A 48533-nucleotide genomic window follows, 5' to 3' on the forward strand; every position below is an offset into this window, starting at 1 on the left:
TAATACCACGCACTGGTAACCTTATCCATATTTCCATATCGTTGTCGCTTCCACCACACTCTACTGCCCGTTAGCTTAATAAAAACAAGGAGCAATTGCCGCGGCAAACTGCTCCTTGTATCGTTCAACTAACGTTTCCGTTAGCTTAAGGATTTACCGAAACAGGTACATTCTTCGCGGTTTAAGTACTTACCATAATTGCCCATAAAGACCGCGCGTCATAGGCCACCGGTCCGTTCTATGTGTTGCGCGACGAAGTCGGCACGCTAGATTGGGCCGTCGCCTTGCAGCAGTTGCTCGATCTCTTTGGCGAAATCGCCACGAAGGCAGGAAAGCGCCTCTCGGCACTGATTCAGCGTCAACTCCAGCATTGGATTGCCAGTCTGCCCAGCTACATCAAGGCTTGTTTGCCGATTTCATGCTGCGAAAGTTGAGTTTGTTAATCTAAATATTTTGTAAACGTGCTATCTTTCTGTCCTGGAACTTTATCCCTATTTCCTCGCATCACACACATGCTGGCTTCGCCAGCGAAATAGCTCGTAAATTTGCCTGCCGGATGACGGTAGCCTTCGCGGCGTAGCCAGGCATGAGCAAGAGAACCCATATAAGTAGCATTACCAACTCCAGTGTTGTCAAGTGCAATCGGATTAAATGTGACGGTTAATGAGTTGGTTTCTGGATCGGAGGCATTAACGCCTTTAACGACCGTTAAACTGTTTGATTTCTTGTACATAATATACGCTTTGGCGGCTCGACCGAAACCGTTCGCCGCAATCTGTGCCGTAAAGCCATCCATCTGTACAGATGCTGCTGCACTGCCGTTTGCAAGCTTCTCTTCAAACCAAACGGGGGCTAAATTAAATCTAGCATATTTTTTACAACATGATTGATATCTAGAAGAGCCTTGTTCATCTAACTGTTGATAATGCTCCCGCCAAAAGCCTAATGCGCCAGCAATCAAAGTACGAATACGATTAACTTGTGCAGTCGTAAACCTAGTATCCACGTAAAACGTCATTGCAGCTGGCATTGCTTCGGACACAGGAGCCTCTGGAACCGTCAACGTTATTTTCTTATACGTTGCGGATACATGCGCTTTTGGCACGCCTTGGCGGCGTCTTTTCTCCTTCAAAAGAAATCATCTCCTTCCAATAAACTAATTTATGCGAACGCGAATAGAAAGTGAGAGGTGTAATCCTAGGTTATTGTGGATTTTCCAGCTAAATTTCATCTTCGCTATGTTCAAACATAAACTAGTATGTGGAGAGGAGGGCTGCGCGTATGTCAAGCCGCGAAAAGAAAATGCTGAAATACGCGAAGAGCTTCGTTGGTATGCAGTTTAGGCGTAATCCGCCTTCTCTTGAAATCGACTGCTCTCAGTTTACGCAAATGGTATTTGCGAAAGTTGGCGTTAGCCTGCCGCGTACCTCGCAAGACCAAGCTAAACAAGGCGTTGCGGTCAGCTTTGCTGACCTACGCCTTGGCGATTTAGTCTTTTATCATATACCGGAACGTAACGCTGCCAAAGGCAGCATAGGGCATGTCGCCATTTATGCAGGCAAAGGGAAGATTGTCCATTGTTTGCCAACGTCTAATTTCTTCTTAACCGATATGAACAAACCATACTGGAAAACGAAATATTTGTTTGCGAGAAGGGTTTTATAACAAAGAAAGAACCAGACCTGGTATGGTTCTTTCTTTAAAAAAATGTGCTCTTTTGTACAACCTTAATAATACCACATATTGGAACTATCCTGCCCGTTAGCGTAACGAAGGCCGCCGCTGCAGCCCGTTCTTTAATGTTGAGCTATCGTTTCCCGTTAGCGTAAAGTTCTAATCGATCAACATCCTATCACCCTTACTTGTAGGTTGAGATACGACCAAAAATTCAATTTCATTGTTAGACTTATTGAACATTTGATGAGGGACTAAAGGAGGAACCTCTGCTCCTTCTTGTGGATTTAAGATAACCTCTTTACCATCAATCTCAATCGTTGCAGTCCCAGATAAGACAAAGAAAAATTGTCGTGATTTTTCATGAAAGTGCCTTACTTCTGCGGTGTTTGCTGGCATTTTTTCATGAATTATACTCAAATTTCCTGATTTTTTATTAAATGCCATCCATCACATTTATCACCCCAAATATAATGTTCAGCACTCTTATTGCTTATTTTCATGTTAGTAGACCCCTTTGAGTAATCTGCCAGTTACTTCAACAAAGGCTGCTGTACATATTCGTGGCAACCCCGTTAATTCCCTTTAGTTAACTATTGTTCTCTGATAGCTCAATTCCCTTGTAAGATGTCTTTGAATTTCATACGGGCATAGTTTCTGAAGGAGAGAAGGCTAGTTTTGTCCCATTCCTTTCCACCCGTTCTTCTTTGCTCCTCATTTACTGCATCCGAAGAACGATAAACATCAAGTGCTCGTTGAATCAATTGATGATACTCCTGTGGTAAATGTTTGATTCCCCATTCACCGCCTTCATCTTTACTGTGTACTTTCTGATCATCTTCTCTATGCAGTTGAAATACACGGCAAATGTTCAATACACTATAAAAGGGCGTCTCTAGAATATGCTCATCTTGGAGTATCCAATTAAAATCGTCCATGACAGAATCTATTAAATACTGCCAATTTACTTTGCCAAATATATCTGATATGGGTTTACCATATAAACAAATGCCACGTTGCGTTACATAGGTTAAATGTGAGGGTAGGTCAACGTCTGTTCTCTCTTTACTATAATCTATTTCATCTTTGAGTATCTTCTCATGCCATCCCGAGCTGTAATGAACTTCAAAAGGTGTCGGATTGGGGACTTGCCTTACTACCTCTGCCGTGATAACACTAAGTTCAACATTACCAGTCGTAGGCCTGTTGACCGCCTCGTTGGCGATAGAGACTCCAACTATTTTTGCCAAATCGGCTGCTAATTTGCCGTTAACTACCACAATCAGATCTATGTCACTTTTGGGACGATAGTAACAGCCCATAGCTAATGAACCGTGGAGATAGATACCTATCAACTGATTTCCCAGAATAGTTTTCAACTGTTCTAACAGTTTTTCAACGAATTGTGTGATATCTTCATCACAATAAGACCAGACTTGTGCTCTATTAGCCATCGACATCATTCCTTCTGTCATCGTAACGATGGATTTATTTGCTCTATCGCCATGCTATCGTCAGCAATAGGTAAGCGTTTGATGCGATCTCAGGCTTTTCCCCTGCTCCACACCGGACGTGCCAGTTTCCCATCATCCGGCGCTCCCTCTAACGGAACGTACTAGATCATAAGTTCCATGTTACTTAAGGATAGGGGATGTTTTATGATCCCAATATCGTTAAGCTTGCACTGTGGCAACACTGCTTTAAAGAAGTGTTGTTCCCACGTTCCTACCCGACCGGTGCAATTCACGTTTGGAAAACAACCGTTTCTTTTCCGTTAGACTTGGGGCTGTTCCTCCACTCCCATTATGGAAGATTCATCAGTCGTGCCCCTGCCCTCACAAGGATGAATGCATTTCGGCTATTGCCTTATAGCAACCGCTTCGGGTGACAGCCCTTGTTGCAGCGTCCCTTGTTTTCCAAGTACCTTACATCCTAGCTATCACGTTCTGGACTTAGGTGCTCCCTGTGAGCCTGTGAGTTGGATGCCGCCATCGTTCGGCATAGCGTATTTCAGAGGACACATTTTTACTTTACGCCACTCACCCCATCGCTTGATGGTCCATAGGCTTTCCCTATGTTCTAACTTTAGACCCGTACATTCGGTTGTTCGTCAGTTCCTTCTGGGGAACATTCTCACCATATCCAGTTTTTCAGCCGCGCGGCATATCCGTTGGCATACCTTTTCCGAAGGAATGGCTCCAGCCTCCGTTCTGCCGAATCTACCTGTTCTTCACACCTCATGACCTGTCAGCCATGACGCATGCAGGAGTATTGGCGGGATGGTTTCGAGATACATGGTTCCGTCATTCCCATCCTCGGTTGTAAAGTTAAGATTACTTTCTGTAATTTCCTGCCTTTCACGCTTATGGCGCTTATAGCAGAACTTGTCGTGCGGTGTCCGTTGGCGTAATATCTACAACGCCTTGTTTAGGGAGACGACGATAACTCTATTGTTATTGTCGATTTTCCCAATCATCCAGATACATGTTCTGCGTATGTGAACATGTATCTATTTCCAAGGGGCAAATAAATTCAAGCTGGTTCTCGTCGGGGTCTCGAAAGTATATTACTGCATGTGAATGGGGTAAATTTACAAGAACTATTGGAGAAATAGGTTGGAACCCGAACGCCTCATGGACATCAATTCCCCGTTCTTTAAGCCATAATTTCGCTTTCTTCATATCTTGATAATCAACTTGGAATGCAATATGGCGTAGAGAAGGATGATTCGGAGCGTTCACATGTTCGGATTCCCATAATCCCAGCCAACTCTTCCCCTTCTCAATCCAGAAAAAGGCTAGCCCTTTTGATTTGTGCGCCATCTCCAGTCCTATATTTTGATAAAACTCTATAGACCGCGACAAATCACTTACTGGTAAGTGTGCTTCATAAAGACCCCTTATCATGACATATTCCTCCTTTGTCCCATCAAGTATTTTATTAAGTTGATTATCTGTTAGGCAAGTTTGCCCGTTTACTTCAATGATCTGCTTTTTTCTTTATTTTACCACAATCAAGGTCCAGGTCCATTGAACTATCCTGCCCGTTAGCGCAACGTGGCTTCCGATAATGCCGGCAGCCGCGTTTTAATTATTTATTAAGCTATCGTGTCTCATTAGTTCAAAACCACAACCTCTATAAAAATGACATATATACACCCTTACCTTGTATTAATTTAAATCCAAGTTGCTTGTACAAAGTACGAGCAGGGGCATTATCATCATCTGTTTCGAGCTGTAATCGTGTTGCTTTATTAGAAATAGCTAAATCAATGGCATGCTCCATTAGTTTCCTGCCAACACCCTTCTTTCTATGCTTCGATGATGAATATAAAGCCTCTATACGCAATACTGGGTAGCCTTTGCTGATTGAGAAGCTCCAGGAAAGGATAATGAACCCAATATATTCATGATCCTGCTTAGCTAAATAACAATTAGATGAGCCGTCATTAATAAACCTATTTAAGATCTGTTCACATTGTTCTAGATGCTCTGGTGATGGATCTGATTCGTCCACTCCATTGGAAGAAGAATTTAAGTAGCCTGCTATCAAATTTTTGACTTTAGGAATATGAGATTCATCAAGAGGTATGATTTCTATATTCAATAAAATCCCTCCCGTGCAAAATTAAAATCTAAATATAAATAATTCATGAAATAATGTCAGTATCCTGCCCGTTCGTTAAAAAACGGCAGCTGAATAAACGGCTGCTGTTACTTTGTCTTTTATTGATCTATCGTACCCGTTAGCTTAATCCATGGTCGTCATCAATTATCCATGAAAACTCTTTAGCAATTGCGCTTGCAATTCCAGATAATGCTTGTTCTATGATTTCATCTATGTAGCTGGGAACATCAATTTCAATCAGATTTATTTCTTCAATACCATCAAGGGTGTTAAAGGCGTAGCTCCCATTAGGGTTAGCGGCAATTCCTGTAGCTTTAACAAATTGCCCATTGATTTCTTTAATAAATTTCAGGTGACTAACCTTTACGAATCCTAAGTTAGAGGTTATGTAATGTTCCAGTAACTTCGATTCAATTTTTGTAAAATACATCTCAGAATGGATACTTATATAATCATACATAAATTCTCCTCACTCTTTGTCTCCATTAGTTGAACCCACACTTTATGGTTTTAATCCCGTTTGTAAGACGTCAAAATATTCATTTAATATTTCATTGAAATCGGGATCTTCAGGTAACTTCTCAATGTATCTCCATAGAAATAAAATACTCTTTCAGTTCATCCTTTTTGTCTTCTAACCATAACTTAAACTTAGTTCGTACCATTCCTTATCACCCTTTCATGAGGAAAAGCATAACAAATTTAATGTTAAAATTGAACCAAGATTGTTAATCAAAGTGTGGCACCACCACGCATAACTGCCCGTTAGCGTAACGAGGCTGCCGATCGTTTTCTCGGCAGCCTCGTTGTCTTGGATGTTGTGCTCTCGTGTCCCGTTAGCGTAATGAGGGGGTGCTTATATAAGTGCTTTTTGATATCTGATTTGACTAAGTTTCTATATCTCTAATAATTTCAAGGTAGAGCACGCGTGACATTGAGGTACATCCGCGGCGCCGGCCCACCCTGAGTGTTGGCGAAGCCACTGGCGACGAAGCCGACGGATTCGTAAAACCCTATAGCGTGTGAGTTGGCGGTCACCTCTATACGCACACTGCGCCGCGCAATGTCTTCGATCAGGGCACTCGCGACGCCTTGGCGCATCCAGTCAGGATCAGTGAACAGATCCTCGAGTTCGAGGAAGTCGTCGACAGGACGTGCTGACGCAAAGCCGACGACCCGCCCGTCAACAACAGCGACACGCGCGAATGGCAACATCTCGTCGTCCCACACGAGCCACTCAGGATGAGTGGCGATGAGATCACGGTCGCCCTTGAATGTCAGCGACGCACGGCGAAAGACATCGCTCAGCGTGTCGACGTCGTCGTCAACTGCGCTTCTAATGACGAGGTTAGACAAATATAAAGACTTTTTCATTCACGGTATTCTCCTTTTTATAGAATTTTAAAGATAATGTTTTATTTTATGAGTGTATTACTATATTTATTGTTAGAAAAGTAGCCATGTATTGTAACTCCATGGCAGTTAAGTTGTGCAGGCGGGCCTTGTTTCTTAAGCAAAAGACTAATCACTCCTCTACACCGGATATCGGGGACAATTCGCGGTATCCTCCTTATGAGATTCATTGCTTGTTCCTTTGTCGGCAATCGGTCTATAATCTTGGTATATGTCGGCAATCGGATCATATTCTTGACATGGAGAAATGACAAGAATATGATCCGATAAATTAAAAAAGCCATCATTTAGGCGGATATTAATCGGACTATGTTTTTGTCACCCGACAAATGTCCTTTAGTTCAATCAGAGTCTTGATTCGATAGCTGGCCTGTGAGAAATCATGTGTTTTTGTGAAGTCGTTGTGGACAATAGCACAGTCGATACCTGCCGCCACGGCTGAGTTCAACCCTCTGTTTGAATCCTCGACAACTAGAGTCTCTTCTTTGTTAGCTCCGAAGCGCTTTAGGCCGTTCAAGTATGGTTCCGGGTGCGGCTTGGTGCGCTCGTAGTCTTCGCGAACAAGGATGAAATCCATGAATTGTGTAATCTGGCGCTTTTCATGAATAAGTTGAAAATCCGCACGTTTTGCAGTCGTCACGATGGCCATGCGGACGTACTTTGACAGTTCGGCTAGCGTTTCAACTACGCCTTCAATCTCTATGGCTTCTGTTCTTAGATATTCCTGATAATAGACGTTGCGGACCTCACGTTGCTTGCTGATGGTTTGTTCATCAATACCTGCCGCCCTAGCTTGAGACCAAGTGCCTAATGACTGGGTCATGTCGCGGAGGTATTGATCTTTATCCAAGGTAAATCCAATGTCAGCCAGAGCCCGTTCTCCCGCTTTGAAATACCAGAATTCAGTATCAACCAGAACACCATCATGATCAAAGAGTATGTATTTTTTCATTGTTTCGTTCTCCTTTCGCAACTGCGGCAACCATGAGCGTATTCAAACTGTCTGCAAGTTGGTGCACTGAAATTTCGAATTACGCCCTGTCTGGTTAATGTCGCTTAGATAAGATAAGCATTTAAATTCTTTTTAAGCCGATCTTTTACAGAATGCGTACCGTCGACGGAAAATTCCTTGCCGGTGATCATTTCGAAGAGACGGATATAGCGATGCGACAGTTCGATGACAAGGTCATCAGGTGCGGACGGCAGGATTTTATCTTTATAAGGGTCGCAATGCTCCCTGAACCAAAGTCGCAGGAATTCTTTGTCGATATTCTCAGGTTCCTTGCCCTCGGCTAACCTCGATTCGTATGTCTCTTTCATCCAATAGCGGGAAGAATTGGGTGTATGAATCTCGTCGATGAGAAGAATCTCTCCTTTGTCATCAATACCGAATTCATATTTGGTATCTACAAGGATTAATCCGTTCCTAGCTGCGATCTCTGTGCCCCTTGCAAAGAGCGAGAATGCGATTTTTTGCAAATACTCCCAGGTCTCTTTGTCGATTAGGCCTTCGTCAACGATTTGGGCAGCCGAAATCGATTCGTCATGTGCTGCTGATTTCTTTGCCCCTATGATAACATACTCATTAGGATGAAACTGGTAAATAACAACTATCGTTAAACTAACGTGTCACGTTATTTCAATGCGTCTACCGAGAATGAATATCAGTATAATCTTTTGGGGGTACTGTTGAAAATTTTGAACGATCTATTTTTTGATTAAAAGTAATCGAAGATACTTCAATACTATTAGTGATCTCTCCTCTAGTATTTGATTCAATCATTTTTAACAAAACACCTGTTTCAGAATCGACCCACATTTTAAATTGTGTGGCATTATGCTTTTTGGCTAGATTAACATCATGTGTTCCCTCAATTATAGTCACTTTACGGTCATGCAAGATATCTTCACCTGTAACTTTATAGTTTTTAGTTTCATCGTTCAACCAAAAAGCATAAGCTTGAGGTAGGCTTACTTCTGTTGCTTGATTTGAAAAAGCCGGGTCCGTTCTATAAATATATGCCGTTTCTCCAGTTTCAGCTTTTACTACCCTTGGACTCTTGATTTTGTCTGTTATCGTTTTGGTTGTATCGGATTTTCTAAATTTCTGCTTCTTGTTATAAAGCGTAAGTAATGATTTCCCATCTGATGAAGTTTCCTCGACAGTTTGTTCAGTTAAGTTATCTGTTACTTTCACATAACTACCCGGACTATTTCCCTCTGAAATATAAAATTCAATAGTTTGATCAACGTTAATAGGGGTAAATACCTCGCGAAACGAACCCTGAATTGTATTGTAGTTATCGACTGCGTTTAGCATTCTTTCTTTAATACTCGAATAATCCGGAATAATTGGTGAGATGATCTGTTCGTTAACTGGTGTTCTGGTAGGTGAGGAGATATTACTGTTATTTTTAGTATCTGGGGTCGTTCTAGTTTCATATTCAATTGCTGGGAATTTAACTGGTTGAAGAATATCAATAGCATATACAGTTCCCGCAATAGAGAATAGAGCCAGTATTCCCAGGCTTAAAAAAAATTTTTTTCTTGAAAGCTTAGAAGTTTTAAAATTAATTTTCTTCTCTATATTTTCCCACATAATCGAAGAATAGGGTGATTCTACAAAATCATTTTGAAATTGAGTTTCAAGTTGGCGTTCTATATTTTTAGACATGAGGAAAACCACCTTTTAATTCAATTTGAAGAAAATCCTGCGATTGGATTAATTTCCGCATTTGCTTTAATCCTTTATTACATCTTGATTTTACGTACAGGAATGTGTAATATTTGTGCCACTTCTTCGTTTTTCATTTGATGGAGGTACTTTAATACTAGAACCGAGCGAATTCTCTCTGGAAGTTGTTGCAGTTTAATTTGTAACTCAGTTTGCATTTCCTTGCCTTCATACGTGTTTTCTACGCTTATAGTGACAAATATCTGTTTCAAACGATTCAGTAGAACCTCTCTATTTTTTCTTTTTAAGTGATTTCGACACATATTCATCGTAATGCTAAGCAACCAAGGTTTCTTATTTTCGATCGATTTAAACCCAGATTGAATAGCTTTTACGAAAACTTCTTGACACATGTCCTCTGCATCTTGCCGATGTTGTAACATGTAAAAACATGTCCTTTCCACATCCAGTTTAAAGGTATAAAAAAACTCTTCTGCTGTCAGAATAAGCCCCCCTTTCAGTTGTTTATCTATGTAACAATTAAACAGTTCAAAAGGTTCATTTTTAGCGTTTCCAATTCGCATCATATTTTTTTTCAAATAAGTCCTACTTTATTAATTCAACCAACATAGATGTTGCGTGGTTATATCCATCTAAAAAAGATGTGTTTGTTATCTTCATCTTGCTCTTTTCTGCCCAATCAGCGTCGGCGCTCACCGCGGTTGCTCCAACACGAACGGCTGCGTCCGAGTCACGAACTGGAAGCCCTGCTTGCGCAGGATCGGCGCGGAGCTCGGCAGCGCGTCGACGAAGGCGTGCGTCCGGCCGCGATCACGGGCTTCCTGCAACCGCGAGGCGACCAGCGCGGTGAACAGTCCCCGTCTCCGGTGTGTGGTCTTGGTGCGACCCCCGGCTAGTTCGGCGTAAGGCCCTCCGGGCCGGAAGTAGACCCGCCCACAGGCGACGGGCTCGCCGTCAACGTAGGCAATGTGGATGCTCATCTCGTCCGGATTCTCCTTCAACTTAAGGGCCAGCGCGCGCCGCTCCTCCTCCACGTTGTGCCTGCCAATCTCTCGGGACACCTCGGCGTAGTCCACCAGGTCGCGCTCATCTCGGACGATCCTGATCTCGTGTTCGCCGCCGTCACCGAAGGCAGCCAGCGATGCCTCGTCCAATGGCAGGACCAACACTTCCTCCTCATCCTCGGCCTCGAACCCGGCGGCGACGAGCCGCTCGGGCAGGTCGAGTGGCGTATCGTGACCGTAGTACTTCCACTCCAGGCTATAGCCGCCGGAGACGGCGGCATCCAGCTCCCGGCGGATCAGGTTATCGGTTTCCTCCGGCGGTAGGCTGGCGAACACGATCCGGCACTCCGATCCGTCCGTGGAGCGATCCACGACCACGTCACCGCTGGCAGACGGCACGCCCAGCGACCGTCGCTCGGCATCCAGGCACTCCAGGATATCGGTTCTTATGATCTCGCCTCTTTCATACACCATCTTCGCTTTCTCCAGAGCCTGGTTCTCCTTGTCCATGTTCGACACGTTCTCCTGCCTACCTTTGTTTTAGGAAATTTTGTTTCCCTCTTACTATATTACGTCTGTCTGTCCTCAACACAATTTTAAACTATTTCAATTACCCTTACAGAACGGCTGCTAAGTTACAACAACCTCCTGTTTTGCGTTAAACTGCCCGTTACCTTAACTCAATACTCTTTTGTAGCTGAGAGAAGGTCACCCTCATTTTCAAGGTAACGGAGGACTTTCTCAATTTCATCAATCTCATAACTCCTAACGACGATCATATGTGGAATATGTAATCCTGGAGGGTCAATGTTTGGACGTGAGAGGTTATTATGCAATCTTTCAGGTGTATATAAAATGCTCCATCGTTTGCTGCCGTCTTCAAAAGTTAAGGTGCTCTCTATCCGGTTCCACTCGTCCGAAAAACCTTCAACTTCATCGTCAAAATTCCAATTAAGTAATTTCATTTCATGCCCCATTTTATTTTCTGTAGCAAAAGTTTATAAACCGATTTTATCATGGGATTTGTTGAATTAATCTGCCCGTTAGCTTAACGAGGCTGCCGTTCATGTCGGCAGCCTCGTCCTAGGTGTTTATTCAGCTATCGTGTCCCGTTAGCGTAGCGATTGGTTAGAATAATATCTGATCCATTATAATTATTCGAAAAAGGTTCTGACAACACGTACTATTATGGTAATACCGCATGCTGAAAAAAAATAAAACCTAAATATCGGAATATACTTTCAACATGATCTATAACACCACTCCAAAAAAAGAAACTCGGTATAGGCATTAGCAGTAGAACGGTACCAACAACAAAGCCATAGAAAAATATCCGAGTGTTGTCTTTTCTCATTAATAAGGCCGCCTTTCAAATCCTCGTGCCCCGTTAGATCAGTCAAAAGATGCTACAAAAAGACTAAATATTTCGTTTCTCATACTCAAAGGGTTTTTCACACGAGTAAATTTCATGGAAAAATCCCCTATACGGGATATTGTCTTCCAGACATTTTATGCGATACGACAACCCCTCGTCACACTCTGGATCTTCGCCGTTGTTCCGCATTACCTCGAATGTATCTACAATACCTTCCATGAGGGTTACTTTAAAAAATAAAGGCAGCTTATCCAACATCGAATCTTCAATCTTGGTCTCGGATCTGTATCCTGCGAGGACTGTCTCAAAATAATCGTCCATGAACTTTTTGCGTTTGCCGGCGTCTGGTTCAAATTGTATCCAGCCCACGGCGTTTGTCCAGAGATCTGCCAGGTCATACATATACCAACCGAAACATGAATTATCGAAATCATATACAGTTATTTGCCCGGTATCAAAATCTATCGAATAATTCCCATCATTGAAATCAAAATGGATCATACCGAAAGTCTCCTGATCCTTGTCCAATCCTTTTAAAGTATGAAGGAGCTCTACCAGCTTTTCCTTAAGCAGGGATAAGGAGTCGGGGATCAGTTTATCGATATATTCGGAATTGTATTTATCAAAAAAGCTATACCGGCGATGGACAGGTGTATATCCTTTCGATATTTGATGCAGTTTCCCCAGGACTTTACCGCAATTATAATAATATTCGGAAATCGGTGCGCCTTCACGGTACCGATAATTATTTTCTACAAGCATTTTGCCCTTGGCCTTTTTAAACAGGCAGACAAAAATGGTGTGATTATTATGAGTTATCTCTTCCAGCAGATTCCCCTTCCGGGAGCTGACTACATCCGAGACACTTCCGGCATGCTCAAATAAATACCTGATATACTCAACTTCGGCCAGAAAATCTTCCCGGCTCCTGTCAGGTAAGAAAGAGATTCTGAGTATTTTTGCGTCTTCGCCTTCTTTCTCACAGGTATAAACGACATTCCGCCCTCCGTCATGTGCTGGAATCAGCTTGATTTCATAGCCTTCTAATCCATACAACTCTGATACTAATGGAAGTAAATATGCATCACTGATTTTAACAACCTCTTTATAATTTATAAAATCTCCTCCAGTCAAAATTTTTGCAACGACTTCTCACACTGAAATTACCACAGAAGAAACCCAATAATGAAAAGTCCTTCGTGGACTTAAATGATAATCACCTTGTTTAACATTAATACATCACTCCTTTGAGCATATTTTACCTAAAAATTCCATTCAGATTCTAGGGAAACTTTCTGTATAACAAAATTCAACTTTTAAAGGGTATTTGCGTTATCCTGCCCGTTAGCGTAATAAAAACAAGGAGCAACTGCCGCGGCAACTGCTCCTTGTATTGTTCAACTAACGTGTCCCGTTAGCTGAACTTTCTCCGCAATTCTTTCGGTCTTAATTACCTTTTGACGGAATCAGCTCTCCTCGTGAGTGCAAGAAGTCCCGGTAACATTTGACGTGCATTGGACACGCTCCATATAATGAAGAGACGACAGTAACAGGAGGACATCGAATGGGAGCATGGGGAATCAAAGCATTGGAAAGTGATGAAGGGCTGGATCTAGTGGCAGCGATCGAGGACTTGCTTCCTCGTGACACGTTGGATTTGGGTGAATTGATGGCGAAGTTTGGTGAGGATGATTTCCTTTATGACGGAACAGTGCTCGCCCTCGCGGAGCTGTATATCGAGTTTCTGGAGAATGGCAGTTTGGATTACGATCATGAGGAGGAAGAACGCGCCTTGACGCAGGTACGGGCGTTCACGGCCGATCGTGCCGCGCTTGGGGCTTTGCTGGAGCATTTGAACGTGATTTGGACTGACATTGAGGGGGACTGCGAGGGGGATTTGGCGGAGCTGTGGCGGGAATCGTCGAGCTGGGACGAATGGCGGGCACATGTGCAGCAGTTGATTGCCAAGTTGGAAGCACGGCTTGCCAAAGAACGGTAGAAGGATGATTGAACGAAAACAAAAGCGCCGCAATCCGAATGATAGGGTTGCGGTGTTTTGTTTAGCGGATTTCCCGCTATTTTCTGCTGTTGCTGTCCACGAACTGGTATGATCAGACCCCCGACTGGTTGGTGGAGAGGTTATGCGATCGAGAGGGAGCGTGCGGATGAAACGTGTGTCACGTCTTGCGCATAACTGCCCGTTAGCTTAATGGTGCTTGTCCCGTCTAATACTTTATTTACTCAGTTTATCAAGACCTAAATTTATAAATTTCAGTCAATATAAAGGGTTCCGCATATTATACATGACTAATATGCGGAACCCTTTATATTAAACTATCGTTACCCGTTAGCTCAAAAGGTACTCCATTCACATCTTATATCCATCTAAAAAGGATGTGTTTGTTATCTTCATCTTGCTCTTTTTTGCCCAATCAGCGTCGGCACTCACCGCGGTAGCTCCAACATGAACGGCTGCGTCCGAGTCACGAACGGGAAGCCCTGCTTGCGCAGGATCGGCGCGGAGGTCGGCAGCGCGTCGACGAAGGCGTGCGTCCGGCTGCGATCACGGGCTTCCTGCAACCGCGAGGCGACCAGCGCGGTGAACAGTCCCCGTCTCCGGTGTGTGGTCTTGGTGCGACCCCCGGCTAGTTCGACGTAGGGCCCTCCGGGCCGGAAGTAGACCCGCCCACAGGCGACGAGCTCGCCGTCAACGTAGGCAATGTGGATGCTCATCTCGTCCGGATTCTCCTTCAACTTAAGGGCCAGCGCGCGCCGCTCCTCCTCCACGTTGTGCCTGCCAATCTCGCGGGACACCTCGGCGTAGTCCACTAGGTCGCGCTCTTCTCGGACGATCCTGATCTCGTGTTCGCCGCCGTCACCGAAGGCAGCCAGCGATGCCTCGTCCAATGGCAGGACCAACACTTACTCCTCATCCTCGGCCTCGAACCCGGCGGATCAGGTTATCGGTTTCCTCCGGCGGTAGGCTGGCGAACACGATCCGGCACTCCGATCCGTCCGTGGAGCGATCCACGACCACGTCACCGCTGGCAGACGGCACGCCCAGCGACCGTCGCTCGGCATCCAGGCACTCCAGGATATCGGTTCTTATGATCTCGCCTCTTTCATACACCATCTTCGCTTTCTCCAGAGCCTGGTTCTCCTTGTCCATGTTCGACACGTTCTCCTGCCTCCCTTTGTTTTAGAAAATTTTGTTTCCCTCTTACTATATTACGTCTGTCTGTCCTCAACACAATTCTAAACTATTTCAACTACCCTTACAGAACGGCTCGACGACCATAAATGAATGAATTATTGATCATAAAAAGTGAAATAAGCCACCATATGGCGGCTTATAAATCTATTTATAATTTTAATTTAACTTTTTCCAAGAATCTTTATCCATTTCTGTTTAAACTTAATTTCTCCGTTATCACTGAAGGGGAATAGACCTGTAATTACATTCTTTGTCTCCAATTCGAGCTCAATATCTTTTCTAATTTTTCCAGAAATGATATCATCTGTACAAGTTAATGTTAACCATCTTTCGGCGTTGATCGGAACTTCAATTGTTTCAACATCTTGGATATCCAAGTTATTTTCTTTGAACATTTTTACATACTCGGTTTCTTTCAGAGCATAGGTATGAGATGGATCCCGAAGTCTTTCGTACCGGTTATAGAGATTGTACAATTTATCGTTTTCAGGTGAAATCATATCAACGACACACACGCTACCTGATACTGCACTAACTCTACACATTTCATTAAGAACCATACTCGGACTTATTAAATGGTGAAAGGCTAATCTGCTGATAACTAAATCAAAAGTTCCATGATCGAAGGGTAATTGCTCAGCGTGGGCAATTTTGAAATCGATATTAGTTATGTTCATTCGCTTATTTTGCCTGATACCCTCATCAATCATATCTTGTGACAGATCAATTGCGTTTACATGATTCACAAATGGAGCGATGGAACGACTTAAAATGCCTGTACCAGATGCAACATCTAAGACTTTCATTTCCTTTTTCAGGTTAAGGCTATTGTGGATCCAGTTCAATAACTCCTCATTATTCAAAGACAATAACTTATTAGAAAATCCTCTTGCTTGCTTTTTAAATTCTTCTCTTACTACCTTTTCATTTCCTTCCAACATACTCATCTCAACTTGCTCCTCTCAACTATTCTCGGCTCGATTCATCTAATACTCAATTAGATGATTGTGGGAAATTATAGCACTTCTACACGTTTCTTTCAATGCCCCTTATTCAGCTTATTCAGCATCTCAAGCATAACTTAGGGTCAGCTCGTGGTAAGTTCTATCTTTTATAGAACCTGAGTGAGTCTAGTCCATTTGTCCATGAGACCTTTTCCCCTTGCCGGTCCCCCGTCCCCCCTTTATAGTAAAAAGAAGTACCAAAAATGGGTTATTTATGAACCCCGCGTTTACATAAAACCAGCATTTTTCTAGCAGCTACAGCACACTTGTCACAAAAGGAGAGGAATTAATCGATGGGCATGATTGGTTTGTACAAGGCAGTACCGGAACATCTGGTCAAGAAGCTGGCAGCGGGCGATCTCACTGTCGAGGAGCTGATTAGCTTCAGTGGAGAAGAACTGGACATCGACAAGGCATGGCAGGGAATTCACTATGTATTGACTGGAAAGATTATGGGCGGAGATCAGCCGCTGGGCAACGTCGTTCCGATGCTCGATGATCAAGGTATGGATTTGCATGATTTTGGTGCATTTTACCTTTACCCCGAACAGGTCAAGGCGGCGATAGAGGCTATCAGTGAGTACAGCCAAGAGCAGTTTTCAGCCAAATTCGAGCAAAATAATCCAATACAGGAGCAGGTCTATCCCGTAGGTTCGGATGAAGATTACCAGGAATTTCTTGACTACCTATATCAGTATTTCACTGCCATTCAGTCCTTCTACCGCAGCATTGCAGCAGCTGGAAACGGCGTTATCTTCTACATTGTCTAACTTTAAAGGGTCCCACATATTATACATGACTAATATGCGGAACCCTTATGTATAACTATCGAGTCCCGTTAGTGGAATAAAAAGTGTTGACTTGTATCAACAGTTCTGGGTTAGCAAGTATTGGAAAATCAGGAGTGAACGCTAATGAGCTGGGATGTTCTCATCATGAAAGAGAAATATGATTTCGACGCACCGGGGGAGAATCAACCAGATATTGCGCCTCTCGGCAAACGGGACGGAATCATCGCAAAATTGACGCAATGTATTCCTAATTTGGATTATCGGGATGAAGCGTGGGGAATCTTGAATGGCGAAGGTTACTCGATTGAGTTTAACACTGGAGACGAGGAGATTGTGGACTCCATTATGCTGCATATCAGGGGCGGAGGAACTGTGTTGGATACCATCCAATTGGTTTGTGAGACGCTGGATGCATATGCGTTCGATACATCTGACTGTGTCTATATTGATTTTAAGCAATCTGATCAAGCACAGGAATCATGGGAGCGATTTCAGAAGTACCGAGACAAAGTTTTAAACAAAGCGAAATGCTGAACTGGAAGATACTTACTGTAGAAATAAAGAAAAAGAAATTTCTCCGCTGGCGCCTGGCAAGCGTAATCCCTTTCGCCTTGCCAGGGCGCAACTTATCGTTTATTTCGTCTTTCCCCATCGTCCAACATCTTATCCAAGCATACCATAAATGGAAAATAGTCGACATTTTTCCAGTCAAGAAGAACTAAAAAAAACCTGAGACTCAAGGTCTCAGAGGTTCTACAATTCCTTCAATATATCCCCACACGCGCACTATCATTCATCCATCATACCCATAACAATATTTTTCGACCGTCAATTATGATACGGTTCTCCGCATTGTCTGTAACGGCAAGTTTTTAAAAACATTCTATCTGCACATTGCTCAGCATGGCACTCGCAATCGTCAGAAAGTCCTCCCGACCAATCTCAAATTGACCGTAGCGGAAGGAATACCCCCAATTTCGGTTCCCGCGAGTGAAGCTAAGCTGCTCTAATAGATCTCTAATCTGTACCTCCCGGCATGAAATATAGCGGATTTTTCTGCGGAATGGCACAAACGATTCGGACATCTGATATTCGTAGACTTTATCATCATCCACTTCCCCGATAGCGGTAAACGCTTGGAGTGGTGCCCCTTTCGTCATTTCTGTACGCGGGGAATAATAGATCAACCAATCGCCTGCCCGCATCTTACGTAAAGGTACTGACTTCCCGTGGCAGAACTGGGCGAATCCTCCCAACTCTCCACACTTCACGTGGGATGCGGACACGACACCTATCCAGAAGCGGCTTTGTTGACTTATTTCAACCATTTGCATATCTCGAATTCCTTTCCTTTTTCAATAAATATTTACGTCGCTTCCCGAACCAATCCTTGTTTTAAGTGGTCCAGCTGCAGAAGATGATGACGGTAGTGCATTTCGACAAGCAGAAACCATTCCTCCGCACACAGTCCACCGAATGACGGATGGGGCATTGTATTCTCTTTGGACGTTTTTTCAAGAGTCGGTTCGATCTCCTTCATTCTCTGGATAACAGTGTGTAACCCTTGAATTAGCTGCTCTTTGCTTGCTGGCTGCTCCGGCGTATATTGTGGGGAAGGCGGAACATGAATACGAATGGGCGGGAAGCTTCCTTGAGCAAATACAGCCGCACCAATCTCGGTTTTTTCCGTTCGAGGTACCAAGGGATCTTGGCTTGGCATCAGGCATTGATCAATATTACGAAGCTGCATATAAAGCGCCGAGCTAATGAGATGTTGAACCATCTGTCCGATTGACCACTCGTTATCACTTGGCTTTTCCTTCAACTGCTCCATATTGAATTGATCCAGTTCATGAATATAATGTGTGGCAGTTTCTTCAAAACGTTGTAATGCTTCTTTTGTTGTAATCATCATTGGTCAGCCCCTTTAGTCATCTTCTTATCTAAGTATACAAAAACGCTACTGACACCATTATGTCAGTAGCGTTTTAACGTTTTTTCCAATTCGTTTCTAACCCGATGTCGGAAGGATTCCGGCTCCAGCACAAGCACTCCGGCTCCCCAGCCAAGCACCCAATGCAGCAATTCCTCAGGCTGCCGAACGCGAAGGGTCACCAGCAAACCTTCCGCATGTTCCTCTATGGTTTCTATATAGAAGTTGTTCGATTCCCTTACCTTATCGGCAATGTCAGGTTGGACCCAGATGCGCACTCTGACGTTACGATCGTCTGGAGGCTGGTATACATCTAAATGAAAATCTGTTGGCAGCATAAATCTATCTTCCAGATCGATAAGCTCCGTCATTCGGGACAACCGGAAATGACGGATATCTTGACGCAATTCACACCATGCAATGAGTACCCATGATCCTTGATGAAGCACAAGTCCATAAGGAGCAACCGTACGAACACTTTGGCGGTTCCCATCAGCTTCAGCGAGTCTTTTGGAATAGCGAAAACTTATTTTCCTTTCCTCCAGTATCGTCCGACGAATCACTTCCAAGTATGTCTTCTCTTGTATTCGTGCTTTATCTTCAGCAGTTGCTAGCAAACGAAAGCTCTTGCGAATCCGGGATGCCCTACTACGGATCGGTTCCGGCAGTATGGCTTCAATCTTCCTTCTAGAAGTGCGAGACTTACTGCTATATTGGGTATCGAACCACTGCTCGATAAAATCTGTCCCAATGAGTAACGTCACGGCTTCTTCCACCGTGAAACTGACTGGCGGCAGGAAATATCCCTCCATTAAGGAGTATCCCTGCCCTGGCGCCCCTATGACGGATACGCCAGCTTCACTCAAAGCCTGAATATCCCTGTAGATAGTCCTCACGCTTGTTTCAAATATAGCGGCCAAATCCTCGGCTCGTAACAGTTCGTTACGCTGCAGCTCAAGCACTATGGCTAATAAACGATCCGTTTTGTTCATGCAGAGCATCCTTTACCGAGAGATTCGCTACCTTTTAAAATTCAAGATCTTCCTAATCCCCTTTTATAGGGTACCTTAAAACAGTATTTGCATGACATCCCTTTTAATTATTCTACTACAAATTGGGCTCAAAATATAAATTAGCTGTTGATATTTCCAGATAGACAAATGGTGCCGATAGCATTCGATTAAAATGTCAGCATTGTAACGCTATCAAACGTGTAAAATAGTGACGGTGCGGATAGGCTTTGACACGATTGCGGCGCCCTTCTACAGGTGGTATCCAGAAAACATTCGCTGATCCAAACAAACCAAATCCTGAAGAGCCTCTCCGTTTGATGCGTATATGTCTTAGGAAACCACTTTGCAGTAGATTCTGCATTCCCATGTTTACCCCTTTATTTCGTAAAGAAAAAGCGCAGAATTATCACTTTGAGCTTTTTCTAAAGGTTATGATTTTCAGGTAAATGTGACTTCAAACTACTTCCTCACTAGCGACACACAACACTCCACAAGTGCCGACTTCCAAAACTTATACACCAATCTGTAACTTTAACATTGTGGCTTCTACTCTCAACTCAACTTTCCGCTGTACCAGTATGTGCGATACGCATCACTGCGCATGATCATAAACTAAACTGACCTTTCGTAGAACAAGACTACCGATCAATGCCGGTAACCACGTCTTCTTTGTTTATCAAGCTATCGTGTTGTGTATTAAGCTAACGTTTCCCGTTAGCTTAAACCGTGATACCTATTCGTGATTGTTACGGCTTCTTAATTAGCCATCTTACTGCGTCTAAAAGATCCGTTGCAACAAAATCGGGTGAAGCCTGATCGTACCACTTGTGACGATAGGTTTCCAAAGACTGTTTACCCCAACCAGTCTCTACAAGGACTCTTTTGGCTCCAACCGCTGCTGCCGCTAGCATATCTGTCGAACCCACATCTCCGATTACAGCACAACAGGTCAGATCTAGTCCATGTTCATTCGCAGCTCTTAGAAGCAATCTAGGCAGTGGTTTATGACAATTGCAGCCCTCTTCTGGCTCATGAGGACATATATAAGAAGCATCGAAACCATAAGATTCAAATTGCTGAGTAAAGTCTATTTCCGTTGCAAGACCCTTGGCGATGTTGTGTTGATTGGTAAGGGCAAATATTTTAATACCATGTTCTTTCAATAAATTTAATGCTTCTAATGAGGAAGGGAATAGCTCAAAGTCGCGAGGATGAATGAAATGACCAGTCCCACCTATGGTTCCATCACGATCTACAAAAACAGCTTGAAGTGTCTGCAAAAATAATTCCCCCTAAACAATGTATTGTCCATAATTTGGGATTTGACAAATCATTGAGTTATCTTGCCTGTTAGCTTAATGGCTCTATAACCATACACTTCGGCAATCGGTCTATATTCTTGGTATGTATCGGCAATCGGATCATATTCTTGACATGGAGAAATGACAAGAATATGATCCGATAAATTAAAAAAAGCCACCATGTAGGCGGATATTAATTGGACTATGTTCTTGTCATCCGACAACAAATCTGCCTACATTAATGACACAAAGTTCCCTACATTTCCAAAAAAACCACTGCGTTACAAAAAAAACACTGCGAAAAACGAAAACGGAGGATATAGCTACATCGTAACCGTGCCCTGCAGGTCCGTTAACCCAGGGCAACCCGCTAAAGACATAGTGCATAAAACTCGCCTCCAAAGACCTACGTAGTTTCGTTTTTCCCTCCACTATAAATATAGTTTATATAAATAACATCGTAAGGTTTTCTAAGTGATCGTCTTGTTTTCCACTTATGACTACATGACCTGTCACTCATTCTGTACAAAACACTGATTTCTCTTCCGTTTGATGATATCGATAAAACCTCAAATTTAGCATTATTACTGATAATTCTTAAAGTATCCCCTATTCTAATTGGAAATGGCTGAAATCAGATGTAATTAACAACGTCTTTTATCACACGGTTGCAGAAATTCGCACAAACGTAAAACAGTTCATGGACGAAGTAATAATAGTACCTTTGACTATTATTGACCGCCCTTGTGTCAGATACTAAATAGATTTTCTTTAGTTCAACTTATATAGAGTCTTTCTTTTAGTTCATTTAGGCGCTTTTCAAGTTTAATTTATTCATTTGATAAGTCAACATCATGATTCTGTGAATATTCCGTAAGTTCCATTGTTTTTTTCCAATTCGACTAGTATTTGTTTGTCATAATCCAAATTAGCCATAGGCATTATCCTCCTTTAAAGTATTTTTTATGACTCTGTTTTATAATATGTTATTTTTGACACTTCTAAAAGATATCTGATTATAAGTGGTTAAATATTGAGTGGAGACAAGTACAATTGGATTGATGACCCTATTACAGTTGTTACCTAAGATATGTCATCTTAATATCTACAAGGGTATCCAAATTGATTTCAATCCTCATATCTTCATGTTCATTAATAGCAATTAAAGTTTTATCTTTGATACTTAATTTTTTTATAGGATTTGTTTCATCAAAAAAGATACCCCAAACCAAATTGTCATTTGCATCTGTGCAAGCAATGAAGCCTTCATTTCCCATTTGCCCATCCCCGCCATAGATTTTACCGCCTTGATAGTCAATACTCGTCCATGCATCAACCATTGTCCAGCATTCGGCGTCATATTTTTCAATACTCTCAATAGTTGTATCACACTGGGGAGAACAGTAAATTTTGCGCTCATTGTTGTTAGGATTGTAATATTTCGCGACATTTAAAATGATTATGTTGCCATTTGGAAAAGCAATGCAATTAATTCCAGGCAACTCACGTTGTTCAGCAGACCAATGTTTCATTATTAAGTTGTTCATAACTTTATCCCTTCAAATTTTTTCGCAAAAGTTATAATATACTTTCTAATACCATAAATCAGAAATCTTTTGTTCTAGGGGGTTTACGATTTTCGAAAATCTTTAAAGTTGATAAATAGTTGATAAATATTTTTCCTTGTTTTTATAATATTATATAACACATTCGCACTACCCACACGCTGATTTCTTTTGCTACCTAAAATATAAAATTAATACCTAGGCTTCCGCACAGTCAATTAGTTATGAGCCCACGTAGCATGAAGTACGTTTAAATTTAACATGATGAATACCTATTTAAAAGGAGTGGAAGTCAATGATGTTTATACTACAACCTCAGGTGTCCATGAGACAACCACAATATCCCCCACCTGCATTTATCCCCCCCCAAACCCGATGTTTCATATGTCGTTGATTGTTTATATCAATACACATATGTCTGGCTGCTGAATGGAGACAATTTCTGGTTTTATCCAACTCGTGTAGAGTACGGTGAAGTTTCAGGTTATAGGTGGAATGGAGTATTTTGGATGTTTTATGGCATTGATCCAAGATTTATTGATGCTGTAGCGTGCCCCCCTATTCCTACCCTTTACTGAAGTTGAATATTGTGTATGTAATTGCCACTCATTTTATTTACTTTTACACGACCTCCTCCTGATAATGGGAAAAGGCAGCCGATCTAATCTACATCGGCTGCCTTCCTTGTTTATTGAAAGTTCCCGTTAGATCAGAATTCACATATCTCTACATTACATGATCGTAATGCCTTTCTTCGCAATTTCCGAATTATTTGGTTCTCCGCCAGTTGGTGCCGGAAACAGCTCGGCAAGCATCGAAAACTGCTGGTTTACAACGTCGTATTGCTCCGATGCTTCCAGCAGCAACCTTCCGACTCCCAATTCCCAAGGTTCACCCTACAGTCATGGCTTGGCAATTTCCCGCAAAAAGTTGGCGGTTTGCCCCAGTGCTTCAACAACAATAAATTCCCTTGCAGTTGGCCTTTTAATCCAACATCAATTGGTCTCCCAACCATTTGATTGCGAGAAGCCGCTGCCCCCTCCAAACAAGATACGTATAATGCCAATTTCCAATTCATCCATGAGACCGGCCTTTAACAATTGCTGGCCAACGTTCGGGCCGCCCACTACTGCTAAGTCTTTTTCTCCAGCGGATTGTTTGGCTTGCTGAATAGCAGCTTCGATAGTATCTACGAACGTAAAACTTATACGGCCATTTTTGTTTGGTTTTCTCTCAGGCGCTTCGGTATGCATCGCTCTCTTGGTACCCAGGGCAGTCGGCTTTCTGCATACGTCCGCTATCCCTAAACCTCAAGTTGTAGTCGCTGAGTGTGTAATGAACCAAACTTCCAGGAACCTTCGGCATCTTTTCACACCATCGGGAAAGCCCCCAAGTTCTTGTCAGCCGACAGCTTTTATCGTGGTGGGAATGGCCCCAATTTCTGTTTTTTATATTTTTTTCCTTTTTTCGCATTCCTTTTTGCTCATAGTTTCCATGTTTCCATGTACTGTTTTTATATCTTAAGCCTTGTTTTCCGGTTTTTTTATCGACATAATCCATCAAGATTTGAGACCAGCGCCTTTTGTCACGTTTTATAATAATGTCTATAATACTAGTATCCCGCGAAAAATAGGTTAGGTACATGCAGCGGGTATTACTCTATAATGCTCCGTTCCGATCGATTGGTGACCATGGTTTTAATGAATTTATTTATTTACTCATGGCCGGACCGTCGTCAAGGGAGACGTCCCGCTCGCACGAGGTCGGCTTTCAAAGGAGGCTACCGTAGTGAATACGATCTGGTCCATTCGAACCGGTATTCGGGATTTCCTTGAGGCTATCTATCGAACTTGCCAATCTTGGATTGAGAAATATCCATTAATTAAAACTGTGTATACGATTTTTTCCTGGTTGTCGTTAATCATGTTTGTTATAAGCTTATTTTTCGTTAAAGAATCGCGTACCATGATGGTTCAATATTTATGGTCGTTTTATGTGCTGCTGCAATTTTGGTTTCTGTGTCGAAGCAAAACGATGCCGTGGAAGCCAGTCATTCTGTTCGTTCTTGCAGGGGTTTTTCTTGTCGTACCGTTCACGACGCTTACGGTCAATTCTCTCCACGTGCTTTTCGGTGGAAAAACATCTGACACTTGGTCTGTTGCCGTGATCACACCCATTTTCGAAGAATTGTGGAAACTCCTTCCGCTAGGCATATTTCTGTTGTTCTCACGTCGAGCTTCCGCCTTGAGTTTAAGCGATTACACGCTCATCGGTGGGGCGACCGGCGTCGGCTTCCAACTGATGGAGGAGCTATCCCGAAGGTGGCTTAGTTCCGGCATTCTTGAGAAAAAGTTCGGCTACAGCTTTACTATGCTTGGCGGCGAAACGATCCATTGGGACTTTTTCTCGTTGTTTCCTGGGCGCTTCGAAGAAAGTTTGTTTCCAACGCTTATGACCGTGGGTCATCCCGTACATACCGCCATGATCACACTTGCGTTGGGAATTGCCTATCGGCTGCGGATAAAACTGACGAAATGGGTTTTTCTGCTCCCAGTCATCATTTTGCTTTGGTCCATCCTGGATCACGCGGCTTATAACGGCCAACACAAGTTGATGGGCTGGGTGTTCCGGCTTCATGATTGGACCGGTAGCGGATATAAAACTCAGCCGGTATTCCTGCTGATGCTAGCCGCATCGCTCATTGCCGATTACTGGTCGCTGAATAAAATACGAAACCGCCTTCCGTCGCTACCGAACGAGTCGCTTCTTAATCCGTTTATCGAGCTGTGGAATATGACTCGCTCTTTTTGTCTGGACCGGGGAAAATTCATATATTGGCTCGGTTTTTACCGGGAGCGCAGGGAACTGGGATTTCATTTGCTCTACGGAAACGAGGAAGCGGCCGACCGGCAGGAGCCTGTCCGAAAGCGGGTGGAAGTTCTTTGCCAGGCGCTGACCGGACTCGCGGTAATTCTGCTTGTTGCCGGACTGTTGGCAGGCATTGGGGCTCATACGGGCGGAGGGGAAACCGCATGTTTCGCCTGCATGTTCGATTCGCTGCAAAATTGGTGGGACCGGCTGGAATGGTATGAACAGGGTGCAATCATTTTCGGGGCCCTTGCCTTGTCGCTGCTCTTCGTCGGATTCTGGCCGGCTTTAGGCATCGCGATGACGGCGGCGGGCATAGCCGGGAGCGGACATGAGATTGCTGGTTATATCCGAAATCCGAAGAAGCTGCTGACTCCCGAAAATATGCTTTCCGTGATGGTAGGCATTGTAATTAGCCGAATCCCGTTTGGCAAAGTGCTAAGATGGGCGGGGAAGAAAGGGCGCCGCTATGTGGTCAAGCTTCTAGATAAGCTCGGTTCTCGAAAGCCAGATGTCGACGTACCGGATAAACCGAAACTTCCGAAGAATGACGGCAAAACGGGAGATCTTAAAACTGAAGAGGTTATTGCTCCACAGAGTGGTAAAGCAATTAAGGTTTATACAGATGGAAATACGATAATACCAGTTGATAAAATTGAGAAATATTTGAGAGGCAAGGTCAACGTTAATATTCAAGAAGTAACAAAAGAACTTCGAGAATTAAAACAATTAAGACAAACCCAAAGAAAGGTATTTGATGAAGACCCTCGAAACGCCGAAAAAATTAAAAAACTTGAGAAAATGAAACATAATTTTGACCGTTCGGATGATATGAGACAAAAACTCGAGTCGATAGGACTTAATGATACAATAGAGAATAACCAGTCCATTGCAAAACATTTATTAGAAGTGGGTAAACAGATAAACCCTGAAAATACATTGGACTTCCCAAGTGTACTAGAAGGTCATACTGGAAAACTAAAGGTATTAACAACATGGAAGATGGTTGATGGAAAACCATATTTATCAACTATTAAGTTAATCCCAACAACAATTTAGTTACGGAGGTGTAGTATGGAAAACAATAAGCAAATAGATAAAGCAACAGCCTTGGATAGAATTGTAAATTATGAGGCGTATATTTCCAGTATGAATCATGACCAATTAATTGCGATTGTAAACAGTTTAGAGAATTTTGAAGAAGTCGCTACTGCTTTAACAGAACTATCAATAAGGGATAAGGAAAAAGCATCACCTTTCTGCTATAAGATACTGGAAGAAAACTTGGGGGATGAGTTTCTCCAAGCAGTTGCATTTAATTTGCTATATGAAGGTGACCATGAAAAAGCTATGGAGATAGTTAACAAAAATATACTAAGTGCTCCTGCGGCAGTATTAGGTGCAATAATGGACAACATATCCACTGATAGTTTACAACCATTTGGAAAGTCACTTTCATCAGAGTTTCTAAATTCAATTGTAGACAGATATTTAGAGTTGAGTGATGCTGACAAAAAACGTATTCTTGAGAATTATGAGTGGTTCCAGGAATCCTATAAAAACAAACTTTTGTAACAATGTTCTAATAGTAAATACAAAAATCGTATGATCTTTATAAATTGAAACGCTGGATCGATCCAGCAATAAATGCAAAAGAAGAGCTGTTCGCATAACGAAGTCATTTATACTACTTAGTGTAGCAATGGAAATTTTTGATAATGCGATCATAATAAAGTGGTTGTTAAACAAATCTATCCTTTAGCGCAATGAGGCTGCCGCTCAACGCCGGTAGCCTCGATCCAATTGTTTGTTCAACTATCAATACTTCCTGCGCAAGATCCTGCGCGACATGTTCACCCACACAAAATGGTAAGAGTGCGAATGCGGCTACACCCAAACCAGTATGGTTTTACATTATTTGCGCTATTAGTTCATAAAATGGATTATCCTTACCAAGGAGAGTCCCCTTGATGTGAAATAATAACAGGTCACGGTCTATACTAATCTTTTGACACAAATTTTATCATTGCAGCAACTAAACAATGCTTTCCAAAAAACGGTTCTGTCTACAAAGGGTGTTATCAAAAAGGGATACATAACCGTTCCATTGTTAATAATTGCACCACCAATCCTTTCATCATCCCACATGATCCAAACCAATAAGAACTCCCCCTTTATGCATCTAGTTAAATTGTACAACATTTAAGCAAATGCTAAGGTACGTCTGTCCCGTCCCTTGATTTCCCATTATCAATTCAAGAAAAGTTTGGATTACGTACTTTAATGTTTTTCTAAAAAGATGTGATTTAATTTGAGAAGATTATAATTTCTATACCTATTTGAAGTAAACTGCCCTTTGGCTCAAAGAAAATGGAGCAGATGCCGGATCGCATTCTACTCCATGGATGCATTGAACTAAAGTGTCCCGTTAGTTCAATCGTCGGAAGGTTCAAGTTCCTCTTGTGAAGGTGGCTCGAATATTTGTATCCATTCTTTAAGTTTTGCTTCGGGGACGAAAAAAGTTCCCTCAGGATGCATAGCATTTCTGACTTCAAGACGTTCAAACAATACTTCTTCAGGCACTTCAACAAAATGAATTTGAAAGCCAACTCCTAAGTCTTTCGCTCTGGAACGAAACCCATCTCGTTCACTTCGACTCCAGAATCCAAAATCTAAAATAACGTCAACACCAAGAACTAAAACTCTAGCTGCAACGTCCCACATCAGGGATTCCACTGAATCATGTCTAGAATCATGCATTTTTTCTTCAGATTCCGTCATGTTATCCTCGTAATCATGCCCAAATAAACGAATGTGCCAGTCATCCGGAGTAAGGCGAAGTGCTGAATATTTCATTTCGAGTTTACGAGCCTTAGTTGTTTTACCACTACAAGGAAGGCCAACCATTAAATGAAGGGTTGTCACGGGAAACCACATCCTTTTCATGAAACACTCATACAAGATCTGAATTAAACTGTCCGTTACTTCAATGAAATAGGGAGCAATGCCGCGGCTGTTTGCTCCCAGTTCTGGTTGAATTATCGTGTCACGTTAGCTTAATGATGGGTATGCCTACCGTTTGGCTCTATTCCTCTGTTTTAATTATTGAATTAAGTTCTTCCAGTTCAGAACTCATCCACTTAACCTCCACTTACACTGGTCGTGTTCTCGGTTCATTTTACCATATTTTTGCATCCTAAGTTATTTCACATAACTGCCCGTTAGCACACCGATGCTACCGATCCATGCCGGCAGCATCGTTCTGATTGCTTATTGAGTTATAGTGTCCCGTTAGCTGAACAAACTGATGTAGGGTTGTCTGTTTCCTTCGCTCATCGTATTGACCTCCTGCTCCACCGGTAGGCAGCTTGTCACAACAGGCGGCTTAGCGGAGGAAAGGTCAGTCTGTCGCCACATTAACTATATCCTACCCTACCAGGTTGGAACAGAGATGCTCCTCGTGATATAAACGAAGCAGCCGACAAATGTTGCAAGCTACATCTTGTGCTCATATTATTCGTCTGGCAGTGCCAAGACGCGGTTATCAGCCAAGCAGTCAACGAACGGGTGTGTAGCGGAGCAGCACGACGCCAGAACCGAAAGGTTTGGTCCCGGTCAGCTTCAGGTCCAGTCGATCACGAATTCCCTCCAACAATTGGGGACCACGTCCGGCAACGATGGGCTGTACCAGGAAGTGATACTCATCCACCAATCCCAGTTGTGCCAGGGTGGAACCGAGGCCGGGACCGCCATTAACGAGTAAGCTCTTCCCTTCTGCCATAAGCTGTGGCACCTCTTCGGAAACAGGCCCCTTCAATAAGAAAGAGTTCTGCCACGACACTTGATCCAGCGTCCACGAGACCACGTACTTGGGTTTCCGATCGAGCTTGCGTGCGAAGTCGACCAAGTATTGAGGTCCGGCGCCGCTGCTGGCTATGGCTGGCCAGGCACTTTCCATCAACTGATAGATTTCGCGCCCAAAAAGCAGACCGTCGGACTGGTCCATCATGTCCACCGAATACTGGTGGAGCTCCTCATCTGCAATCACCTGCGTATGGTCACAGCAACCGTCCAGTGTCACATTCATCTGCAGGATTAAACGTCCCATATTCAACCTCCTTTCTGTCTATACTTTATCAAAGAATAGCAGGCCCGGTTTCTTATAGATTGCTAATGTGCACAGTTCAGGCCCGACCGAATACAACTTCAGGTTTAACGTAAGATGGTAAATTTAATAATTATGCCCATTAGTGCAATGCTTCTCCTCTTACTTTATCCCGTGGGAATCGGACAATGTTCTTGTCCGATTCCCTACTCTTTGTCCTCAAAGAAATTGCAAACCCCACAGTAAAATGAACTGTGGGGTTAGGTGGATTTTTAATTGGGCAACAGCTGCCAGCAGTGTCCGCCAAAAGTTCCCGACGTTTTTGTTTAAGATAATCTAGGTCAATGACTTCTGTTGTGTGGTGACATGAACGCAATCGCGCCTTGCTCAGCGCCAGAAGTCAGAGAGCCTTGAAGGGCTTCAGCAGAGACGTATTCCGTGCGCATCGTCAATTTGGTTTTGTCGCCTTCAAGCTGTTCAAACGTGTCGAAAATGACGGATTCGTGCTCGTTAAACGGAGTAATATCGAAAAAATCATTCGTATAGTTCAGTCGCTCGGGCTTAACGATTTCGCGGTACGTTCCGATAAAAGGAAACTCCGTTCCATCTGGGCCCAGCTGAACGTAACGATACGTGCCGCCCTCTCGTAAATCGATCTCGCAAGCATGGAGGGGCATGCCGTCATGTCCCCACCATCGGGATACGTGCTCCGGCTTTGTCCAGGCTTCCCATACAAGCTCCCGCGGAGCATTGAAAATACGCTCGACGATTAGTGCTTGTCCTTCAACTCGCGAAGTTGCTTTGTTGATTCAGATTGTTATCCATGAGAATCCTCCTTGCTTATTGATGGGAACCATGCCCCACGATAAATGTGAAAGTTTGCTACAGAGTGCTTGAAGCCTGAACCAGAAGATCAGACAAGAGACCGTAATCGGGTGTATCCTCTTTACGGATTTTTAGCCATTTCCTCTCGTTTGGCCCTTCAAATCCTTTCGGAAACGTAAGGCCGGAAGAATTCATGATCATGAATGCAATGGCATCCTTCGATGGTGATATAACCGCCGCATAATGCCCATGTTTCAGGAAATGCGGTTTCTTGTATTGAATGCGTTCTTCGGCTTCCGGAATAACCTGATGTACCATCTGGCGTAGTTGGTTGCTGACCTCGATTTGCCATGGTTGACTAAGGTTCTCGATAAATGCGGAAACTTCCTGATTCATCATTTCTTTTGCAGCTCCTTTTCACAATTTGTTTTGGAAAGAGTTAGAGACCTGACGAAGATTTTCACGTTCTCTTGTATGAACTGATCGAGACTGATACCGGGATAATTGTTACCAGCTTCCAAATCGTTAATGAACGCGCCATATTGAGCCATCATGAATGTAAACGCCTGCATGGTGGGGTTCGTACAAGCTATTTTTCCTTTCTCGCTCATCGTAATGAAGTAATCTGTCAGAAAAGTCAACAGTTGGCGAGGATGCTGCAGTCGACGTTCTTTAAAGCCGGGGATATGGACCTCATCTTTTAAGGCGATCAGAATCAGCTTTCGATCTCGGTTCATGATGTCATGATATTTTTTGCTGATGGTTAGTAGGTCGACTTCTAACTCCCACACAATCTGCTCGTTGAAGAGCACTCGCATCTCTTCGGCATACTGAAATCGTTCAAGGGCGGTTTCCAGCAAATTTTGCTTGCTACCGAAATGTCGAAAAAGCGTCTTTTCGCTTAAATCTGCAGATGAGGCGATTTGCTCCGTCGTGACGCCGTGGTAGCCTTTCTCCGAAATTAGGTCGATCGCAGCCCGTAACAATTTCTCCGCGCTCCCTTGCTTAGTTTGACGCATGATCAACTCCCTTTCTGTAGATTACATTTGTCTGTCAGTGGTGACTGACATAATAATATTCCAAATTTATCCTCCCGTCAAGAGGTCTCACCTCGCTAAAGAAAAAAAAGACCACCAAGTTAGGTGCTCTAACAAATAAGGTTCAGTTCGATTTACTACAGCGAATTTCGCGAAGCACTTGCTGAGCAGGCTGCCTGATGGCAGCCTTGTTCTGGTTACTTATTGTGCTATAGTACCCGTTAGTGGAACACCTTGTACGGCACGGCTATTTCTCCAACTCACAGCGGGCCGCGATAATGCCCGACTTGAGCGTTCGGCTGGACAGCAGCTTGAGCCTGATCTTCTCACCGTCGCCGTGGAATGCCGATTTTCCGCCGCCCAAGATGACCGGACAAATCGTCAGCAGGAATTCGTCAATCAGGCCGAGCTCAAGCAACGTCTTCGCCACCCCCGGACTGCCGAAGATAACGAGATTTTTGCCAGGCTGCTCTTTGAGCGCCCTGATTTCCTCTGCGATATTGTCCTTGATCAGCATCGTATTGTTCCATTCCACAATGTCCATCGAGCCGGAAATGACGATCTTCTTAACATCCTGCAGCCATTTGGCATGCTCCATACCGTGCCTCGACGCATTCGGATTGTCCAGCACCGTGGGCCAGTAGCTCTCCATCATCCGATACGTCGTGCGTCCGTATACGGGAGAGCCGACTTCGGCTACGACCTCCTCGGCGTATTTCTCTAATTCCTCGTTGTACGGAATCCAATCTAGTCCTCCGTTCGAATCCGACGCATACCCGTCCAGCGACACATGCATGAACAATACGAGTTTTCTCATGTTTGCTTCTCCTCCGATTTCGAATTTAGTTGTTCGATTTTTTGGCAGTAGGCCTGTGTTTCGTCCTGCTCTTACGTTCACTATAAATCATTACGTTACGTAAGGGTCAAGTGTAAATCTGAATTTTCTTCGAAGACAACAATGTTGCGCAAATCTGCCCGATAGCTCAACAGACTGCCGATCTGCCGGCAGCCTGTTGTCGTTGTGCTAAAGTTCACCATTAGTTGAATCATTATCTGCAAGTGATTACACCACAAATCTCTCAATTGCAACAGCAACACCATCATTATCATTTGAATCGGTTACGTGGGCTGCACAATTCTTTAGTTCAATTATCGCGTTTTCCATTGCGACCGGAAATCCGGACATATGGAATAGGCCTAAATCGTTAAAATCATCCCCGAATACCATTACATTTTCTGATTTTACTCCGATATCGCTTAACACCCATTGCACGGCTTTTTCCTTTGAGGCTGATATATGCATGATTTGGACCAATACTCCTTCATCGGTTGCGATTGCATTCACATGGTCACCGAATTGCTCGCATATATCCCTCCATGTGCCGCATCCTAGAACCAATATTTTGGTCGGGGAAAGTGAACTCATATAATCTTTATCAACAACCTGGGGTTTCGGGTCATTCGAGAGGATACCTAATTGAGCGCATTGGGAGTCGGGAACTGGTCTACACGTATACCATGAATCATTAACCTCATATGAGATTATCGATTGAGGTACTCGTAACTCGATGAATTTGTTAATTTGTTGGCTAATCTCCATAGGGATACTAATGTGCCACTCATTTTGCTTAGATTTGCATGTAACTAAAGCACCGTTGTAATAAACCATGTAGTCTACAAAAGGGAATCTCTTCAAAAATTGATTAGCCGCTCTAGGCGGTCGCGCCGTGGCAATAATAATATGAATTCCAGAATCAAAACATCTTTTAACAGCCTGATAATTCCTTGGAGATATCGATTTATCACTACCGAGCAGGGTTCCGTCCAAGTCCAGTACAATTGCCTGAATTTTTGACATCTGTATCCTCCCCACAAAATAATCTAAATTGGTAAAATAATACTGCGTAATAAAGGTATTGTCAACAGAAAAGTTGTATTATCCTCCCCGTTCGTTCAGCTCCTCCGTGCTGCTGAGCAGGTACAGGCATCACTAGTTTAATGACCGACTGTGGTTAACGATTTATGTTCTTGTCCTCCGAAATCCAATGTGAAATCTTTGACGTTATCCGAGCACGATCTAACAGAGCAACTCCTAGTCAAAACCTGTGAACGTCTTCTCCGTCGCTTCGCAGCGTGATGGAATGCTATTTCGCAATGATAAGACAGGCGGTGAGCGCGGCAATCAATGTAAGTTCTTGTCCTCTAACAATAACCACCTCCTGTCGAAGGACAAGAACTTACATCGATTATGTAGACTACCTTACTGTTTTTATTTAAAGACCCTGTTAGTCTTGATTGTTGATTTTCGTGCAATGGGAAAAACCGCACCTATTACTGAGCGGTTAATTCTGAACTACCGGCGTAGTTATGTGTTTTATTGTGCTTATTGGCTGCCCTGCTCGGCTTTCGATACTATGTTCGTGAACCAGAACGTATTACTGGTTTCAGTATCGCATCCGGTTAGCTTGTAATGGGAGCCTAACTCCTTGTCCTCCTCGAGCTCAATACCTCGGCACACCGTCCTCGGACGACCTGCATCGCTGCCGAACCTGTCCCTCGAGTTATCGTACGTATACGTAATCACCTCAGCCCCGTCATAGACCAGCTCATAGAAGATCGGGTCACCTTCAATCGTATACTGCGTAATACGCACTTGATCCGGCACGCCCACGTCTAGATTCGCCAGAAACAGCTTCCACTTGTCGAGATTGTACATCTTCCCGTGAACGTTCACGATATCGCCGTTCTCCGCTGCTTGGTCAGCATCATAAGGGTCAGACACAGCGGGGAACGCTTTCGGCTTCGCTGGGGGCGTAACCGTCTCCCCCGGTGCAGGAGCAGTGGAAGGATTGGTCGTATTGTCACTAGGTCTGCCCGACTTCTCACTGCAGCCCGATAGCAACACCAATGCAGCCGCTAATGTTAACACCCATTTGATCATGAATTATCACCTCACATTTAAGAACGTTACAGCGAGTATGATTGTTTCAGTCGCACATGCGCTGTTGTTTCTGCAGCTACCGTCGTGTTGTATTGAGTTAACGTTCCTCGTTAACGTAATGCTCTTTGTTCGATATACAGTGACAAAAACTCTTTATTTACGCGACATTTAATGGAACAATGTTTTTGAGTTCCGACATATGTCGGATCCGACAAGTCGCCTGCGTATTCATTTAGACTCAATAATTGCCGAAGCGTCACTTTTGGCTGCCAGCCTGAAACACAAGATCCAATCTCTCCCTAATGGGAAGCACTCATAGTAGATTAATCCTATTCTGGTTGTTGCACCAGCCTCCAATCTTGACAGCCGAAGAAAGGACTGCTTGACATGGATGTAATGATTGAACGGTCGTGCGGTATGGATGTCCACAAGGACAATATTACGGCATGTATCATGACACCTGAAGGAAAGGAGATTCAAACATTCTCGACTACAACTGTTTTCCTGCTTAAGCTAGTGGATTGGATAAAGCTGCACGGATGTTACTCATGTGGCCATGGAGAGTATGAGTGTATACTGGAAGCCAATTGTGAACTTATTCGAAGCAGAGGATATAGAATTTTTAGTTGTCAACGCTCAGCATATGAAAGCAGTACCTGGGCGTAAAACCGATGTTAAAGATGCAGAGTGGATTTGCCAGCTCCTTCGTCATGGATTGATTAAAGCCAATCTGAATTGTCCATCAATCCAAAATAAATGTAAATTGGAAAACGAGTTCTCCGGCCAGACGCTCCTTCTTAACGATGATACGACGAGCGCGGCTACAATTATCCGCTTTATACATATACTCGTTTTAGTGAACCTGCCGCTCATGCAGTTTCTGTGGATTTAGAACCTGGTCGGCCATCACCTGTGCAGCTGATTTGCAGACGAATGTTCGGACATTCTGCAAACGACCAATGCGGTTCCGATGGCTCCCCATACCCCCTAAATAGAGGAGCGGACTATCTCCTGTTATTTAAGGGCTTCGTCAAACGCACTTTCGATTTTCTCGGCATCCTTGGAGACCGTAAACAAAATATATAGACCTTTGACCTTTAATACATGCTTTTCAACGAGGTAAAATTGCTCGGGACGGTAGTCTTTCAACTTGACCTCTTGACCCTCGATTCTTTTCATGATTTTTTCCTTAACGATTTCCGCTTGATTCTCTTGTTTCACTTTGATAACGGCCAGTTCATTCGCTTCCACGTTCGATTCTGCCGTATACAGCACAAAATCCTGAACTTCATCTGCATCGAGATGATATAGCTTCTTAAGCCTGTTCATATCCCCTTTTTCCATATCTTCCATAGAAGCCACTTGCTTGATGCGTTCCTCAATTGTATTGAGAGGAACGTCCTTGGCGTCTTCGTTCTTGCCGGAACACCCGATCAAAATGCCACATAAGATCATGACGGTAGACAGGACAAACAAGTATTTAATTTTCATTCCAGTAAGCATCGTTACTGACCTCCTTTTTGAATTATTCCACGGAATTCGCTAATGTTTTAATTGATGGATCTTCAAAAAATGTAGTAATATTATACAAAATCAATATGTCGTGGATTTGCCGATCTTCCGTAAGTTTCAGTACATCCCCATCATAATATCTGAGGTCTATCACATCAATTTCGCTAAAATGCGGTGTTAAAAAAGGTATCAAGCTGTTTGCATACGAATCTTTGACAATAAGCAGCCTTCTCCCTTCCGTATTGCCGGTTGTTATTCGGATCAAGCCATGATTCCCATTGAAAAATACAGTGTATTTATCCTTCTTGGCGAGATTATCCATGACGTACATCGAATCCGTACTTTGCTTTTCGTCAACATAATCCACGGAAATGGTCCCTGGTGTCTTTGGATAATAAAGCTCAATAGAATCCGGTTGTATGTGCCTAAACCCGCTTTTCGAATACAAAGATCCATAGAACTGACTGGTGACTTGACGAATGTTGAAATCATCTTCGTTCTTAGGTGTAAAACCCATTGGCTCGCCCAGCTCCCGATAGGCAAGAAAAGCGCCTTTGGTCGTCCAGTGATGGTCTGTTTTATAGTAGATCGATTGCTCCTTGTTTGCCTCTAACGCGGGGTATACATCGAAACATCGAATGTCCCCGAGAAGAGAATCCTTTATCTTTTTCCAATAGGCCATCTCATCACCACCGGAAGCATAAGGCGGCAATTTATCCTCAAGTACGGCAGCGCCCGTCGGCACCAGCATCATATATTTGCGTAGACCAGGCGTAGCATTATCAAATGCTTGAATGGCTTCCACCTTGTCTTCCAAATCTCCTTTTTCGGGAGGAGAAAATTTTTGAATCAGGTACCCGTCCTTGCCGATGTAAACCCCGTTGCTCTCTTTTTTCCCCATTCCCTGGTCCGCATCGGATTTTAGTGCAATCCAAAAGTCCCTCTCCATAAACTGATCCGATAAATACGATTCAAATTCCGAAGTAAACTTGCCTGATACTAATGTTTCAAGCGAGAATTTCGGGAGCTTCTGCAGCATTCGGTTCTCTGATTCGGAAAATACTTTACTCGGGGTCAGACAATTGACAACCAATACCGCTCCGGTAAACATCAGCAGTAAAATGGCGAGTGCGCGATAATATACTTGGTCGAATTTCTTCAAATAAATCACCTCCATTAAAAGCGAAAGTATAAGAATGGATTGTACGTTGCATTGACCAGATAAGCTGTTGACGCCACCATAAAGATGAAGTAGATGGCGGAAGCGGCAATCGATCCGAATCGGGCAAACTTGGTTCTGATGTGTGTTAGTGCTTTACTGGGAAACGGCGTGGCACAAAACACCAAGAGCAGCAGCAGCAGGGCGTTCGTCGACAGATCGTAGAGCGACCGGTTGTCCACAAACCCATTTGCTCCAGCGCCAAACATCGTTCCGATGAATGTCATAGCTGTGGGCAAATGTTCAATTTCGAAAAATACCCAGCCGATGATCACGATAATTAGGGTGTAGACGTGGCTTATAAAGGCTGGCATGCGCTGAAACCATTTCAATAGAAATAGCTTTTCGATTGTGACAAAAAGACCGAAATATAAGCCCCAAATGATAAAATTCCAGCTCGCTCCATGCCACAATCCGGTTATAAACCATACAATCGTCAAGTTTCTCAATTGTTTCAGCATACCAACTCGGTTCCCACCGAGCGGGATGTAGATATACTCACGGAACCAGGCACCGAGCGAAATATGCCACCTCCGCCAAAATTCCGTAATACTCTTGGAAATATAAGGATAGTTGAAGTTCTCCATAAATTCGAACCCGATCATTTTACCTAAGCCCCGCGCCATATCCGAATACCCGCTAAAATCGAAATAGATTTGAAACGTGAAGGCGACAATGCCGAGCCAGGCGGAAAGAACCGACAGCTCCCCCGCAGGCACCGCTTTGACGCTTGCCCACAGCAAACCGATATTGTTGGCAAGCAGCACTTTTTTAGCAAGTCCTCTGATAAACAGTTCCGCCCCTTCGCCAAAACGGTCCAACGTCACTTTGCGGTTAACAAGCTGCCCCGCAATATCTCCGTATTTAACGATCGGTCCCGCTACAAGCTGCGGGAACATCGTCACGTAGGCGCCGAAGGAGATCAGGTTCTTCTGAACAGGCACCTTCCTCCGATAAACGTCGATTATGTAAGACATCGTTTGGAATGTGTAGAAGGAGATTCCCACCGGAAGCGGAAGATCTGCTGCCTGTAAGTGCAGGTTAAACAACGAATTGATATTGTCGAAGACGAAACCCGCATATTTAAAGAAGCCCAGAATTCCCAGGCTTCCAATCATAGATACGATCAAAACTCCCCGTGCAATCTCCTTACGGTGCCTGTATTTTTCGATCAGTATCCCGTTCACATAGTCGAATACCGTCGAGAAGATCATGATGAAAATATAGACAGGCTCGCCCCATGCATAGAAGATCAGGCTTGCGACGAGCAGAATGGCATTTCTAATCCTCATGGGCGAGATATAGTAGATCAGAATTGTGACCGGCAGAAAGAGGAATAGAAATATGAGACTACTAAAGACCAATCCCCATCACCCCCAGTTGTTGACCTATTTGCATGTTATTTCACTCGCTCTTTCAGCAAATCCAGCATACGTGTATAAAACTCCGGTTTAAAATGAACGCCGTCCGAACTGTGCAAATTTGGATTGTCCGCAAATATGGAGGATAAATCGACAAATCGGACTTGCTTCTTGCTCGCCAGCTCTTTTAAACCTTGGTTGTAATCATTGATATTTTTGTAGCGTACTTCAACTTTTTCAGCTTCCGGCGTAACCGGCGTAACCGGTAAAACTGTTATGGATGCCTTCGGAAGCTTCTCCTTGATGCTGTCGATCAATTTGGCGTAAAACTTCAGCGAATACTGCTGGGGATTATCCGTAATTTGGGACGGCAATAGGATATCATCGGATCCCAGCATGATAAATACATGCTGCGGATTGCGCTCTGCCAGCTTATCGACATCTCCACCCTCCAGAGATAGCTCGGTAGTCGTTCCGGCACCTGCCACTACATTGAACTCGTCCAAAATGTCATGGTAGGATAGCCCCTCTGTAATCGAATCTCCCAGAAATACGCTGTGTTGAAAAATCGTTTTATAGGATGTATTGTTTGACTTCTCCAAGGGAGCCGTTTCATTGACTTGTGCCATAGGCGTCTCGCTTTGCATATTTTGCCCATTCCCACATGCTGCCAAGGCGAGTGCGATGCTGCCTATAAATAGTGTTAAAATGACTTTTTTATACATGGATCATTGTCCTCTCTTAATTTAAATTTAGGTACTCCTTTATGCCCTCCAGAATAGAAGCAGCTTCGGCTTTGAACATCTTCTGTCAGCATCGCTTTCTCTTCCTGCGGATTCGTTACATATCCCATCTCGATCAAGGCGGCCGGCATGTCCGTTTCCTTCAGGACAAAACAATCTTCATGCTTCACTCCCCGGTCCCGAAACCCGCTTGCCTGAACTAAATGTCGTTGCATGATATCGGCCAAGGATAGCGAATTCTCATGGTAATAGTACGTTTCTGTGCCCGACACGCCAGGGTCCTCGTACGTATTGCCGTGAATGGATATAAACAGATCCGCACCCAGATCATTGGCGAATTTCGGCCTTTCCCGGTCCACCGATCGTTTCGAACGGTCTTGCTGTTATTTGCTGCCCCCTCTCCCGAAAGGGGTGCTGTATAGCACAAACTCTCCTCCTTCTGAAAAAAGTATAATCGGGCAAGGTCAAGATAAAGTGCAGATTATATCAAAGTGATTTATAGATTTTGGCTGTAATGATAGATAAAAAGGAGCCGTTCAACCGAGATTCACATGGACCCTCGGGACAGCTCCTACTTCCAAAAATCTGATTCAGTGCCGCGCTGTGGCTATAAACGATGATCCTTCTGAAAATTCAGGTGAAAATGTGCGGCATCCGTATAAACGCCAAACCGGTAACCTTTTTTCTGATAGAACGCGATAATTGCCCTTCTTCGTACAGCTTCTTATATTGGTGAGTCATACTGTGTCCTCCGACATAATGCCCCTCGCGTACAGCACGCTTCACGTCCTTTGTAAACTTTTTCACTGTAATTGGCTTCCTTGCATGAAAAAAGTGGCCTTGACGCCATGTTGCCATAACACGTCGAGAAATTTCCCCGTCAAATCGCTAGGACCGTAGTCAAGCGTTAAAAACACGATCTTCCCTGTTGGCCTTAGATCTTCTTCAATTGGGCTAATCTTACCGGGTTTTACCGAGGACTGCCCGCCAGCAAGCGTTGTTCCATGCTGCTCTGAACCCGTCGCCCGATCAAATGGCATCCATCTCAGAAAACAAAAACCGAGCAGACAAAGGCAGCCAGCAGCACGACACGCAATATGCGTCTCTTCGCTCTGGAATTCCTTTCGTATTTACCCCGATCTAAGTTCGTTCCTGCTGTCATGTTCAATCCATCTCCTCTCATTCTCAATAAGAAGTTTAATAGAGAGAGATAGAGAAGAAGTGCAGATGAAATGAATGTCACTTAAAAAAAGAAAAGCACAGAACCGAATTCCGCACTTTCTTCTACTTTTCTACACTTTTTTATTCAAGTGTCTGTTCATGATTAAACCTTCTATGGTGATTGGTTTGCCCTCTTCGATCCAAGGAGTGATGAACGGGTTATCGTTATAAAAATCTTCCACGTTGATGAAGCTGTAGAGCGGGATCTTTATGGTGCGACCGGAAAAAGCAGGGTAGTCGTCCATAGAGTCCAGCCTGATCTCCATGTAAAAATCGTCGGTATTTTGCAAATTGCCCCGGGAGTCCAATGCCGCGATCCAGGTGTTATGCTTTTGATAAAAGTCTTGTTCCAGCTTCGCCATTTCCTGTGCATTATTTCACGTAAAATATTTATTTTCATCTTCTACAATCAGTATTGTTCTTGACATGTGACAACCTCACAACTTTTTTTCTAGAACCCAGAGCGTAAAACTCATGGAACTACCCATGTACACTATATTTGAATTTTTGAAACTAATCCTCAGCATGGATCCACTGTAGAATCTCCAACGAGGACTGTATGTATGATGCTACATAGGTTACCCTATGGAGATAAAGATCATATGCAGACCAGTTGCAGATCAATTAAAAAAACGCAGAACGGATATTCTACGCTTTCCTTTTCTTGTTTAATTCAAAATAAAACAGGACACCATCTTCGGTATTGGTTGCTCCGTAACGTGCCTCATGCAGCTCCAAAATTTGCTTGGAGATCGCAAGACCCAGCCCGGTGCCGCCAGTCGAACGATGACGGGAGTGTTCGATGCGGTAGAAGCGGTCCCATATTTTCTCCATCTGCTCGTCTGGAATGTGGGCGCCTTTGTTTTCGATGTTTACCTTGACCGTTTCCGGTTCTTCGACTGTCGTAACGAAGATGTTCTCGCCTTCCGGCGTGTAGCGGATCGCGTTCGTCATGAAGTTCACAACGACCTGTTCGATGCGCAGCAGGTTAGCTTCGATTTCTACAGGGACGAAATGGATGTGGAGCTGTAGCCGTTTGTCAGCGATATCCGGTGCCAGCTTCGCACAAACTCGCTCCAGGACAGCATCGATTCGGAATGGGGTCATCTCCATTTTGTAAGTGCCGGATTCGTATTTCGCAAGCTCTAGCATGTCCGTAATCAGCAGGTTCATCTTCTTCACTTCGTCTTCCATGGCAGCGAAGTAATACGCTCGCTTCTCGCTTTCGGGCTTGTCTTTTAGAATATACAGACAGCTCTCGATGACGCTGAGCGGGGTTTTCAATTCGTGAGATACGCCCGCGATGAACTCTTTTCGTGTCTGCTCCAGCCGCTTTTCTTGTTCGATATCCTGCTCCAGTCGGACGATATGGTCATGCAATAAGCCTGAAAGCTCGTTGATGCTGCGGGATAAGTTGCCGATCTCGTCCTCGGTCGCAATCGGAATTCGGACGGAAAAGTCCAGATTTGCCATTCTTTGCGTCGCTTCGTTCATGCGGAGCATGGGACGAGCAATGCGGCGGGCATAATAAAAGGAAACCAGGAGGACGAGCAGAAAAGAGCCTAACACGATATAGCCGTAATAATGGCGCATCACACCAGCGGCTTCGTTCACGGGCTGGAGCGATGTCATAGCAAACAGGTATTCGGTGTTTCCTGTCCGATCAGTCAAACGTTTCACGAATATTTTGTATGGGACGTTATTTTCCTCATAATCGCTGATGATATCGGTTTTTCCGCTAAAATCTCCGTAGAGCAGATCGGCTTGAAAAGCCTTCACCCTTTCCAGAAACAAATGGTTCGTATACCGCGGTTGGTCCGCTCCCTCCGGCGTCCGGACTTGGACGACGGTACCGTATACCAGACCGCTCGGGTAACGTTCGCGATATTCGGTCGGGCTCTTGAACCTCGGGACGACTTCGTATTCCTTGCGGACGAGCTGGCCGTTTTCCAGACGGTTTTCCTCCCGCAGATTGGAGGCGTTCCTCCCGATCCGCTGTGGGAACAGCCGATTGTCAATTAGGACGCCTTCGATGGCGATGCGTTCCCCCGGGTTGACGAAGATGAAATCCCGAAGCGGATTGTCTGCGCTCAAATCTTCCACATTCATGACCGTGTAGAGCTGGATGGTAATTGTTTGGCCGGATAAGGCAGAAGCGTCTGCCGAGTTTTCCAAACGTACCTCTGTTTCGAAGTCGCTCGTATATTTCAGATTGCCCGCGGCGTCCAGTTCGGTAATCCAAGTGTTATATTTCTGATAAAATTGTTGTTCGTTCCGAAACGCGGTTCGGGCGTCCCCGGCATTATTCCAATCGTCTTGAGAAGCGGTATGGAGGGCTGATTCGACGCTCTCTACCTTCTGATGCACGTAAAATTGTTTGAAAAACACGGTTTGTCCGACAAAGAGGCTTGCGATCACGAATGCGCATAAGCCTGATGTGAGCAAAAACAGCTTGAAGACGATGCTCTTTCTCATGGCTGATCCTCGAATTTGTACCCCGAACGAACGACGGTGACGATCCGGTTCGCATGATCGCCCAGTTTGGAACGCAGATTGCGAATATGACTGCTGAGCGTACGATCGTCACCAGCAAAATCGTAGCCCCAGATTCTCGTGACGAGTTGCTCTCTTGAGATAATGATGCCTTTGTTATTGAGCAGATAGGCCAAAATTTCGAATTCCGTATGCGTCAAGCTACAAAGCTTTCCGTCCAGCGTGATGGTTCGGGAAGGAAGATAGAGCATGATTGCCCCGCCGGACAGAGTATCCCCCGAGTCACGGATATGCCTGCTTTCCAGCAACCGCTTCGTCCGCGCCAATAGGATGGGAGGGCTGCAGGGTTTGACAACGTAATCGTCTGCACCGAGCTCAAATCCAAGCAGCGTGTCGTCCTCGTCCGATCGGGATGTCAAAATCAGAATTGGGATGTTCGACTTCTTGCGAATCCGCCGGCAGACGGACCACCCGTCCAATTCCGGAAGCATGATGTCCAGAATGATCAGGTCGATTTCATTCTCCTGAAATAATTCCAAAGCCTGACTACCACCACTCGCCTCTAGCACCCGGTATCCTTCATCCAACAAATACTCCTTCATGATTTCCCGTAGCACTTGTTGGTCTTCCACGATCAAGATCGTTTTCGGCATGTCATACCCCCTCGATTAGTTTTTATAATCACGATAATTATACTCCTGCAATCATTAGGATTACAATGAGATCCATACCAAGGCGACGGATCCAAGCCTTACGATCGTGCTGCCACGCCCTTAGCTTAGCACTTACCTCGACCGGAATGGCATTGGCTAGTTGTGCCTAGCTGGGCTTAGCTATCCTGCCCGTTTAATCAGCAGTTGACGTGCTCGAGATTACAATAGACATCCTTATCCAGTTGCAACGATTCGTCGGGAATGTCCACAAGTTCTTGTCACCCGACACGAACGCCCGCTTGTAGCAATTCCCCAGAATTACTGTTACCCGTTACTTCAATGCCTTGGTATGACTTCACCAATGCTTTTCCATCGCTTCTTCACATTGATTGAATCCATTTCTTGTATAAAACTGGACACTGGTGCTACTCGGCCAGAGGATAAGAAATTCAACATCATTTTCTTTGGACCATTTTTCCATTGAAATGTGAATCTCGGTACCTTATGTATTAACTGTAAAAACATATGTGAAACTATATTTTCTTCAACTTCTGCCAACCAGATTTACCAATCTCCGCTTTCAATTGCTTAACTAAAAACTCGCTACAAATCTGGCGAAACTCCTCAAAGTTAACCTTACTAACACATAATCCTCCAAAGAAAAGTCCTAACGCATTTGAACAAGTTCATCTATATCGTCTAAATTTCTTTGTAAAAGTCCAGATTCTCCTTGGCTCCCTTCATCTTGTTCATATAGCCGACCAATTGAACTGCGACCCGGTCGGGACTGTACTGGTGGATGCGCTCCTCCACGATCTCCATGTCCGGATACTCGTCGCGGTGCTCGCTAAGATAGGCGATCTCTTCTTTTGACAGTCCCGATTTGATCCGTCGTTGTTGGAATGGCAGATGCGCTCTGTCTTTGATGTCCATAGCCTCGATAACTTCCTCGCTTCTTGCTTAAAGCCTGTTTTGAAAGTAAAGTATAGGGACTGAGTTGAGATCGAATATGCGATCTGCTGTCCCGCCGATCGTAAATATTGCCGCGGATGGGCGGGATGGATACGCCCTTCGAACCTAATACTGAAATGGCGACGGTTTCAAACTTTTTCTTTCGTACTTCGGTTTTATCATTAATTTCCATACCGTTCCTCATTCCGTCACTCGATACCCACCCTTTAATTGTCATATATTCAGACGAATTCCTTTTTAGAGAGGTTCAATCTTTATCCCTGCACAATAAGAATAAGCAACCTTACGGGAATGGCGGGTATCCGAACTCATTACCAAGTTATTTTTCAAAATTTACGCTTCCGAATCCATGAGACCGATGAATTCCCGGATCGGCTGTCGTCTATATAAACGAAGGCATAAATGAACACAAACAAATTTGACGAAGAGGTGTTTTGAAAATGGCATTAACGTCCGCATTCACGAGCTTCAACCTGCCTGTAAAAAACGTAGAACAATCGAAAGCGTTCTTCACCGGACTCGGTTTCGAGCTCAACCCGCAATACCCCGATAACGAGAATTCGGTAGCCATCGTGATCGGCGACAACCTGCAGGTCATGCTGATCAATCAAGCATTCTTTAATACGCTCACGGAGAAGGAATCCGTCGATACGAGCAAGTATGCGCAGATGACGATCGCATTGGCCTTCGAGAGCCGGGAAAAGGTCGATGAAATCGTGAATACCGCGGTCTCCTTGGGCGGAAAGTTGCACGCTGAACCTGAAGAACATGGGTTCATGTATCATTGGGGCTTCGTGGACTTGGACGGCCATCTGTGGGCCATTAACTACATGAACATGGATGCGGCACAAGGTTAAGGCTAACAGAGAGCACGCTCGTACTAGGGTTCAAAAAGAAAGACGCCGGGCATCTTCCCCGGCGTCTTCTTCGCGATGATTAGTTTTGTTCGGTATAGGCTTTGAAATTGTCCATGATCGCTTGCCAGCCTGCTTGCTGGAACTCGACGGGATTGGAGCTTTCCGCGTCGAACGTTTCAATGACCTTCGTCTCATTCCCTTGATCGACGAAAGCAATATCCACTCTTCTTCCGTCTTCCATGGTGTAGCCGATCGCCTCATGCCGATTCACGACATCGTAGACGCCGCCAAAATCAAAGCCCATGCTGCCATCCTTCGCTTCCATCCGTGTTAGAAACTTGCCGCCGACCCGCAGATCGTTTTCGGCTCTCGGCGCATGCCAGTCCTCGGACGCTTGATTCCACTTCGTGATGTGATCCGGCTCGGTCCAATAGCGCCATACCTTCTCGACAGGGGCATGAATGACGGCTTGCACGGTTACTTTCGTCGGTTGACTCGTTTCCATTTTAAATAGACACCTCTCTCATGATATTCGTCGTTTGGTTATTCTCAATGATATAGACGTAAGCCAATGACGAAATTCATTGGTCAATTCGCTCAGGCAGCCCAAATCGCGAAAATAATGGCGTATGAATGAAGTTTTGAACGTGCAGGACGACTTGCACCAGTAACAATCGCAATTCGCCCTTTTAATCGTTTAGTCAAATTAGCGCCTCCCAACCAAAACTGCCAACACACATCCATACATTACCATAAATACATCTCATTGAATATAACTGCCAGTTAGCTTAAAAAAAAGGAGCAACTGCCGCGGCAACTGCTCCTGGTATTGTTGAACTAACGTTACCCGTTAGTTCAATGCCTTAAGTGAATATCAAACTAATACTTCAATTTGGTCCAGCCATTGTTAGTTTGTATTGATTTCTGCAGCGGATATAACCCACTATTATTCGTGTTAAATGCATGTATCATTTCTTTCGTTAAGTCGATTACCAATGGATCTTGCAATGAATCTTCTATTGGTATGAATCTCGCATCAGCAACCTCTTTATGTCCATCCGGTACTCCAGCACCTGCCGCTGCCGTCCTGATCCTCGCTGACGCAGAAGGCCGTGAAACCCAGCTTGAAGACGTCGGTGTCGGAATAATCGCGGTAGCCGGACGCCTTGCGATCAGCAGCCGGAATCAGGCCCGTCTGCTCATAGTAGCGGATCATCTTGGCCGAAATTCCAGTTGCTTTTGATGCCCGTCCAGGGCTAATCGGTGTCGGAACGAGAAGCTATAGCGCTTGCCGTGCAATATTTTCCGAATTCCGAAGCCACTCCGATCAGATCCAGTCACATACTTTACCTTGCCCCGCTTCACGAAAATCATAGCTCACGCCAAGTTTTTGCAAATCACCCATCACGAATCACAAACTCCTGTAATCAATTTCTATCTCCTCTTTTGTTCCCGTTTTGTAAAAACGTATCTTTCCTTTATCCTTTACAACATATAAATCCGTTCCAACTGGCATATTATATAACATAAGTATAGAGGGATCGATGTTAGCAAGCGTATTAAAATCTAAAAAAACATTATTATCGGCTATATTTATATATGATTCGCTATCAGATTTACCGATGAAGCGCCAACCATTATCCTCAGGGGCTACAGATTTTACTCTAAAGCACCATTTAATTGGAGTTTTTCCATTAAAAATGCTTTTTGTGCATATGCATCCACCAGCATTCTCTATGAAAATAATTGGCTTTTTGATGCCTTTCCTTATTTTCCAAGCGTTCCAAAAATTCCAAAGCATAAATTTCCTCCGTTCCAACTTGCGGTCTGTGGGGGCAAAATTGACTTGGGCTGGGCGTGTCGAGAGGTGTGCCGACCGCTACAGGACCTGCATTGACATATTGCGGTGAGGCTACAGGACCTGCATTGACATATTGCGGTGAGATTTGCGGGTCGTATGTCTAACACCGCTGATTTGGCCGCTCTGCTCCGTTCCATTGTTCCAAATCCTCAGGTGATATCAACTTCGTAGGGAGCAGTTTCTCAATTTGCTAGGACACGGCACAAACATGCCCATCGTGGTGGGAACCGAACCGCCGGCGAGCGGACACGGCGAACTTCCGCGATGGGGTCAGAACCAACATTCGGATCGACGCGGAAATCGGAACCTAAGGCATTTGTTGCAAGGGTAAGGCAACTAACGCGGGGGTAAGCTAGGCAATGATCTTCCGCCTTTAGCCCGCAGATCACTGCTGGGTGCTTTATCCGTTCGCGGCGCGACATATGTTCGTTGCTTCATCAGATCTCCCCCCAGTAGTTACAAATAACCCCATAATAATAGACGCACATAAAAACCAGTATGTTGCGCTATCCTGCCCGTTAGGTTAGCCACCTTTACTTTATTTTATTTTACTTTACTTCGACAAAGGGTCAAGTTCTTGTCGTTCAACATTGCACTCACATAAGAATCACTGCCGCGTTTTAATAACAAGCACCCGGAGGACGGCCGCTTTTGCCACGGCCAAATGTCGGATGTACGGCAACAGCATCGCCGGGACTTCCGGAGCTTGCACATCGTAAATATAAATCCCTGTCTCGACAATCGTAATTCGTTCCTTCGTCTCCGTATTATCGGTACAGACCTGCCGTCAATTAATCCCCCTTCGCATTTCAACTTTACGATCTTACTCATGTTTGGACGAAAAGGTCCAATAAAACCTGCTGCTACTGTTAATTAAGCGCCCTCTCTACTTCCTACGATTTCTCTTGTATATTATACAAAAAAGCCGCGCCCCCTTCGAAAGAGCGAGCACGGTGCAGTGATTTAGTTTACAACTCAGTTGCCAACTTTATTGTACAGTTACTAACTATAATGTCTGCCAACAAAAAGGGTTGCGGCAATGCATCATGGGCAGAGGCCATATTTCCGCTTTCCCTTTCCTACATTATTGCTTTCGTACGGCCTCAAAAGTAATAATTTGCCCCGCATTAGACGGTTGCTTCTCGTAAACATAATCAGAAGAGCATCTAATCTCAGAGAAACCTATATTTTGTAATATAAGTCTAAATTCCTCGATTCCATACCAACGCATTGCAAAACGCTGCAACTCGGTATGA

At 44.1% G+C, this 48533-nt stretch carries 52 protein-coding genes and 5 pseudogenes; 9 read left to right on the top strand and 48 right to left on the bottom strand.

All coding sequences use genetic code 11. The features are described 5' to 3' along the window. Positions 1 to 230: 230 nt before the first annotated feature. Positions 231 to 434 (top strand): annotated as a pseudogene (locus tag J2Z66_RS44325) (IS4 family transposase); the annotation flags it as partial. 5 nt (positions 435 to 439) lie between these two features. Here J2Z66_RS44325 and J2Z66_RS40175 read toward each other — a convergent pair. Beyond that, entirely contained in the window at positions 440 to 1132 is a 693-nt protein-coding gene (locus J2Z66_RS40175) for a hypothetical protein (protein ID WP_245376206.1), read from the bottom strand. Positions 1133 to 1281: 149 nt separating this feature from the next. Between J2Z66_RS40175 and J2Z66_RS40180 the strand changes: the two genes are divergently transcribed. Continuing rightward, complete coding sequence (locus tag J2Z66_RS40180) at positions 1282 to 1665, top strand: C40 family peptidase (RefSeq protein WP_209979380.1); 384 nt, start codon at positions 1282 to 1284, stop codon at positions 1663 to 1665. A 168-nt stretch (positions 1666 to 1833) separates the two neighbouring features. Here J2Z66_RS40180 and J2Z66_RS40185 read toward each other — a convergent pair. From J2Z66_RS40185 to J2Z66_RS40245, 13 genes and pseudogenes are all read right to left on the bottom strand, one after another. Continuing rightward, a pseudogene (locus J2Z66_RS40185) lies at positions 1834 to 2177 on the bottom strand (cupin domain-containing protein). Between the two features lie 108 nt (positions 2178 to 2285). Then, entirely contained in the window at positions 2286 to 3128 is an 843-nt protein-coding gene (locus tag J2Z66_RS40190; RefSeq protein WP_209979382.1) for a nucleotidyltransferase domain-containing protein, read from the bottom strand. 999 nt (positions 3129 to 4127) lie between these two features. Beyond that, on the bottom strand, positions 4128 to 4580 hold the full coding sequence (locus tag J2Z66_RS40195; protein ID WP_209979384.1) for a VOC family protein: 453 nt from the start codon (positions 4578 to 4580) through the stop codon (positions 4128 to 4130). A gap of 229 nt (positions 4581 to 4809) precedes the next feature. Then, positions 4810 to 5280, bottom strand: a complete 471-nt coding sequence (locus J2Z66_RS40200; protein WP_209979385.1) for a GNAT family N-acetyltransferase — start codon at positions 5278 to 5280, stop codon at positions 4810 to 4812. A 139-nt stretch (positions 5281 to 5419) separates the two neighbouring features. Then, positions 5420 to 5761 carry a hypothetical protein gene (locus J2Z66_RS40205; protein WP_209979387.1) on the bottom strand — a complete coding sequence of 114 codons (342 nt, stop codon included), beginning with the start codon at positions 5759 to 5761 and terminating at the stop codon, positions 5420 to 5422. Positions 5762 to 6213: 452 nt separating this feature from the next. Continuing rightward, positions 6214 to 6675 carry a GNAT family N-acetyltransferase gene (locus J2Z66_RS40210; RefSeq protein ID WP_209979390.1) on the bottom strand — a complete coding sequence of 154 codons (462 nt, stop codon included), beginning with the start codon at positions 6673 to 6675 and terminating at the stop codon, positions 6214 to 6216. A 346-nt stretch (positions 6676 to 7021) separates the two neighbouring features. Beyond that, entirely contained in the window at positions 7022 to 7666 is a 645-nt protein-coding gene (locus J2Z66_RS40215; protein WP_209979392.1) for an HAD family hydrolase, read from the bottom strand. 104 nt (positions 7667 to 7770) lie between these two features. Then, positions 7771 to 8328 (bottom strand): phosphoribosylaminoimidazolesuccinocarboxamide synthase, encoded by a 558-nt coding sequence (locus tag J2Z66_RS40220; protein ID WP_209979456.1) that lies wholly within the window; start codon positions 8326 to 8328, stop codon positions 7771 to 7773. 34 nt (positions 8329 to 8362) lie between these two features. Beyond that, positions 8363 to 9388 (bottom strand): LolA family protein, encoded by a 1026-nt coding sequence (locus J2Z66_RS40225; protein ID WP_209979394.1) that lies wholly within the window; start codon positions 9386 to 9388, stop codon positions 8363 to 8365. Between the two features lie 77 nt (positions 9389 to 9465). Further along, entirely contained in the window at positions 9466 to 9987 is a 522-nt protein-coding gene (locus J2Z66_RS40230) for an RNA polymerase sigma factor (protein ID WP_209979396.1), read from the bottom strand. Between the two features lie 114 nt (positions 9988 to 10101). Next, entirely contained in the window at positions 10102 to 10923 is an 822-nt protein-coding gene (locus J2Z66_RS40235) for a GNAT family N-acetyltransferase (RefSeq protein ID WP_209979398.1), read from the bottom strand. Positions 10924 to 11093: 170 nt separating this feature from the next. Continuing rightward, positions 11094 to 11378 carry a hypothetical protein gene (locus J2Z66_RS40240; protein ID WP_209979400.1) on the bottom strand — a complete coding sequence of 95 codons (285 nt, stop codon included), beginning with the start codon at positions 11376 to 11378 and terminating at the stop codon, positions 11094 to 11096. Between the two features lie 452 nt (positions 11379 to 11830). Next, positions 11831 to 12922 (bottom strand): phosphotransferase enzyme family protein, encoded by a 1092-nt coding sequence (locus J2Z66_RS40245; RefSeq protein ID WP_245376207.1) that lies wholly within the window; start codon positions 12920 to 12922, stop codon positions 11831 to 11833. Between the two features lie 430 nt (positions 12923 to 13352). Between J2Z66_RS40245 and J2Z66_RS40250 the strand changes: the two genes are divergently transcribed. Beyond that, positions 13353 to 13787, top strand: a complete 435-nt coding sequence (locus tag J2Z66_RS40250) for a DUF4259 domain-containing protein (protein WP_209979401.1) — start codon at positions 13353 to 13355, stop codon at positions 13785 to 13787. 446 nt (positions 13788 to 14233) lie between these two features. On the opposite strand, the gene J2Z66_RS40255 is transcribed toward J2Z66_RS40250, so the two are convergent. The 3 genes from J2Z66_RS40255 to J2Z66_RS40265 form a co-directional block, all read right to left on the bottom strand. Further along, positions 14234 to 14707 (bottom strand): GNAT family N-acetyltransferase, encoded by a 474-nt coding sequence (locus tag J2Z66_RS40255; protein WP_209979402.1) that lies wholly within the window; start codon positions 14705 to 14707, stop codon positions 14234 to 14236. A 10-nt stretch (positions 14708 to 14717) separates the two neighbouring features. Then, positions 14718 to 14966: a hypothetical protein gene (locus J2Z66_RS40260; RefSeq protein ID WP_209979404.1), complete on the bottom strand. Its 249-nt coding sequence runs from the start codon at positions 14964 to 14966 to the stop codon at positions 14718 to 14720. 197 nt (positions 14967 to 15163) lie between these two features. Then, on the bottom strand, positions 15164 to 15949 hold the full coding sequence (locus J2Z66_RS40265; RefSeq protein ID WP_209979406.1) for a class I SAM-dependent methyltransferase: 786 nt from the start codon (positions 15947 to 15949) through the stop codon (positions 15164 to 15166). Between the two features lie 350 nt (positions 15950 to 16299). Here J2Z66_RS40265 and J2Z66_RS40270 point away from each other — a divergent pair, with 350 nt between their 5' ends. Both J2Z66_RS40270 and J2Z66_RS40275 read left to right on the top strand, forming a co-directional pair. Further along, a complete protein-coding gene (locus tag J2Z66_RS40270; protein ID WP_209979408.1) occupies positions 16300 to 16776 on the top strand; it encodes a YfbM family protein in 477 nt (158 codons plus the stop codon). A gap of 144 nt (positions 16777 to 16920) precedes the next feature. Further along, positions 16921 to 17331, top strand: coding sequence for a hypothetical protein (locus J2Z66_RS40275; RefSeq protein WP_209979410.1), 411 nt, complete (start codon positions 16921 to 16923; stop codon positions 17329 to 17331). 338 nt (positions 17332 to 17669) lie between these two features. Here J2Z66_RS40275 and J2Z66_RS40280 read toward each other — a convergent pair whose 3' ends face one another. From J2Z66_RS40280 to J2Z66_RS40310, 7 genes are all read right to left on the bottom strand, one after another. Further along, positions 17670 to 18131 (bottom strand): EVE domain-containing protein, encoded by a 462-nt coding sequence (locus tag J2Z66_RS40280; protein ID WP_376774563.1) that lies wholly within the window; start codon positions 18129 to 18131, stop codon positions 17670 to 17672. A gap of 32 nt (positions 18132 to 18163) precedes the next feature. Next, on the bottom strand, positions 18164 to 18709 hold the full coding sequence (locus J2Z66_RS40285; RefSeq protein ID WP_209979462.1) for a DinB family protein: 546 nt from the start codon (positions 18707 to 18709) through the stop codon (positions 18164 to 18166). A gap of 65 nt (positions 18710 to 18774) precedes the next feature. Beyond that, on the bottom strand, positions 18775 to 19722 hold the full coding sequence (locus tag J2Z66_RS40290) for a helix-turn-helix transcriptional regulator (protein WP_209979412.1): 948 nt from the start codon (positions 19720 to 19722) through the stop codon (positions 18775 to 18777). Between the two features lie 767 nt (positions 19723 to 20489). Beyond that, positions 20490 to 21023: an HAD-IIIA family hydrolase gene (locus J2Z66_RS40295; protein WP_209979414.1), complete on the bottom strand. Its 534-nt coding sequence runs from the start codon at positions 21021 to 21023 to the stop codon at positions 20490 to 20492. 1100 nt (positions 21024 to 22123) lie between these two features. Continuing rightward, positions 22124 to 22591 (bottom strand): hypothetical protein, encoded by a 468-nt coding sequence (locus J2Z66_RS40305; RefSeq protein WP_209979415.1) that lies wholly within the window; start codon positions 22589 to 22591, stop codon positions 22124 to 22126. Between the two features lie 749 nt (positions 22592 to 23340). Further along, positions 23341 to 23475, bottom strand: a complete 135-nt coding sequence (locus tag J2Z66_RS43660) for a hypothetical protein (RefSeq protein ID WP_281068946.1) — start codon at positions 23473 to 23475, stop codon at positions 23341 to 23343. A gap of 129 nt (positions 23476 to 23604) precedes the next feature. Then, the gene (locus J2Z66_RS40310; protein ID WP_209979417.1) at positions 23605 to 23862 is read right to left on the bottom strand and encodes a dihydrofolate reductase family protein; all 258 of its coding nucleotides are present in this window, start codon (positions 23860 to 23862) and stop codon (positions 23605 to 23607) included. 535 nt (positions 23863 to 24397) lie between these two features. On the opposite strand from J2Z66_RS40310, the gene J2Z66_RS40315 reads away from it, so the two are divergent. Then, positions 24398 to 26536, top strand: coding sequence for a PrsW family glutamic-type intramembrane protease (locus tag J2Z66_RS40315; protein ID WP_312895026.1), 2139 nt, complete (start codon positions 24398 to 24400; stop codon positions 26534 to 26536). A gap of 15 nt (positions 26537 to 26551) precedes the next feature. Continuing rightward, positions 26552 to 27052: a hypothetical protein gene (locus J2Z66_RS40320; protein WP_209979418.1), complete on the top strand. Its 501-nt coding sequence runs from the start codon at positions 26552 to 26554 to the stop codon at positions 27050 to 27052. An 858-nt stretch (positions 27053 to 27910) separates the two neighbouring features. Here the strand turns inward: J2Z66_RS40320 and J2Z66_RS40325 are convergent. From J2Z66_RS40325 to J2Z66_RS40365, 9 genes are all read right to left on the bottom strand, one after another. Next, positions 27911 to 28402 carry a P-loop nucleotide/nucleoside kinase family protein gene (locus tag J2Z66_RS40325; RefSeq protein ID WP_209979420.1) on the bottom strand — a complete coding sequence of 164 codons (492 nt, stop codon included), beginning with the start codon at positions 28400 to 28402 and terminating at the stop codon, positions 27911 to 27913. A 631-nt stretch (positions 28403 to 29033) separates the two neighbouring features. Next, entirely contained in the window at positions 29034 to 29585 is a 552-nt protein-coding gene (locus J2Z66_RS40330; protein WP_209979422.1) for a dihydrofolate reductase family protein, read from the bottom strand. Between the two features lie 338 nt (positions 29586 to 29923). Beyond that, positions 29924 to 30391: an SRPBCC domain-containing protein gene (locus J2Z66_RS40335; RefSeq protein WP_209979465.1), complete on the bottom strand. Its 468-nt coding sequence runs from the start codon at positions 30389 to 30391 to the stop codon at positions 29924 to 29926. Positions 30392 to 30464: 73 nt separating this feature from the next. Next, positions 30465 to 30803 (bottom strand): DUF1801 domain-containing protein, encoded by a 339-nt coding sequence (locus J2Z66_RS40340; RefSeq protein WP_209979467.1) that lies wholly within the window; start codon positions 30801 to 30803, stop codon positions 30465 to 30467. Then, the gene (locus J2Z66_RS40345; RefSeq protein WP_209979425.1) at positions 30803 to 31426 is read right to left on the bottom strand and encodes a TetR/AcrR family transcriptional regulator; all 624 of its coding nucleotides are present in this window, start codon (positions 31424 to 31426) and stop codon (positions 30803 to 30805) included. Before J2Z66_RS40345 ends, J2Z66_RS40340 begins: the two co-directional genes overlap by 1 nt. 265 nt (positions 31427 to 31691) lie before the next feature. Continuing rightward, positions 31692 to 32261, bottom strand: coding sequence for a dihydrofolate reductase family protein (locus J2Z66_RS40350; protein WP_209979426.1), 570 nt, complete (start codon positions 32259 to 32261; stop codon positions 31692 to 31694). 95 nt (positions 32262 to 32356) lie between these two features. Then, positions 32357 to 32503 carry a hypothetical protein gene (locus J2Z66_RS40355; protein ID WP_209979428.1) on the bottom strand — a complete coding sequence of 49 codons (147 nt, stop codon included), beginning with the start codon at positions 32501 to 32503 and terminating at the stop codon, positions 32357 to 32359. Between the two features lie 4 nt (positions 32504 to 32507). Next, complete coding sequence (locus tag J2Z66_RS40360) at positions 32508 to 33302, bottom strand: Cof-type HAD-IIB family hydrolase (protein WP_209979430.1); 795 nt, start codon at positions 33300 to 33302, stop codon at positions 32508 to 32510. Between the two features lie 525 nt (positions 33303 to 33827). Beyond that, a complete protein-coding gene (locus tag J2Z66_RS40365) occupies positions 33828 to 34385 on the bottom strand; it encodes a DUF4362 domain-containing protein (RefSeq protein ID WP_209979432.1) in 558 nt (185 codons plus the stop codon). Between the two features lie 387 nt (positions 34386 to 34772). On the opposite strand from J2Z66_RS40365, the pseudogene J2Z66_RS43955 reads away from it, so the two are divergent. Beyond that, a pseudogene (locus J2Z66_RS43955) lies at positions 34773 to 35115 on the top strand (IS110 family transposase); the annotation flags it as partial. Positions 35116 to 35399: 284 nt separating this feature from the next. Here J2Z66_RS43955 and J2Z66_RS40375 read toward each other — a convergent pair. The 10 genes and pseudogenes from J2Z66_RS40375 to J2Z66_RS40420 form a co-directional block, all read right to left on the bottom strand. Beyond that, entirely contained in the window at positions 35400 to 35888 is a 489-nt protein-coding gene (locus J2Z66_RS40375) for a DUF4358 domain-containing protein (protein WP_245376208.1), read from the bottom strand. 22 nt (positions 35889 to 35910) lie between these two features. Further along, entirely contained in the window at positions 35911 to 37068 is a 1158-nt protein-coding gene (locus J2Z66_RS40380) for a DHHW family protein (protein WP_376774564.1), read from the bottom strand. A gap of 5 nt (positions 37069 to 37073) precedes the next feature. Next, positions 37074 to 38480, bottom strand: coding sequence for an MBOAT family O-acyltransferase (locus J2Z66_RS40385; protein WP_209979436.1), 1407 nt, complete (start codon positions 38478 to 38480; stop codon positions 37074 to 37076). A gap of 35 nt (positions 38481 to 38515) precedes the next feature. Then, positions 38516 to 39202, bottom strand: a complete 687-nt coding sequence (locus J2Z66_RS40390) for a GDSL-type esterase/lipase family protein (protein WP_209979438.1) — start codon at positions 39200 to 39202, stop codon at positions 38516 to 38518. Then, positions 39181 to 39579, bottom strand: coding sequence for an N-acetylmuramoyl-L-alanine amidase family protein (locus tag J2Z66_RS40395; RefSeq protein ID WP_312895027.1), 399 nt, complete (start codon positions 39577 to 39579; stop codon positions 39181 to 39183). The genes J2Z66_RS40390 and J2Z66_RS40395 overlap by 22 nt, the downstream gene beginning before the upstream one ends. Positions 39580 to 39922: 343 nt before the next feature. Further along, positions 39923 to 40161 (bottom strand): annotated as a pseudogene (locus J2Z66_RS40400) (polysaccharide deacetylase family protein); the annotation flags it as partial. Positions 40162 to 40512: 351 nt separating this feature from the next. Further along, positions 40513 to 40803 carry a hypothetical protein gene (locus tag J2Z66_RS40405; protein WP_209979440.1) on the bottom strand — a complete coding sequence of 97 codons (291 nt, stop codon included), beginning with the start codon at positions 40801 to 40803 and terminating at the stop codon, positions 40513 to 40515. Positions 40804 to 41089: 286 nt separating this feature from the next. Next, positions 41090 to 42916 carry a sensor histidine kinase gene (locus tag J2Z66_RS40410; RefSeq protein WP_209979442.1) on the bottom strand — a complete coding sequence of 609 codons (1827 nt, stop codon included), beginning with the start codon at positions 42914 to 42916 and terminating at the stop codon, positions 41090 to 41092. Then, positions 42913 to 43587 carry a response regulator transcription factor gene (locus tag J2Z66_RS40415; protein WP_209979444.1) on the bottom strand — a complete coding sequence of 225 codons (675 nt, stop codon included), beginning with the start codon at positions 43585 to 43587 and terminating at the stop codon, positions 42913 to 42915. The genes J2Z66_RS40410 and J2Z66_RS40415 overlap by 4 nt, the downstream gene beginning before the upstream one ends. A gap of 699 nt (positions 43588 to 44286) precedes the next feature. Beyond that, positions 44287 to 44520 carry a hypothetical protein gene (locus J2Z66_RS40420; protein WP_209979446.1) on the bottom strand — a complete coding sequence of 78 codons (234 nt, stop codon included), beginning with the start codon at positions 44518 to 44520 and terminating at the stop codon, positions 44287 to 44289. A 479-nt stretch (positions 44521 to 44999) separates the two neighbouring features. On the opposite strand from J2Z66_RS40420, the gene J2Z66_RS40425 reads away from it, so the two are divergent. Beyond that, positions 45000 to 45416, top strand: coding sequence for a VOC family protein (locus tag J2Z66_RS40425; RefSeq protein WP_209979449.1), 417 nt, complete (start codon positions 45000 to 45002; stop codon positions 45414 to 45416). A 79-nt stretch (positions 45417 to 45495) separates the two neighbouring features. Here the strand turns inward: J2Z66_RS40425 and J2Z66_RS40430 are convergent, their stop codons facing one another. The 5 genes and pseudogenes from J2Z66_RS40430 to J2Z66_RS40445 all read right to left on the bottom strand — a co-directional run. Beyond that, complete coding sequence (locus J2Z66_RS40430; protein ID WP_209979451.1) at positions 45496 to 45921, bottom strand: SRPBCC family protein; 426 nt, start codon at positions 45919 to 45921, stop codon at positions 45496 to 45498. Between the two features lie 543 nt (positions 45922 to 46464). Then, entirely contained in the window at positions 46465 to 46632 is a 168-nt protein-coding gene (locus J2Z66_RS44330; protein WP_281068947.1) for a MerR family DNA-binding transcriptional regulator, read from the bottom strand. Next, positions 46629 to 46790 (bottom strand): PmbA/TldA family metallopeptidase, encoded by a 162-nt coding sequence (locus J2Z66_RS44255; protein ID WP_376774565.1) that lies wholly within the window; start codon positions 46788 to 46790, stop codon positions 46629 to 46631. The genes J2Z66_RS44330 and J2Z66_RS44255 overlap by 4 nt, the downstream gene beginning before the upstream one ends. Positions 46791 to 46827: 37 nt before the next feature. Next, positions 46828 to 47217: an immunity protein Imm33 domain-containing protein gene (locus tag J2Z66_RS40440; RefSeq protein ID WP_209979452.1), complete on the bottom strand. Its 390-nt coding sequence runs from the start codon at positions 47215 to 47217 to the stop codon at positions 46828 to 46830. A gap of 1144 nt (positions 47218 to 48361) precedes the next feature. Continuing rightward, positions 48362 to 48533, bottom strand: a pseudogene (locus J2Z66_RS40445) (class I SAM-dependent methyltransferase); the annotation flags it as partial.

The organism is Paenibacillus eucommiae (assembly GCF_017874215.1).
Taxonomy (GTDB): Bacteria; Bacillota; Bacilli; order Paenibacillales; family NBRC-103111; genus Paenibacillus_AI; species Paenibacillus_AI eucommiae.

Bases quoted from the DNA above. Each gene is read 5' to 3' on its own strand.
- J2Z66_RS40205 (WP_209979387.1), bottom strand. From the start codon at position 5,761: ATGTATGATTATATAAGTATCCATTCTGAGATGTATTTTACAAAAATT.
- J2Z66_RS40285 (WP_209979462.1), bottom strand. From the start codon at position 18,709: ATGATTACAACAAAAGAAGCATTACAACGTTTTGAAGAAACTGCCACA.
- J2Z66_RS40350 (WP_209979426.1), bottom strand. From the start codon at position 32,261: ATGAGAAAACTCGTATTGTTCATGCATGTGTCGCTGGACGGGTATGCG.
- J2Z66_RS40440 (WP_209979452.1), bottom strand. From the start codon at position 47,217: ATGCTTTGGAATTTTTGGAACGCTTGGAAAATAAGGAAAGGCATCAAA.
- J2Z66_RS40195 (WP_209979384.1), bottom strand. From the start codon at position 4,580: ATGATAAGGGGTCTTTATGAAGCACACTTACCAGTAAGTGATTTGTCG.
- J2Z66_RS40375 (WP_245376208.1), bottom strand. From the start codon at position 35,888: ATGCTTACTGGAATGAAAATTAAATACTTGTTTGTCCTGTCTACCGTC.
- J2Z66_RS40210 (WP_209979390.1), bottom strand. From the start codon at position 6,675: ATGAAAAAGTCTTTATATTTGTCTAACCTCGTCATTAGAAGCGCAGTT.
- J2Z66_RS40360 (WP_209979430.1), bottom strand. From the start codon at position 33,302: ATGTCAAAAATTCAGGCAATTGTACTGGACTTGGACGGAACCCTGCTC.
- J2Z66_RS40265 (WP_209979406.1), bottom strand. From the start codon at position 15,949: ATGAGTATGTTGGAAGGAAATGAAAAGGTAGTAAGAGAAGAATTTAAA.
- J2Z66_RS40390 (WP_209979438.1), bottom strand. From the start codon at position 39,202: ATGTATAAAAAAGTCATTTTAACACTATTTATAGGCAGCATCGCACTC.
- J2Z66_RS40190 (WP_209979382.1), bottom strand. From the start codon at position 3,128: ATGGCTAATAGAGCACAAGTCTGGTCTTATTGTGATGAAGATATCACA.
- J2Z66_RS40305 (WP_209979415.1), bottom strand. From the start codon at position 22,591: ATGAACAACTTAATAATGAAACATTGGTCTGCTGAACAACGTGAGTTG.
- J2Z66_RS40410 (WP_209979442.1), bottom strand. From the start codon at position 42,916: ATGAGAAAGAGCATCGTCTTCAAGCTGTTTTTGCTCACATCAGGCTTA.
- J2Z66_RS40340 (WP_209979467.1), bottom strand. From the start codon at position 30,803: ATGAATCAGGAAGTTTCCGCATTTATCGAGAACCTTAGTCAACCATGG.
- J2Z66_RS40430 (WP_209979451.1), bottom strand. From the start codon at position 45,921: ATGGAAACGAGTCAACCGACGAAAGTAACCGTGCAAGCCGTCATTCAT.
- J2Z66_RS40330 (WP_209979422.1), bottom strand. From the start codon at position 29,585: ATGGGACGTTTAATCCTGCAGATGAATGTGACACTGGACGGTTGCTGT.
- J2Z66_RS40310 (WP_209979417.1), bottom strand. From the start codon at position 23,862: ATGCATACCGAAGCGCCTGAGAGAAAACCAAACAAAAATGGCCGTATA.
- J2Z66_RS40270 (WP_209979408.1), top strand. From the start codon at position 16,300: ATGGGCATGATTGGTTTGTACAAGGCAGTACCGGAACATCTGGTCAAG.
- J2Z66_RS40365 (WP_209979432.1), bottom strand. From the start codon at position 34,385: ATGATCAAATGGGTGTTAACATTAGCGGCTGCATTGGTGTTGCTATCG.
- J2Z66_RS40320 (WP_209979418.1), top strand. From the start codon at position 26,552: ATGGAAAACAATAAGCAAATAGATAAAGCAACAGCCTTGGATAGAATT.
- J2Z66_RS40250 (WP_209979401.1), top strand. From the start codon at position 13,353: ATGGGAGCATGGGGAATCAAAGCATTGGAAAGTGATGAAGGGCTGGAT.
- J2Z66_RS44255 (WP_376774565.1), bottom strand. From the start codon at position 46,790: ATGATTTTCGTGAAGCGGGGCAAGGTAAAGTATGTGACTGGATCTGAT.
- J2Z66_RS40290 (WP_209979412.1), bottom strand. From the start codon at position 19,722: ATGAACAAAACGGATCGTTTATTAGCCATAGTGCTTGAGCTGCAGCGT.
- J2Z66_RS40235 (WP_209979398.1), bottom strand. From the start codon at position 10,923: ATGGACAAGGAGAACCAGGCTCTGGAGAAAGCGAAGATGGTGTATGAA.
- J2Z66_RS40275 (WP_209979410.1), top strand. From the start codon at position 16,921: ATGAGCTGGGATGTTCTCATCATGAAAGAGAAATATGATTTCGACGCA.
- J2Z66_RS44330 (WP_281068947.1), bottom strand. From the start codon at position 46,632: ATGATCCGCTACTATGAGCAGACGGGCCTGATTCCGGCTGCTGATCGC.
- J2Z66_RS40240 (WP_209979400.1), bottom strand. From the start codon at position 11,378: ATGAAATTACTTAATTGGAATTTTGACGATGAAGTTGAAGGTTTTTCG.
- J2Z66_RS40420 (WP_209979446.1), bottom strand. From the start codon at position 44,520: ATGGACATCAAAGACAGAGCGCATCTGCCATTCCAACAACGACGGATC.
- J2Z66_RS40180 (WP_209979380.1), top strand. From the start codon at position 1,282: ATGTCAAGCCGCGAAAAGAAAATGCTGAAATACGCGAAGAGCTTCGTT.
- J2Z66_RS40215 (WP_209979392.1), bottom strand. From the start codon at position 7,666: ATGAAAAAATACATACTCTTTGATCATGATGGTGTTCTGGTTGATACT.
- J2Z66_RS40425 (WP_209979449.1), top strand. From the start codon at position 45,000: ATGGCATTAACGTCCGCATTCACGAGCTTCAACCTGCCTGTAAAAAAC.
- J2Z66_RS40405 (WP_209979440.1), bottom strand. From the start codon at position 40,803: ATGGCGAAGCTGGAACAAGACTTTTATCAAAAGCATAACACCTGGATC.
- J2Z66_RS40225 (WP_209979394.1), bottom strand. From the start codon at position 9,388: ATGTCTAAAAATATAGAACGCCAACTTGAAACTCAATTTCAAAATGAT.
- J2Z66_RS40345 (WP_209979425.1), bottom strand. From the start codon at position 31,426: ATGCGTCAAACTAAGCAAGGGAGCGCGGAGAAATTGTTACGGGCTGCG.
- J2Z66_RS40415 (WP_209979444.1), bottom strand. From the start codon at position 43,587: ATGCCGAAAACGATCTTGATCGTGGAAGACCAACAAGTGCTACGGGAA.
- J2Z66_RS40280 (WP_376774563.1), bottom strand. From the start codon at position 18,131: ATGCAAATGGTTGAAATAAGTCAACAAAGCCGCTTCTGGATAGGTGTC.